This window comes from Picrophilus oshimae DSM 9789 (assembly GCF_900176435.1).
GTDB lineage: Archaea > Thermoplasmatota > Thermoplasmata > Thermoplasmatales > Thermoplasmataceae > Picrophilus > Picrophilus oshimae.
In genome coordinates, this window is the sequence record NZ_FWYE01000002.1 from 57,672 (window position 1) to 115,342 (window position 57,671).

Annotated in this window: 56 protein-coding genes, 2 tRNA genes and 1 pseudogene (2 of these 59 cut by a window edge); 38 read left to right on the forward strand and 21 right to left on the reverse strand. The window is 36.5% G+C overall.

What is annotated here, in order from left to right:
- On the forward strand, positions 1 to 675 hold the 3' portion of the coding sequence (locus tag B8780_RS03840; protein WP_084272728.1) for an FAD-dependent oxidoreductase. Its footprint begins 570 nt before the window's first position; only the last 675 of its 1,245 coding nucleotides appear in the window; its start codon lies off the left edge, out of view; its stop codon occupies positions 673 to 675.
- A complete protein-coding gene (locus tag B8780_RS03845; protein WP_011178286.1) occupies positions 672 to 1,112 on the forward strand; it encodes an SRPBCC family protein in 441 nt (146 codons plus the stop codon). The genes B8780_RS03840 and B8780_RS03845 overlap by 4 nt, the downstream gene beginning before the upstream one ends.
- On the opposite strand, the gene B8780_RS03850 is transcribed toward B8780_RS03845, so the two are convergent.
- Positions 1,107 to 2,456 (reverse strand): FGGY family carbohydrate kinase, encoded by a 1,350-nt coding sequence (locus B8780_RS03850; protein WP_084272729.1) that lies wholly within the window; start codon positions 2,454 to 2,456, stop codon positions 1,107 to 1,109. The two genes, B8780_RS03845 and B8780_RS03850, sit on opposite strands and share 6 nt — an antisense overlap.
- A gap of 112 nt (positions 2,457 to 2,568) precedes the next feature.
- Here B8780_RS03850 and B8780_RS03855 point away from each other — a divergent pair, with 112 nt between their 5' ends.
- The 4 genes and pseudogenes from B8780_RS03855 to B8780_RS03870 all read left to right on the forward strand — a co-directional run bounded on the left by B8780_RS03855 (position 2,569) and on the right by B8780_RS03870 (position 8,420).
- Positions 2,569 to 3,900 carry an APC family permease gene (locus tag B8780_RS03855; RefSeq protein WP_084272730.1) on the forward strand — a complete coding sequence of 444 codons (1,332 nt, stop codon included), beginning with the start codon at positions 2,569 to 2,571 and terminating at the stop codon, positions 3,898 to 3,900.
- Positions 3,901 to 3,915: 15 nt separating this feature from the next.
- Positions 3,916 to 6,261, forward strand: a pseudogene (locus B8780_RS03860) (plasma-membrane proton-efflux P-type ATPase).
- 58 nt (positions 6,262 to 6,319) lie between these two features.
- The gene (locus tag B8780_RS03865) at positions 6,320 to 6,505 is read left to right on the forward strand and encodes a hypothetical protein (protein ID WP_011178282.1); all 186 of its coding nucleotides are present in this window, start codon (positions 6,320 to 6,322) and stop codon (positions 6,503 to 6,505) included.
- A gap of 616 nt (positions 6,506 to 7,121) precedes the next feature.
- Positions 7,122 to 8,420 carry an FAD-dependent oxidoreductase gene (locus B8780_RS03870; protein ID WP_084272731.1) on the forward strand — a complete coding sequence of 433 codons (1,299 nt, stop codon included), beginning with the start codon at positions 7,122 to 7,124 and terminating at the stop codon, positions 8,418 to 8,420.
- Here B8780_RS03870 and B8780_RS03875 read toward each other — a convergent pair.
- From B8780_RS03875 to purE, 5 genes are all read right to left on the reverse strand, one after another.
- A complete protein-coding gene (locus tag B8780_RS03875; RefSeq protein ID WP_011178279.1) occupies positions 8,391 to 9,143 on the reverse strand; it encodes a polyprenol monophosphomannose synthase in 753 nt (250 codons plus the stop codon). The genes B8780_RS03870 and B8780_RS03875 overlap by 30 nt on opposite strands.
- 65 nt (positions 9,144 to 9,208) lie before the next feature.
- Positions 9,209 to 9,769: a nucleotidyltransferase family protein gene (locus tag B8780_RS03880; RefSeq protein WP_161939673.1), complete on the reverse strand. Its 561-nt coding sequence runs from the start codon at positions 9,767 to 9,769 to the stop codon at positions 9,209 to 9,211.
- A complete protein-coding gene (locus B8780_RS03885) occupies positions 9,766 to 10,806 on the reverse strand; it encodes a radical SAM protein (RefSeq protein ID WP_084272733.1) in 1,041 nt (346 codons plus the stop codon). The genes B8780_RS03880 and B8780_RS03885 overlap by 4 nt, the downstream gene beginning before the upstream one ends.
- A gap of 33 nt (positions 10,807 to 10,839) precedes the next feature.
- Entirely contained in the window at positions 10,840 to 11,925 is a 1,086-nt protein-coding gene (locus B8780_RS03890; protein WP_084272734.1) for a 5-(carboxyamino)imidazole ribonucleotide synthase, read from the reverse strand.
- The gene (purE, locus tag B8780_RS03895; protein WP_048059531.1) at positions 11,922 to 12,389 is read right to left on the reverse strand and encodes a 5-(carboxyamino)imidazole ribonucleotide mutase; all 468 of its coding nucleotides are present in this window, start codon (positions 12,387 to 12,389) and stop codon (positions 11,922 to 11,924) included. Before purE ends, B8780_RS03890 begins: the two co-directional genes overlap by 4 nt.
- A 242-nt stretch (positions 12,390 to 12,631) precedes the next feature.
- Here purE and lysW/argW point away from each other — a divergent pair, with 242 nt between their 5' ends.
- The 6 genes from lysW/argW to B8780_RS03920 are packed head-to-tail and all read left to right on the forward strand — an operon-like array spanning position 12,632 to position 17,633.
- Positions 12,632 to 12,805 (forward strand): alpha-aminoadipate/glutamate carrier protein LysW, encoded by a 174-nt coding sequence (gene lysW/argW / locus B8780_RS08215; protein ID WP_236719375.1) that lies wholly within the window; start codon positions 12,632 to 12,634, stop codon positions 12,803 to 12,805.
- A 3-nt stretch (positions 12,806 to 12,808) separates the two neighbouring features.
- Positions 12,809 to 13,852, forward strand: coding sequence for an N-acetyl-gamma-glutamyl-phosphate reductase (gene argC, locus B8780_RS03900; protein ID WP_084272735.1), 1,044 nt, complete (start codon positions 12,809 to 12,811; stop codon positions 13,850 to 13,852).
- A gap of 2 nt (positions 13,853 to 13,854) precedes the next feature.
- Positions 13,855 to 14,613 carry a [LysW]-aminoadipate/[LysW]-glutamate kinase gene (locus tag B8780_RS03905; protein ID WP_084272736.1) on the forward strand — a complete coding sequence of 253 codons (759 nt, stop codon included), beginning with the start codon at positions 13,855 to 13,857 and terminating at the stop codon, positions 14,611 to 14,613.
- Positions 14,603 to 15,775 carry an aspartate aminotransferase family protein gene (locus tag B8780_RS03910; RefSeq protein WP_011178271.1) on the forward strand — a complete coding sequence of 391 codons (1,173 nt, stop codon included), beginning with the start codon at positions 14,603 to 14,605 and terminating at the stop codon, positions 15,773 to 15,775. The genes B8780_RS03905 and B8780_RS03910 overlap by 11 nt, the downstream gene beginning before the upstream one ends.
- Positions 15,760 to 16,602, forward strand: a complete 843-nt coding sequence (locus tag B8780_RS03915) for a RimK family alpha-L-glutamate ligase (RefSeq protein ID WP_236719376.1) — start codon at positions 15,760 to 15,762, stop codon at positions 16,600 to 16,602. Before B8780_RS03910 ends, B8780_RS03915 begins: the two co-directional genes overlap by 16 nt.
- Positions 16,599 to 17,633: a M20/M25/M40 family metallo-hydrolase gene (locus tag B8780_RS03920; protein ID WP_084272737.1), complete on the forward strand. Its 1,035-nt coding sequence runs from the start codon at positions 16,599 to 16,601 to the stop codon at positions 17,631 to 17,633. The genes B8780_RS03915 and B8780_RS03920 overlap by 4 nt, the downstream gene beginning before the upstream one ends.
- Here the strand turns inward: B8780_RS03920 and B8780_RS03925 are convergent.
- The 4 genes from B8780_RS03925 to B8780_RS03940 all read right to left on the reverse strand — a co-directional run bounded on the left by B8780_RS03925 (position 17,612) and on the right by B8780_RS03940 (position 21,433).
- On the reverse strand, positions 17,612 to 18,436 hold the full coding sequence (locus tag B8780_RS03925) for a RimK family alpha-L-glutamate ligase (protein WP_084272738.1): 825 nt from the start codon (positions 18,434 to 18,436) through the stop codon (positions 17,612 to 17,614). The two genes, B8780_RS03920 and B8780_RS03925, sit on opposite strands and share 22 nt — an antisense overlap.
- Before the next feature lie 93 nt (positions 18,437 to 18,529).
- Positions 18,530 to 19,657 carry a homocitrate synthase gene (gene lysS / locus B8780_RS03930; RefSeq protein WP_084272739.1) on the reverse strand — a complete coding sequence of 376 codons (1,128 nt, stop codon included), beginning with the start codon at positions 19,655 to 19,657 and terminating at the stop codon, positions 18,530 to 18,532.
- 58 nt (positions 19,658 to 19,715) lie between these two features.
- Positions 19,716 to 20,213, reverse strand: coding sequence for a LeuD/DmdB family oxidoreductase small subunit (locus B8780_RS03935; protein ID WP_011178266.1), 498 nt, complete (start codon positions 20,211 to 20,213; stop codon positions 19,716 to 19,718).
- Positions 20,210 to 21,433, reverse strand: a complete 1,224-nt coding sequence (locus B8780_RS03940) for a 3-isopropylmalate dehydratase large subunit (protein ID WP_084272740.1) — start codon at positions 21,431 to 21,433, stop codon at positions 20,210 to 20,212. The genes B8780_RS03935 and B8780_RS03940 overlap by 4 nt, the downstream gene beginning before the upstream one ends.
- A 136-nt stretch (positions 21,434 to 21,569) precedes the next feature.
- Between B8780_RS03940 and B8780_RS03945 the strand changes: the two genes are divergently transcribed.
- The 3 genes from B8780_RS03945 to B8780_RS03955 all read left to right on the forward strand — a co-directional run bounded on the left by B8780_RS03945 (position 21,570) and on the right by B8780_RS03955 (position 26,768).
- Positions 21,570 to 23,612, forward strand: coding sequence for an FMN-binding glutamate synthase family protein (locus tag B8780_RS03945; protein ID WP_084272741.1), 2,043 nt, complete (start codon positions 21,570 to 21,572; stop codon positions 23,610 to 23,612).
- Complete coding sequence (locus tag B8780_RS03950; protein ID WP_084272742.1) at positions 23,609 to 25,381, forward strand: class II glutamine amidotransferase; 1,773 nt, start codon at positions 23,609 to 23,611, stop codon at positions 25,379 to 25,381. Before B8780_RS03945 ends, B8780_RS03950 begins: the two co-directional genes overlap by 4 nt.
- Before the next feature lie 88 nt (positions 25,382 to 25,469).
- Complete coding sequence (locus B8780_RS03955; protein ID WP_011178262.1) at positions 25,470 to 26,768, forward strand: ammonium transporter; 1,299 nt, start codon at positions 25,470 to 25,472, stop codon at positions 26,766 to 26,768.
- Positions 26,769 to 26,801: 33 nt separating this feature from the next.
- On the opposite strand, the gene B8780_RS03960 is transcribed toward B8780_RS03955, so the two are convergent.
- A tRNA-Gly gene (locus tag B8780_RS03960) sits at positions 26,802 to 26,874 on the reverse strand.
- A 125-nt stretch (positions 26,875 to 26,999) separates the two neighbouring features.
- Here B8780_RS03960 and B8780_RS03965 point away from each other — a divergent pair.
- From B8780_RS03965 to B8780_RS03980, 4 genes are all read left to right on the forward strand, one after another.
- The gene (locus B8780_RS03965) at positions 27,000 to 27,632 is read left to right on the forward strand and encodes a DUF996 domain-containing protein (RefSeq protein ID WP_011178261.1); all 633 of its coding nucleotides are present in this window, start codon (positions 27,000 to 27,002) and stop codon (positions 27,630 to 27,632) included.
- A gap of 59 nt (positions 27,633 to 27,691) precedes the next feature.
- The gene (locus B8780_RS03970; RefSeq protein ID WP_084272743.1) at positions 27,692 to 29,305 is read left to right on the forward strand and encodes an acyl-CoA dehydrogenase family protein; all 1,614 of its coding nucleotides are present in this window, start codon (positions 27,692 to 27,694) and stop codon (positions 29,303 to 29,305) included.
- Between the two features lie 1,121 nt (positions 29,306 to 30,426).
- Positions 30,427 to 31,893, forward strand: a complete 1,467-nt coding sequence (locus tag B8780_RS03975) for a hypothetical protein (RefSeq protein ID WP_236719377.1) — start codon at positions 30,427 to 30,429, stop codon at positions 31,891 to 31,893.
- 58 nt (positions 31,894 to 31,951) lie between these two features.
- Positions 31,952 to 32,236, forward strand: a complete 285-nt coding sequence (locus B8780_RS03980; protein WP_011178258.1) for a DUF8036 family membrane protein — start codon at positions 31,952 to 31,954, stop codon at positions 32,234 to 32,236.
- Here the strand turns inward: B8780_RS03980 and surE are convergent.
- The 3 genes from surE to B8780_RS03990 form a co-directional block, all read right to left on the reverse strand.
- Positions 32,225 to 32,992 carry a 5'/3'-nucleotidase SurE gene (gene surE / locus B8780_RS03985; protein ID WP_084272744.1) on the reverse strand — a complete coding sequence of 256 codons (768 nt, stop codon included), beginning with the start codon at positions 32,990 to 32,992 and terminating at the stop codon, positions 32,225 to 32,227. The two genes, B8780_RS03980 and surE, sit on opposite strands and share 12 nt — an antisense overlap.
- A 36-nt stretch (positions 32,993 to 33,028) precedes the next feature.
- Positions 33,029 to 33,193: an LIM domain-containing protein gene (locus B8780_RS08100; RefSeq protein ID WP_153274151.1), complete on the reverse strand. Its 165-nt coding sequence runs from the start codon at positions 33,191 to 33,193 to the stop codon at positions 33,029 to 33,031.
- A 62-nt stretch (positions 33,194 to 33,255) separates the two neighbouring features.
- The gene (locus B8780_RS03990; protein WP_084272745.1) at positions 33,256 to 33,666 is read right to left on the reverse strand and encodes a hypothetical protein; all 411 of its coding nucleotides are present in this window, start codon (positions 33,664 to 33,666) and stop codon (positions 33,256 to 33,258) included.
- Between the two features lie 237 nt (positions 33,667 to 33,903).
- Here B8780_RS03990 and B8780_RS03995 point away from each other — a divergent pair, with 237 nt between their 5' ends.
- From B8780_RS03995 to B8780_RS04035, 9 genes are all read left to right on the forward strand, one after another.
- A complete protein-coding gene (locus B8780_RS03995; protein ID WP_084272746.1) occupies positions 33,904 to 35,700 on the forward strand; it encodes an ABC transporter substrate-binding protein in 1,797 nt (598 codons plus the stop codon).
- Positions 35,701 to 35,712: 12 nt separating this feature from the next.
- A complete protein-coding gene (locus tag B8780_RS04000) occupies positions 35,713 to 36,714 on the forward strand; it encodes an ABC transporter permease (protein ID WP_236719378.1) in 1,002 nt (333 codons plus the stop codon).
- Positions 36,714 to 37,658, forward strand: coding sequence for an ABC transporter permease (locus B8780_RS04005; RefSeq protein WP_084272748.1), 945 nt, complete (start codon positions 36,714 to 36,716; stop codon positions 37,656 to 37,658). Before B8780_RS04000 ends, B8780_RS04005 begins: the two co-directional genes overlap by 1 nt.
- Positions 37,642 to 38,430 (forward strand): ABC transporter ATP-binding protein, encoded by a 789-nt coding sequence (locus B8780_RS04010; RefSeq protein ID WP_236719379.1) that lies wholly within the window; start codon positions 37,642 to 37,644, stop codon positions 38,428 to 38,430. The genes B8780_RS04005 and B8780_RS04010 overlap by 17 nt, the downstream gene beginning before the upstream one ends.
- Positions 38,431 to 39,393 (forward strand): ABC transporter ATP-binding protein, encoded by a 963-nt coding sequence (locus tag B8780_RS04015; RefSeq protein WP_084272750.1) that lies wholly within the window; start codon positions 38,431 to 38,433, stop codon positions 39,391 to 39,393.
- Between the two features lie 38 nt (positions 39,394 to 39,431).
- A complete protein-coding gene (locus tag B8780_RS04020) occupies positions 39,432 to 40,448 on the forward strand; it encodes a TrmB family transcriptional regulator (protein WP_084272751.1) in 1,017 nt (338 codons plus the stop codon).
- A 59-nt stretch (positions 40,449 to 40,507) separates the two neighbouring features.
- Positions 40,508 to 41,941 (forward strand): beta-galactosidase BgaS, encoded by a 1,434-nt coding sequence (gene bgaS, locus B8780_RS04025; RefSeq protein ID WP_084272752.1) that lies wholly within the window; start codon positions 40,508 to 40,510, stop codon positions 41,939 to 41,941.
- A gap of 59 nt (positions 41,942 to 42,000) precedes the next feature.
- A tRNA-Leu gene (locus tag B8780_RS04030) sits at positions 42,001 to 42,085 on the forward strand.
- A 97-nt stretch (positions 42,086 to 42,182) separates the two neighbouring features.
- The gene (locus tag B8780_RS04035; protein ID WP_011178247.1) at positions 42,183 to 42,779 is read left to right on the forward strand and encodes a 2,3-diphosphoglycerate-dependent phosphoglycerate mutase; all 597 of its coding nucleotides are present in this window, start codon (positions 42,183 to 42,185) and stop codon (positions 42,777 to 42,779) included.
- On the opposite strand, the gene B8780_RS04040 is transcribed toward B8780_RS04035, so the two are convergent.
- Complete coding sequence (locus tag B8780_RS04040) at positions 42,774 to 43,289, reverse strand: NTP transferase domain-containing protein (RefSeq protein WP_161939674.1); 516 nt, start codon at positions 43,287 to 43,289, stop codon at positions 42,774 to 42,776. The two genes, B8780_RS04035 and B8780_RS04040, sit on opposite strands and share 6 nt — an antisense overlap.
- Complete coding sequence (gene pyrH, locus B8780_RS04045) at positions 43,270 to 43,947, reverse strand: UMP kinase (RefSeq protein WP_084272909.1); 678 nt, start codon at positions 43,945 to 43,947, stop codon at positions 43,270 to 43,272. The genes B8780_RS04040 and pyrH overlap by 20 nt, the downstream gene beginning before the upstream one ends.
- A gap of 41 nt (positions 43,948 to 43,988) precedes the next feature.
- Here pyrH and prf1 point away from each other — a divergent pair, with 41 nt between their 5' ends.
- Together prf1 and gck are read left to right on the forward strand one after the other, a co-directional pair.
- Positions 43,989 to 45,221, forward strand: a complete 1,233-nt coding sequence (gene prf1, locus B8780_RS04050; RefSeq protein ID WP_011178244.1) for a peptide chain release factor aRF-1 — start codon at positions 43,989 to 43,991, stop codon at positions 45,219 to 45,221.
- A 56-nt stretch (positions 45,222 to 45,277) separates the two neighbouring features.
- Positions 45,278 to 46,525, forward strand: a complete 1,248-nt coding sequence (gck, locus tag B8780_RS04055; RefSeq protein ID WP_084272754.1) for a glycerate 2-kinase — start codon at positions 45,278 to 45,280, stop codon at positions 46,523 to 46,525.
- On the opposite strand, the gene B8780_RS04060 is transcribed toward gck, so the two are convergent.
- Positions 46,500 to 46,859, reverse strand: coding sequence for a hypothetical protein (locus B8780_RS04060; RefSeq protein WP_084272755.1), 360 nt, complete (start codon positions 46,857 to 46,859; stop codon positions 46,500 to 46,502). The two genes, gck and B8780_RS04060, sit on opposite strands and share 26 nt — an antisense overlap.
- Before the next feature lie 94 nt (positions 46,860 to 46,953).
- Here B8780_RS04060 and B8780_RS04065 point away from each other — a divergent pair, with 94 nt between their 5' ends.
- Positions 46,954 to 47,328, forward strand: coding sequence for a hypothetical protein (locus B8780_RS04065; protein WP_084272756.1), 375 nt, complete (start codon positions 46,954 to 46,956; stop codon positions 47,326 to 47,328).
- Here B8780_RS04065 and B8780_RS04070 read toward each other — a convergent pair.
- The gene (locus B8780_RS04070) at positions 47,325 to 47,771 is read right to left on the reverse strand and encodes a hypothetical protein (RefSeq protein WP_084272757.1); all 447 of its coding nucleotides are present in this window, start codon (positions 47,769 to 47,771) and stop codon (positions 47,325 to 47,327) included. The two genes, B8780_RS04065 and B8780_RS04070, sit on opposite strands and share 4 nt — an antisense overlap.
- Before the next feature lie 68 nt (positions 47,772 to 47,839).
- Between B8780_RS04070 and B8780_RS04075 the strand changes: the two genes are divergently transcribed.
- The gene (locus tag B8780_RS04075; protein ID WP_084272758.1) at positions 47,840 to 48,772 is read left to right on the forward strand and encodes a 2-hydroxyacid dehydrogenase; all 933 of its coding nucleotides are present in this window, start codon (positions 47,840 to 47,842) and stop codon (positions 48,770 to 48,772) included.
- Between the two features lie 2 nt (positions 48,773 to 48,774).
- On the opposite strand, the gene ilvD is transcribed toward B8780_RS04075, so the two are convergent.
- Entirely contained in the window at positions 48,775 to 50,433 is a 1,659-nt protein-coding gene (gene ilvD / locus B8780_RS04080) for a dihydroxy-acid dehydratase (protein ID WP_084272759.1), read from the reverse strand.
- Between the two features lie 111 nt (positions 50,434 to 50,544).
- Here ilvD and B8780_RS04085 point away from each other — a divergent pair, with 111 nt between their 5' ends.
- From B8780_RS04085 to B8780_RS04110, 6 genes are all read left to right on the forward strand, one after another.
- Complete coding sequence (locus tag B8780_RS04085) at positions 50,545 to 51,822, forward strand: MFS transporter (RefSeq protein WP_084272760.1); 1,278 nt, start codon at positions 50,545 to 50,547, stop codon at positions 51,820 to 51,822.
- Between the two features lie 64 nt (positions 51,823 to 51,886).
- Positions 51,887 to 53,056, forward strand: coding sequence for a uroporphyrinogen-III C-methyltransferase (gene cobA, locus B8780_RS04090; RefSeq protein WP_011178236.1), 1,170 nt, complete (start codon positions 51,887 to 51,889; stop codon positions 53,054 to 53,056).
- A complete protein-coding gene (gene cbiE, locus B8780_RS04095) occupies positions 53,053 to 54,213 on the forward strand; it encodes a precorrin-6y C5,15-methyltransferase (decarboxylating) subunit CbiE (protein ID WP_084272761.1) in 1,161 nt (386 codons plus the stop codon). The genes cobA and cbiE overlap by 4 nt, the downstream gene beginning before the upstream one ends.
- Entirely contained in the window at positions 54,206 to 54,832 is a 627-nt protein-coding gene (locus B8780_RS04100) for a precorrin-2 C(20)-methyltransferase (protein ID WP_011178234.1), read from the forward strand. The genes cbiE and B8780_RS04100 overlap by 8 nt, the downstream gene beginning before the upstream one ends.
- Before the next feature lie 20 nt (positions 54,833 to 54,852).
- On the forward strand, positions 54,853 to 55,578 hold the full coding sequence (locus tag B8780_RS04105) for a cobalt-precorrin-4/precorrin-4 C(11)-methyltransferase (protein WP_011178233.1): 726 nt from the start codon (positions 54,853 to 54,855) through the stop codon (positions 55,576 to 55,578).
- A 24-nt stretch (positions 55,579 to 55,602) separates the two neighbouring features.
- Complete coding sequence (locus B8780_RS04110; protein WP_084272762.1) at positions 55,603 to 56,748, forward strand: pyridoxal-phosphate-dependent aminotransferase family protein; 1,146 nt, start codon at positions 55,603 to 55,605, stop codon at positions 56,746 to 56,748.
- 3 nt (positions 56,749 to 56,751) lie between these two features.
- On the opposite strand, the gene B8780_RS04115 is transcribed toward B8780_RS04110, so the two are convergent.
- Together B8780_RS04115 and B8780_RS04120 are read right to left on the reverse strand one after the other, a co-directional pair.
- On the reverse strand, positions 56,752 to 57,003 hold the full coding sequence (locus B8780_RS04115) for a nucleotide-binding protein (RefSeq protein ID WP_084272763.1): 252 nt from the start codon (positions 57,001 to 57,003) through the stop codon (positions 56,752 to 56,754).
- Positions 57,004 to 57,065: 62 nt separating this feature from the next.
- Positions 57,066 to 57,671: the 3' portion of an endonuclease V gene (locus B8780_RS04120; RefSeq protein ID WP_084272764.1), read on the reverse strand. The gene runs 291 nt beyond the window's last position; the window shows 606 of its 897 coding nt (coding positions 292–897); its start codon lies off the right edge, out of view — the gene reads right to left on this strand; the stop codon is at positions 57,066 to 57,068.

Sequence of the window (57,671 nt, forward strand, 5' to 3'; positions counted from 1 at the left end):
GAATCCTTTGATTTTTATGTAAACACGGCAGGTGCATGGTCATCAGAGGTTCTTAAAAAATTTGGGATAGACAGCCTTGATGTTATGCCAACGCTTGGATACATGGCAAGCTACAATTTCAGGTTTTCAAATTCAATAATAAACAGGATGAGGGAGCCATCTGATGGTGATATAATTGTACCATACGGTTCGCACTCTGTTGCCGGAACTATAGCAATAGTTTCAGATGACCCCGATAATAATAATGTAGATAACGATGATATAAAGATGATGATCGATGAGGTCTCTGAAATGATTCCAGCAATTAAATATTTTAATTACGAAAAATTATACTATTCCATGAGGCCGCTGGTCAGGAATGGCAATCCAAGGGGTTCAAGGGACTTCATGATCTATGACAACCTGGGCAATTTAATATCGTCAATAGGCGGAAAATTCACAACAGCCAGGCTAAATGCCGAGGAAATAACAGATAATATTATTAAAAAATTTGGATCACATAGGAATTATAAGACTTCTGATATAAACTTTAACGAGACGTTTAGCAGATTCATTGAAAGGAATGATCTTAATATTAACTACATAAATTATATAAAAAGCCTTTACAATTCAATGGACTACGAATATGCATTGCATATAATGTCATCATATTTATTAAGCCGGGTGGTGCATTGAACATCTCTGGTGATTTCGAATCAGAATCGGATTACGAAAGATGCCTGGAATTTCTTGGGGATATAAATAATATAATGTCATGCATGCCATTGTATGATATCAGCATTTCTGATAAAATAAATGCAAAAATAAAGATAGACCTATCATTTTTAAACATGGATTCATTAAAAAGCATAACCGGGAGGTTATCCTTTAATTACATTAAAACAGGGAACGTGGTCTCTGTTAATGGTACGGGCAGGGCTGCAGGGGCCAGCATAAAATTTAAAATAGAGATAATTATCAGTTCAGGCGATAAAACCAGGATAATATGGAATGCGGACTTTGATCCGGGAATTATATTAAAGCTGCTCGGCAGTGAAAGGGTTTATGATGCATCCAGGATTAATATTGAAAATGCAATAAAATGCATAAAATTAAAGATGGATAATCTATGATATTGATAAATTAACGGCATGCCTCCATTTTTTATATAAATATCTGTAATCCCTTCCTGATGGCGTATAAATTCTTTCTATACCAGGTTTATTTATATCCTTTATAATTCCAGAGGCTGTGCCGGCCATTGCAGCTATGCCAAATGATGTTATCTCATGTTCATTTAATGTTATTACATCGATGTTTGATAGATCTGATATGAACTGCATTAAAAACTCATTTCTTGACCCGGAGCCGTCGCATGTCATGTACTTCCTGTTTTTTATCTCCTTTAGTATATCATAGACCTGAAAGCCGATGCCCTGGATTGCTGCAGAAAGCAGCTCAGAACCGGTTGAGTTATAGTCAATGCCTGTTATTACTGTTCTTGCACCAGGTTCCCAGTATGGAGCACCAAGGCCAGAAAATGCAGGAACCATAACTATCCTGTTCTGATAAACAGGATCTCCTGAAAATGTACTCCTTGCCCAGTTGTAAAATGATCCTGAATCAAATATTGAGCCCTCAAGTGCATACTTTATATTATTTTCCATGGACCATGCTATTGTTTTTAAAAGCCTGCTGCTTCCATTTAAATCTGAAGTCAATGACATTATAAATGTTCCGGTTCCAAAAGTGGCCTTTACCGGATCGTCCTTTATTAAATTATGACCGAAAAGTGATGAATTTTGATCGCCTAAAACAGCGTTTATATCAATACCATGCCATGAACCAAAGAATGAATCTGATGGCATGGGCTCTGGAAGCATCTTTTCTGGTATATCAAGAATTTTTAGGATTTCATCATCGTATTCCAGATTTTTTATGTTGAAAAGCATTGTTCTTGATGCATTTGAGTAATCTGTAACATGCCTGTTCAGCATCTTGTATAATATATAAGAATCAACCGTTCCGAATTTTATCCTGCCATTGGCTGCCTTCTCCCTTAACAATGGATTTCTTGACATTAGGTATTTTATCTTTATCGCGCTGAAGTATGGATCTGGTATTAAGCCCGTTTTTTTAATAAAAAGATCGCCGTATTCCTTTTTTAACATTTTTGCGTATGAGGAAAATCTCTTATCCTGCCATGATATTGCATTTGCCAGTGGCATGCCCTCATTGTTCCAGAATATTGATGTCTCCCTTTGATTTGTTACGCCAATTGCCCTGATATGAAATCTTTTAATGGCATCTTTGATATTTATCATTGTTTTGTTATAAATTTCATTTGGGTCCTGTTCTGCCGTTCTATTGTTATGAAATGTTCTTATTCTCCTTTTGCTTGAATATAATGTGTTCATTTCATTATCATAGACGGTGAATCTTGTGGAGCCTGTACCCTCATCAACTGCACCTATCATTGAATTTCAATGTTTAATAAATTATTATTATTTTCCTTTTTTGAATATTGCAATAAAAAGTATCATTCCATGCGACTAAAAATATTTAAATTAGTAAAAAACATATATAAAAATGAAGAGATGGCATGGCAGTGGAGTTATAAGTGTACCTGTTGCAACTGCTGTGGGCCTTGGCGCAATAATAGGTGCAGGCATATTTGTCCTTAGCGGAACTGCAATAGCACTTGCCGGTGCCAATGCCCTTTTTTCCTTTATCCTTGTTGGCATACTTGCAGTGATTATTGCAGTGCAATTTGGAGAGCTAGGATCGATAATGCCAAACGCAAAGGGCGCATCCTTTTCATATACGTACAATGCCTTTGGAAGTGAGCTTGGGTTCATAATAGGTATACTTTTATATTTCAGCTTTGCAACGGCAATTTCCGCAATAGCCCTGGGCTTTGGTTCCTACCTTTCAAGCGTGCTTTTACTTCATGGTAATAATTATCCAATAATGTTCGCCATTTTATTAATATTTATTTTATCAATTGTAAATATAATTGGAATAAAAAAGGCTGCAAGGCTCGATTCATTTCTTGTCTTGATAAAGCTTTTAATTTTAACAGTATTTATAATATCGGCTGTTTTGCTGGCCCATTTTTCTGGGACATTGAATTTAAACAATTTTCATGGTTCGGCCAGACAATCCGGTGTTTTACCTGTTCTTTCTGCAAGCATAGCTGTATTCTTTGCATACTCAGGATTTCAGTCCATTTCAACAATAACATCAAATGTCAGGGGCGGCGCTTCCGGTGCTGCAAGGGCGATAGTACTATCCGTGGTTATAAGCATGATTTTTTACATCCTGGTCATTTTTGCATTGATGCTGATGGTACCTGCATCAAAATTTGTAATATCGGCTGATCCGCTTTCCTTTGCATTAAAATATGTAAGGGCACCATACAGTATTTTTATACTTGTTGATGCCGGTGCACTTATGGCAACTGCATCGGCAACTCTTGCAATGATACTTACATCCTCAAGGGTGATATATCAAATCTCTGAGAATAAACTTTTACCAGGATTTTTTAGAAAATACGATAGGAAAAGGGATGTGCCAATAAATGGTGTAATTTTATCAGCATTAATAGGTGTTGCAATGCTATTCTCCGGCAATATTTATATTATAGCCGCAATTAGCAATTTTGGGCTTTTAATTTCATACCTTGTTTCATCCCTTGCATTAATACACTTCAGGAGAAACAATAAAACCGGAAGCTTTAAAACACCATTTTACCCATATATCACGGTAATAAGCATAGTTATGCTCCTTGTTTTTATTCTTGGAATGCCAAGGGAGGTTTTGGACATAGGCATGATTTTAATAATAATACTGCTTATGCTCTATTATTTTCTTGTTGAGTTCAAAAGAGACCGTGTTATACATGAGGAGCTTTTTAAATAATTTTTAGGTGGTTAAATGCAGGAAATAAAAAAGAAAATTGATATGATCCAATTAATGAAGGATCTAAAGACTTCAAACAATGGTCTTTCAGATTCCGAGGCGGGTTCAAGGCTTAACAGCTATGGTTACAATGAGGTAACCGAGAAGAAGGATAGTATATACATTAAATTCCTTAAAAAATTCTGGGCTCCTGTTCCATGGATGCTTGAGGTAACCTCTATAATAACATATATAATAGGAAGGTACATTGATACATATATAATACTTTTCCTGCTTTTTTTCAATGCAATCATTGGCTTTTTTCAGGAATCAAGGGCGAAAAACGCCGTTGAATTATTAAAAAAGAGGCTCCAGGTTACATCCAGGGTTCTAAGAAATGGAAAATGGGAATTGCTCGAATCAATTTATATCGTTCCTGGAGATATAATTAATGTAAGGTTTGGTGACATTGTACCGGCAGACTGTGCAATAATCTCAGGAAACGTTGAAACAGACCAGTCAGCACTCACAGGCGAATCATTATCTGTTTCAAAGGGTGTTTCAGATCAGCTCTTTTCAGGCTCTGTTATAAAGCGCGGTGAGGCAACAGCCGTGGTCATGGCAACCGGGGATAAAACATACTTTGGCAAAACGGCAATGCTTGTAAGTGAAGCAGGTTCCAGATCACATATAGAATCGCTTATCTTTAATATTGTGAAATATCTTATAATACTTGATGTCTCGCTTGTTATTATAACAACAATTTATTCAATTTTAATTAATGTTCCATTTAATGATATTATCCCGTTTTCACTTGTGCTTCTTATAACTTCAATACCCGTGGCACTGCCCGCAACCTTTACGATAGCAATGGCCATTGGTGCAATGGACATGGCAAAAAAGGGAGCCATTGTAACAAGGTTAAATGCAATAGAGGATGCCGCATCAATGGATATACTTTGCTCAGATAAAACAGGAACGATAACAGAGAATGTTCTTACAGTAAGGGATCCGTATCCTGTTGGATGCAGCATCAACGAACTCATGGAACTGGCCATGTATGCATCAGAGGAGAAATCAGAGGATCCAATAGATATTGCAATAATAAATTTTGCAAGGAATATTAAAATAAATATTGATTATAATAATGTAAAAAATTTTATTCCCTTTGATCCGGCAACAAAAAGAACCGAGGCTGTTGTTTTAAAAAATGGTAAAACAACAAGAATTTTAAAGGGTGCACCGCAGGTTATAGCAGGCCTTTGCGGTTTTAATTATTCAGGGATATCATCAAAAATTGATGAGTTTGCCCGCTTTGGCTACCGTGTAATAGCTGTGGCCACCATTGATGAAAAGCCTGCTTTTAAAGGCTTAATACCAATGTATGATCCTCCAAGAAAGGATTCCGCTGAGTTAATAAAGGAGCTTGGAGATCTTGGAATTTCAGTAAAAATGGTTACAGGTGATAATAAGGAGATAGCCGCAAAGATAGCAGGCGAGGTTGGTATCTCTGGAATGGCATGCAATGTCCATGAGAATTTTGATGTAAATAAATGCTCTGTTTTTTCTGAGGTTTTCCCTGAGGACAAGTTTAAAATAGTAATGGAGCTGCAAAAAGATGGTCATGTCACCGGAATGACTGGAGACGGCGTTAATGATGCACCTGCACTCAAGCAGGCCGAGGTTGGCATAGCCGTTAGCAATGCGACTGATGTTGCAAAGGCCTCTGCAAGCATAGTTCTTACACATCAGGGTATAGTTGATATTGTTGAATCCGTAAAGGATGGGAGAAGAATATACCAGAGAATGTTAACATATACATTAAATAAAATTATAAAGACAATACAGGTTGTTCTGTTTTTAACAACAGCATTTTTTGCGGTAAAATTCTTTGTTACAACGCCGTTTGACATAATTTTACTGCTCTTTGCAAATGATTTTGTGACCATGTAAATTGCAACCGATAATGTAAGATATTCAAAAAAGCCTGAAAAATGGAATGTTATGTCCCTTGTTTACTCATCAGGATTGATTGCAGCCCTTATGGTAATTGAGGGGTTTTTAATTCTTTACATAGGCATCTATGAATATTTACCTGTTAATGGTATACATACCATAATCTTTGACATGCTTGTTTTTTCAGGATTATTTAATGTTATAATGGTAAGGGAAAGAGGACATTTCTGGCATTCAAGGCCAAGCAACACCCTGCTTCTATCGATAATCATTGATATAATTTTTGTATCCTTTATATCATATTATGGAATACTTATCAGTGCAATACCATTATATTTAATTATCATCACTGTTTTAATTGCATTTTCCTGGATGGCCGCTGTTGATCTTTTGAAAAACCTTGTTTTTAGAAGATTTAACCTTTAGATTGTTTTTATAATAATTTTCCTGAAACGTTTAAATAAAAATATTGTATAAATATAAAATGAACTGCGATGATATAGGCTTTATCAGAATATACGACAGGAACGGTCATTACGTTGATATAAGCCATGAGGACAGTGTTAATATATGCAGTGAGGCTGTAGAAACAGGAAACGATATAGCAGACATAATAAGAAAAAGATATATGAGAAACCTAAAATTAATAAAATTTATGGATATGGATTAATTTTAATGAATAATATTTATTTAACCAGTAATTATATTTATATGCCTTATATTTTATTTTAAATAATTTATGTTCCCGCTTTTTACATTTAATATCCATAAAGATTTAAAATTGGGCAGCATGCGCAGAAAGATAATATGGCTTTCTTTTGCACTCTTAATCCTTAAGGATATTATTATACAATCTTATAAATATCCTTAATTTATGATAACATTTACCATGGATATAATTAAGATAATGACAAAGAGGCCTGGCCAAATAGGATAACAATTATCCTGCAATTTCAGATCTCTTTGATCTCAACATATTGTCAAGATGAATGTTTTAAGTAAATAATTCCATGGTTTCTATGAATCTATTAAATAAGATGATTATTCTAAAAATTAAAAAAATGATGCTATAATTCCCCAGGATTGCGCAATGGAAATCATTTAAAAGTGATTCGATTTTAATGATTTTTAATGCCTGAGAAATGTATAAATATTAGATTTAACTTACACATCAGGAGGTGTTAATATGGTAAAATTCGTCAGGTTTTATGATGACGATGATGACGATTACGATGACGACGATGACGATGACTTCTAATTTAAATAATAGTTTATAATTTATTTTTATGAAGATACTTGTTATAGGTGGTGGCGCTGCCGGCATGTCCGCGGCATCAAAGGCAAGGCGCATGGACAGGGACGCTGATATAACTGTTTTTGAGGATGGCCCATTTGTGTCATACGCGGAATGCGGGATGCCATACTATCTTGCCGGATATTTTAATGATTACAATGACCTTTTACATTATAAAATCGAGGAATTTACAGAGAAAAGAGGTATAAATGTAATAACAAATGAGAAAATTAAAGACGTTGATGTAAAAAATAGGATTGTTTATTCAAAAAACAGATCATATGAATACGATAAGCTTGTTATAGCCAGCGGTGCATCCCCAAGAATTCCAGATGAGTTTAAAGATTATGCGTTATCATTAAGAAGCATGGAGGATGCAATAAGATTAAATGATATGCTTAAAAGATCCAGGGATATAACAATAGTTGGTGCAGGTGTTCTTGGCACCGAGCTTTACAGCCTACTAAAAAAAAGGCATCATGTTAGACTAATATCAAAGCATGATCACGTTCTGCCCTACTTTGATGATGATATGTCAGATATATTAAAAAACATATGCGATGATAATATAGAATACAATTCATTACCCATTGAAATATCATACAACGGCAGATACAAAATAAAGACCTCTCTTGGTTCACATGAGTCCGACCTTGTAATATTTGCAACAGGCATAGAGCCGAACACATCATTTATAAAAGATGGAATAAAAAAGGATGGTTATGGCAGAATAATCGTTGATGATTATTTAATGGCCTGTGATGATGTATATGCTGCCGGGGATGCTGTTACAACAAAGAACATCGTCACTGGTTTAAATGATTACTTTCCACTGGCCCAGGTTGCAAACAAGATGGGGAGGATCATAGGCGTAAATCTATTTGGCAACAGGATAAAATTTCCCGGGTCCCTTGGGACAACGATAATAAACTTAAATGATTACCAGGTTGGCTACACAGGAATAAATGAAAGAACGGCAAGAAAATTAAACATAAAATATGACAGGATACTTATAAAGGGTGAGAGCCGTTCAAAGTATCTTCATGGCAGTGATGTTTACACAAAGATCATTTACAGTGAGGATGGCAGGCTGATTGGTGCACAGGTAATATCAAGGGAGAATGGTGCGTGGAGATTAAATGTGCTTGCAACTGCAATATATTCAAAAATGCACATAGATGATTTGTTCTTTAATGACCTGGGCTACGAGCCTGAATACGGTCCTGTATGGGATCCAATAGTTATTGCCGGCAGTCTTGGCCTAGATAAACTTCAGGGCTATGGTAAATGATGCAAGTATTGCAATTGTTACAATAACGGCCACTGCGAAGTATTTAACAAGATTGCCATTAAAGAACACGAATAAAAAGAAGTTTACTATCTCCTTCATTTTTAACTTTGACTTTCCATCCTCTCTCTTGACAAAGTTAACAGGGTATTCCTCTATTTTAAACCCGTTTTTGTGAAGCCTGTTTAATATATCTATCTGACCAACGTAGCCGTTTTCTATATCCACCTGCCTTGCAAGGAAGTCGCATGCCCTCCTGCTGTATATCCTAAAGCCTGATGTGCAGTCATGCACATTTAAATTAAATGACAGTCTAAAAAGCCTGTTTGCGGTCTTGCTTATTATCTGCCTTATAAATTCATCATGTGTTTCACCGTTGTCTATGTACCTTGATCCGATAACAAGATCTGCATTTGTTTTAATGGCCTTTTCGATCATGCCCTTAATATCCTCAGGTCTATGGGACAGATCAGCATCCATTATAACAACATAATCAGATCTTGTTGCACGCATGCCATCAATTTCAGCACTTATCAAACCAAGCTTCCCGCTTCTTACTATGAAATGGACTCCTGGATATGATCTGGCAACCTCATCACTGCCATCATGTGAGCCATCATCTATAATATATATTGAGTTTAAGCTCTGCTTATGGAGCCTCGGAATTAATTTTATTATATTGTTTTTTTCATTTAGTGTAGGTATAACCACACTTACATCCGGCATAAAAAAGATATGGTAACTGTGTATATATAATTTTATTTTAAAATTTTATATATTTTCTATAGAAACTATTTATTATAAATCTTCCTAAGATCCTCTATTGTATCTATGTCATAAAGAACATTTGGTTCAACAGGATAAAAAAGGGCATCATTTTTATTTTCCATTATTATTTTTTTGCCGCCGGCATCACCGCGGAGATTCATAATCTGATTAAAATATTTTCTTGAAAATGCGCTTGGAGGCGAGTATAATTCGCCTGAAAAGAACATTCCAAGACCCTTATTATTAAAATTCATTTTTTCCACAAAGTCATCTATTATAAATCCAGGGACAAAGGGCATATCCGCAAGTGTAAAGACTGCAAGCCCGTTTTTAACGAAATCAATTGCAAGCCTTATTGAATATGATATCCCAAGATCCGGCCTGTCATTTATAATAATTTTATAATCCTCTGTATTATAATAATTTGATTTGCTGAAAACTATGATCTTTTCATCGGCATGTGATCCTTTAAGATTTTTTAATGTATACCCTATTAATGGCATTCCATAAAGATCTGAAAGGAGCTTGTTTGAGCCAAAACGCCTGGAAAGACCTGAAGCAAGAACTATGAGCGTGTAATTCAATAAAGTGCCTCCCTTATATTGTATCTTGAAATCCTGGCATCGGTTTCTATAAATTTTTCTATACTCTCGTTGCTTCCTGTTAGGCTGACATCGTTATAATAGGCGTACTCCCTGAGCTCAAAGCCCGGAATTAACCTTGATATGTATAAAATATCATCCTTATCAAGGTTCAATGATTTTATAAACCTTGATGTTTCCCTGACATGGCTTTTATAAAGATCGCCTTTAATATCCATTATTATGATGCCAAGGTTTATTCCAGACTCCTTTATCATGTTTATATATCTCTTGGTTGTCTCAATACTCAGATTTTTATTAAAGAATTTTAAAACGTATCTGCTTGCACTTTCAAGGCCTATATAGATCATTTTAAAACCATGATTTTTAAGATTTATTAAATCACCGTATCCTGTATTTAACGGGCTTGTAAAGCTATCTGAAAATGCATAAAATGGCATGTCGAAATGCTCTTTTATAATTTTAATATCCTTAAAAAGTATGTTTTTATTAATTCCAATGGCATTTGCATCACCAAGGAAGATTCCTGTCCTTGATTCCATTGAATTTTTAAAGTAATCCTTTAATGCCTTTATCTGATCGCACAGATATTTGTTAAAACCGTACTTTACATCCTTATACAATGAACAGAATGTGCACCTGTTCCATGGACAGCCATTGGTTATTCTAATATACAGTGAATGATACCTGTCCGGTGGAACCACAGGGATTTTACCATTGTATATATTAAAAAGTTTTTTTGATTCGTTTACCAGGAAACTGTAGCCATCCTCTATCCTTGGTAAATACCCTTCATTTGTATTATTTAATATATCATAGAATTCATTAATCACATCAATTTTTTCCCTTTCATTTAAAATTTTAAATTTGTTTGCCTTCATTCTTATAACATCGTTCATTAATGTTCTTCTATAGGTATAATAACCATCATTATAATACATCATCCTGCCATCGGCGTCAAGCGAGAGTATTCTGCCCGAGGCCTCTATTCTTATTATACCGCGAGAGATGTTTATCACAGAATAAGATCAATAAAATATATTAATATTTTTTTATATAAACTGATCCAGATTGCCCCTATAAAGAATGTTTAGCACATCGTTTACACGCTTATTAACATCATTATAGCTTTCACCTGTTATATTAACGTGCCCCATCTTTCTCTTTCTTCTTATCTCTGGTTTTCTGTACCAGTAAACATCATCGGCAGTTTTCATTATTTCATTGTAAACATCATCTATACCCCGGCCAAGTATGTTAACTATACCGGATGGTTTGTAAAGCTCTGGCATGATTATATTCATATTTGATATTGCCCTTATATGCTCCTGAAACTGTGATATCGAGCTTCCCTTTAATGTGTGATGACCGGTATTATGAACCCTTGGGGCGATCTCATTTACAAGAACCTTATTATTTACAATGTAGAATTCTATGCCCATTACACCTATGTAATTTAAATTGTTCATGATCTTTTTTGCAATTTCCTGCATCTCTGATTTTTTATCATTAAAAGGCGCAATGTTATAAATCAGGATGCCGTTTTTGTTGTAATTAAAGGACGGGTCAAAGAATTGAAATTCACCTGATTCTGATCTTACAGCAATTATCGAGGCCTCACTTTCATAGTTTATAAAATCCTCGACAATAAATCTTCCCAGAACATCAAGCCCCTCGAATTTGGATGTATCAGAATCATGAACGTAGAATTGACCCTTGCCATCGTAGCCACCGGCACAGGTCTTTATCACAGCATTGCCCTTGTCCCTGGCAATCTTCAATGCTTCATTAAAATTATCTGCCTTTTCATAATCAGCCTCTGGAACGTTTATAGATCTTAAAAAGTCCTTTTCAAGTGAGCGGTCCCTCTTTATTTCTATTGCCTTAAGACCCGGTCTTAATTTATTTGATTTCTCTGAATATTCCAGCGTTCTGCCATCAACGTGCTCGAATTCATATGTAATATAATCACATGAATCAACAAATTCTTTGTATTTATCGGGCGTGAAAAATTTTCTTGCCATGTATGATGCCGGTCCCGGCTCATTGTCGAGCATGTAAAAATCAACCGGCAAGTTATATGATTCGAGCATCATCATCCAGCCAAGCTGACCTGAACCAATAATGCCTATCTTCATATCTTTTCACCAAGAACCCTGTTTCTTTCATCATTATTATATTTTTCTAAATACGATCTTATCTTATCATACTTTATTGACAGTATTCTTAGCGCTAGCAATGCCGCATTTTTTGCATTGCCTATTGCAACGGTTGCAACCGGAACGCCTGATGGCATCTGCACTATCGATAGCAATGAATCGAGGCCGTTTAGATGCCTCGATGGCACCGGAACGCCTATGACAGGCAATGTTGTCATGGATGCAACCATTCCGGGCAGATGCGCGGCACCTCCTGCACCTGCTATAATAACCTCGATGCCATTGTTTAATGCACCTTTTGCAAATTCATACATAAAATCCGGGGTTCTGTGCGCCGATACTATTTTTGATATGACCTCAACGCCAAATGATTCAAGGGTTTCAATTGCGGGTTTCATGGTTTCAAGATCAGATGAGCTGCCCATAATAACCGCTACCTTCATGGCTGTATATCATTTAATGGTTAATAAATTATCATTTGAAAAATTATGATATATTTTATATAAATATTGATACTATAATATAACAAATGTATATTATAATATTAATTTTATCATTAAGTTTTTAAATTCAATTTGCTACCAATCATTATTCGTTTTTATTGCCAGTGGTTATCATGTTTACTAATTTCGTATTTTTTGTATTAAATTCGTATATTTTAAATATCATGATGCAATTACATATCATGAATGGAAAATGCAAGATGTGTGGTGAGTCAATAGAGATACCTGACGATGCCATTGTCGGTGAGCTTGTTGAGTGCGGCGGCTGCGGTATGACCTATGAGATCAGCGCAATATCAAATGGAAACGTATCATTAAAAAGTGCAGAGCATGTTGGAGAGGACTGGGGAGAATAAAAGATGCAGGTTGGCATTGTCGGTGGTTCAGGATACATTGCAGGCCAGTTGCTAAGAATGCTTGCCTTCCATAAAGATATTGAGATAAAAATTGTCTCATCAAAATCCCATGCCGGAGAAAAATTATCAAGGGTCCATCCTGATCTTTTAAATATTTTGGATTTAAGGTTCAGTGATATGAATCCTGTGGATCTTGCCTCCAGGGTTGATCTTGTCTTCCTTGCACTGCCACATGGCACATCAATAAATTATGTGCCTGATATCTATGAGATCGGAACAAAGATTATAGACATGAGTGCTGACTTTAGGCTAAAGGATCCTGATCTTTACAGGGAATGGTACGGGTTTGAACACAATTATCCTGATTTGCTGGAAAAGTTTGTTTACGGCATGCCTGAGTTCCATAGGAACGAGATAAAAAACTCAAGGTATGTATCTGTGCCAGGCTGTATAGCATCATCAACAATTTACAGTGTTGCACCATTTTCCATGCTAAATCTTGATAATAACATTGTTACTGTTGATGCAAAGGTTGGTTCATCAGGTTCAGGTTCAGGCACAGACAGCTCAAAGAATTACTCTGAAAGGTACAATTCTGTCAGGGCCTACAAACCAGTGCACCACAGGCACACACCGGAGATAGAGCAGGAAATAAAGTATATATCAGGTAAAAATATTAAAATAGCAATGTCCGCGCATTCTGTAAACATGGTGCGTGGCATATTAACAACATCTAATATCTTTATCGACCTTGATGAGCCTGATGCCCTTTCACAGCTAAGGGAGTTCTATAAAAACGAGAAATTCATCAGATTAATATTTGACAGGAAAAGCAATTTCAGGTACCCTGATCCAAAGACCGTGATAGGCACAAATTTTGCAGATCTTAGCGTGATAAGTGATGGCTACATAAAAAGAATAGTATCAATTGGCGCAATAGACAACATGATAAAGGGCGCTGCCGGCAATGCCATACAGTCAATGAATATTATGAACCATTTTGACGAGTCAGAGGGTTTGTTAATACCAGCAGCTTTTCCGGTGTGATCATGCAGGTAATAAAGATTGGCGGAAGCCTTGTTTCTGAGATCCTTAAAAATAATGATATAATAAATAACTTCGATTTAAATGGAATAATTGTCCATGGTGGTGGCAATTACATAAATGAGTTCTCAAAGAAATTTGGAATGGAGCAGCGCTTCGTAACGTCGCCGCAGGGCATAAGGAGCAGGTACACAGATAAAGAAACCCTTGAGTTCTTCATCATGGTCATGGCCTATATAAATTATAAGATATGCCATATACTTGAAAATCACGGAATAAAAACGGTTTCAATTTCAGGTATAAACAACAGAATGGCAGAGGCTTCAAGAAAGGAAAGGCTTGTTATTATAAATGAAAGGAACAGAAAGATGGTTATCGACGGCGGCTATACAGGAAAAATAAATAAAATAAACTATGATTTTCTTAAAAATCTTGTTGATTCTGGCTATACGCCTGTGGTTTCACCTGTGGCCTTTTCCGTGGAATCTCCACTTAATGTTGATGCTGATAAAATGGCAGCAAACATAGCCGCGGCACTGCATGCCGAGAGGCTGCTAATTTACACAAATGTTGATGGAATATACATAAACGGTGAAAAATTAAGTAAAATGGATATAGTTTCATTAAAATCAATGAAGATAGGCAATGGAATGATTCAAAAGGTTATGGCAGCCGATATAGCCGTCTCCTCCGGTGTAAGGGAGGTTTTTATTGGCAATCCAGGTAATATATATCAAGGAACAGTGGTGTTGAATGAACTATGAGGATGATTTTATAGCAAATACATACCAGAAGCTGCCTGTTGATATAGAATACGGTGAGGATTCATATTTAATAGGCAGTGATAATAAAAGGTATATTGACTTAATGTCCGGCTACGGCGTTGCGATACTTGGTTATTCAAATAAACATGTTAAGGATTCAATAACAGATCAGTTAAATAAAATTCCAATTCTTCATGCGTCAGAATACAACAAAACAAGGTCAGACTTTGTTGAAAAGCTTCATAATATACTGCCCGGGAAGTTCGATAAGATGTACCTTGGCAATACAGGTGCCGAGGCCATAGAGGCGGCAATAAAAGCAGTGATAAGATCCACCGGAAGAAGGAAGATCATTGCAATGACAGGATCGTATCACGGAAAAACCCTTGGGGCCCTTTCAATTACACATTCATTAAAATATAGAAAACCATTCATGGATCTTTTAAACAAGAACGTTGATTTTATAAAGTACAACGATGTAAATGATCTTGATAAAATAGATGATGACACGGCGGCTGTCTTCTTTGAACCGGTCCAGGGCGAGAGCGGAATAAACATACCTGATAAATCATATGTGATTGAATTAAGAAAGGTTACGGAAAGACACGGCACCGCCCTGGTTGCCGATGAGATACAGAGCGGTCTTGGCAGAACAGGTACAATGTGGGCTTTCGAAAATTTTGGCATAGTGCCTGATATAATAACAATAGGCAAGGGCATAGGTGGCGGCATACCATTATCGGTAACTGCCGGAAAATCAGAATTTATGATGCTCGAAAAAGGGGACCAGTCATCAACCACAGGCGGTAATCCAATAGCATGTGCAGCCGGCTCCGCTGTTATAGATGAGCTGAAACCAGAGCTCATAAGATCGGTAAGGCACAAGGGTGAATTGTTTAGATCAATGTTAAATAATGATCTTAATGGCCTTAAAGTAAAGGAGATAAGGGGCCTAGGCTTGATGAACGCCGTTGAGTTAAGGATAAGATTCCTGCCTGTTCTATTAAATATGATAAACAATGGTGTTATATCACTTTATTCTGGAATATCAATAATAAGGATGCTGCCGCCATATATAATAAAGGATGAGGATCTTGAAATGGCATCCAAAATAATAGCGTCCTCGATAAGGGAGGCTGAGGAAAATTGGCAATCTCAATGATTTATGATATAATAAGATGGGAGGAGAAATCAATTATAAAGGCACTTAAGGAACGTTATATTGATATCAATTTAATCAATGTAAATGATCTTGACCTTGATATAAACGCTGAGAATGGTTCTGGAACAATAATACAGAGAACAACAAGCTATTACAAGAACCTTCACTCAACGGCTTACTATGAATCTAAAGGATATAATGTTATAAACAACTTCATATCAACGATCATAACCGGAAATAAGATGTTTACATCGCTATGGATAAAACGCAAGGGTGTTAGAATCCCGGAAACCTTTGTAACCTTTGACAGGGAATCATTTTTAAGATCATTTAATAATGATCTTGATGGCCGTGGTGTTTTAAAGCCCGTGGTGGGCAGCTGGGGGAGAATGAATGCCCTTTTAAATGATTATTATGCTGCGATGGACATTGTTGAATATAAAGAATACATGTATCCAATATACCAGATAAACTATCTTCAAAGGTATATAAACGATTTTAACCGGGACCTGAGGGTCTTTGTTGTGGGCAGCAATGTTGTTGCCGGCATATACAGGTACAGGCCTGAAAATGACTGGAGAACAAACACAGCGCTTGGAGGCAGGGCGGAGCCGCTTAAGATCACCGATGAAATAGAGGATGAATGCCTCAGGGCGATAGAGCCCATTGGAAATGGCATTTACGGAATAGATTTCCTTGAATCAAAGGACGGGCTGTTTTTAAACGAGATAAATGGCAACACGGAATTCAAGAACACCGTGCCTGTAACAGGAATAGACATACCAGGACTGATAGCGGATTACATAATAAAAGAGGATAAAAAATGAATACAATGGACATGCTATATAACCTTGTTAATACATATTCACCGAGCGGGCACGAGGATGATATATCAAAACTTATAAGGGAATATTTAACAGAGCTTGACTTTGAGGATCCTGTTATAGACAGATCAAAGAATGTAATTTCAGATAATGGTTCAGGAAAATCAATTTTGCTTTGCGGTCATGAGGATACAGTTCCGGGCTTTATAGAGCCAAGGATTAAAAACAATTTAATTTACGGACGTGGCGCCGTTGATGCAAAGGCCTCACTGCTTGCACTCATGCTGGGGGCACACAGGGCCATTAGGAACGGTTTCAATAAAAGAATACTGTTCGTTGCGGCCGCAGGTGAGGAGAGCACTAGCAAGGGCATAAACAGCATTATAAAGAGCTATAAACCCACGGACTATGCAATTTTTGGCGAGCCAGGCAACTATAATAACATAACATGTGGCTACCGTGGAAGAATGCTAATAAAGATCTCAATGAGCTCTGAGACACATCATGCCAGTGCATCAAACCTTTACGAAAATCCTGTTTCATACCTTATAGATGTCTGGAATAAAATAAGGGAATTATACAGTAACAACCATTTTGACCAGATCAGTGCGGCAATAACAAGATTTTCAGGTGGAAAATACCATAATGTCACGCCTGAAAGCGCTTACATGTACATTGATGTAAGGTACCCTGCATCAGAGTCAGAATCATTTATTGATAATATATACAGGGCCGCGGGAAGGGCAACAGTGAAGGTTGTAAGCAGGGTTCCACCATACATATCGAATTTCAAGAGCGATTTAATAAGATCGTTTAAAAATGCGATATCATACTATTCAAGCCCGGGATTAATAGTAAAGAGCGGTACCGGCGATATGAACATTTTGGGTTCATCATGGAAAATACCTTCCATTACATATGGTCCCGGCGATACAAGATTATCACATACCAAAAACGAGGTAATAAACATAAATGAGGTTGAGAGGAGCATAGATATTATATCAAGAGCGCTTCAGCACCTTGCAAGCCTGTAGATAAAATCAACAATGCCGGTCACAATTTTTCTTCCATGCACCTGGGCAGCACCCTTAAATTCAACCCTGCTGTTTATCTCATGCACTGTTATTTCATTTTCATCTTCCATGGCATCTATGCCAAGTATCGAATCCTTAAAAATAGATGCAGTTTTTATTATAATCTCTTTTTGCTCTTCCGATAGGTTTGCCCTTTCAACGCGGCCGCCAAGATGCGTATTTGTTTTCCAGCTCTGACCCTGGTACCTGTATGTTGCCGCTATGATGTTTTCACCTGCAACGATTGCCCTTATATCCCTTGCAGGCCTGTTTACATATTTTTGAATGTAAAAAACGTTTGATATATTTTCATAGTATTCAAGAAAATCACGGAGCTCTGTCCTGCTCCTGCATATTGATACCATCCTGCCCCAGCTTCCAGAGACCGGCTTTATTACAACAGGGTATCCAAGTTTTTCCGCTGTTTCAATGGCCATATCCATTGAAAATGATATGTATGTCTCAGGCGTTTTTATACTATTTTTTTCAAGGATCATTGATGTTATTGCCTTGTTTGATGATATGTTAATTGTATTGTAATTATTAACCGGGAAAAATCCATAGGTCTCGGCTATCTTTGAAAAGTAAAGGGATCTCGTGCTGCTTATACACCTTATCATAACAAGATCGTTTTTTTCCATGCTTTTTATTTTAAATGAGTTCTTATTCACATTTATTGTATCGTAATCTATATTCCTGTTTGATAGTTCCTTAATTATTTCCTTTTCCTCCCATGCAGGAATATCATATGCAAGATGGATCATACTGATCAATTTTTATATATTATTAAAAACTTGTGAAATATATTGTTATTTTAAATATAAATACATGTAAAAATTATATTATAATATAATATTTTACATTGAAACAGCAGATCTTTTTATTGATTCTGCCATGGCATATAATTCATCATCATTTAATTCCCTATTTTTATTTTTTATCATCTTCATTAATATTTTTAAATGCTCATCGTTAAGGGATATTCCAAGCTCCTGCAATCTTGTAATTACTGCATGCCTGCCACTGTAGCTGCTTATTGTATAATACCTTTTATTTCCAAATAAACACGGGTCCATGAATTCATATGTTTCAGGTTTGTTTATTATACCGGCTATATGAACGCCTGATTTATGTGTAAATGCATTCTTGCCCGTTACCGGATAATTGTATGGAACCATTACCCCACTGTATTTTTCAACAAGATTTGACAGGCTGTAGAGCCTTTTTAAATCGATAACGTCCTCATTGTAATGGTATTTTAGTGCCGGGCCTATTATCTGTGTTGGCGTTATACCGCTGCGTTCACCAAGACCGTTTACCGTTGAATGTATTATTGTCGCGCCTGCACGATATGCCGCAATGCTGTTTGCAACTGCCATTCCAAGATCGTTATGCGCATGTATGTCAAACTCAACGTTTTTTACGTCTTTTATTATCATTTTAAAAAGTTTATATGATGTGTCAGGATTTAATATTCCAACGGTGTCCGCTATGGATATTCTTTTTGCACCTGCATCCCTGGCGGCCCTTGCAACATCCAGTAAATAATTATAATCAGTTCTTGTGGCATCCTCTGCGGTGAATCTTACATTTAAACCATATGACCTTGCATAATCAATGCTATCAACGATAATTCTTATTGCATCCTCGCGGGTCTTTAACGTTTTGTATTTTAAATGAAGATCACTTATTCCATAGAATATTGCTATCATGTCGATATTGAGCGAGGCCGCAACATCTATATCTGATCTTACGGCCCTGCTGTGTGCAACTATCGTTGATCTTATTATTCCTGATGATTTTAATTCCATGATGCTTTTTATTGATTTTAAAACTGTTTCTGAAACTGCCGGATGGCCGGCCTCTATCATTGAAACGCCAGCATCTGAAAGCGCCCTGGCTATTTCCACCCGGGCATCCATGGAAAATGAAACGCCAGGGGTCTGCTCTCCCTCTCTAAGTGTACTGTCAAGTAAGCCTATCATAAAATGGTATATATTTATATTTAATAAAATTTTCGTATTATTAATACTAATTTCGTAATTAAAGTGGACCTCCAAGAAGGCCCTTACCTTTTAGCAGATTTATTATACCGCCTGCATTTATTATTTCCATTAATGATTCTGGTATCGCCCTGAATTTTATGCTTTTATTTTTTGCCTCGTTTATTATTAATGAATTTTTAATATCTATTGTTATTATATCTGGCTCATCCGCGATGTTTAATATGCCAGGGCACTGTATGCATAAAAGTCCTGAGTTAACACTGTTTCTAAAAAATAGACCATTCACGGATTCTGCTATTACGGCAGATATGCCAAGGGCTTTTAGATTATCCGCCGCCGGTCTTGATGATCCGGTCCCAAAGTTTTTACCTGCTATTATTATATCACCATTTTTAACCATTGATGACCAGCCAGGCCTGTTTGCACTCATTGTATACAATGGCTTTTTATCGTCACTCATTGTATAGCATATCTGCGGGTACATTAAATCCGTATTAATATCATCGCCAAACTTCCATACACGGCCTTTTATCATTGTAAATCACCTGGATCCGTTATATAACCATTTAATGCAGATGCTGCCACTGTTGCAGCCGAGCCAAGGTATATTCTTGCCCCTGGAGATCCCATTCTTCCCTGGAAGTTCCTTGTGGTTGAGCTTATTATAACATCATTATCAGATGCAATGCCCATATGACCGCCAAGGCATGCACCGCAGGTTGGGTTTGTAACAATACCGCCTGCATCAATTATATCCTTTATATAGCCAAGCTCCAGGGCCCTTTTATATATCTCCATGGATGCTGGTGTAACAATCAACCTTACATTTTTATTTATCTTTTTATTTTTTAAAATCCTGGCCGCATCCCTTATATCTGAGAGCCTTCCATTGGCACATGAACCTATAACAGCCTGGGTGATCTCTGTTTTTTCATCTCCGGCATTGACTATATTATCTATGATCTTTCCAGGTCTTGCAACCATGCTTTGAACCTCGTTTAGGTCTATTTCATATTGATCTGAATAATCACCATCTGAGACAACATTATATAGAGACCTGTTTGACATGTAGGCCCTTAAAACATCATCGTTTGGGAAAAGCGCAAATTCCACATTCATCTCCGCACACATTGTCGATATCGATGCCCTGTCATCAATGGTGAGGCTTTTAAGATTTCCAGAGAATTCTATGTTTTTATTTGGTATGCTTCCTATAGTCTTTGCCATGTAAAAGAAGATGTCCTTTGCACTGACATTGCTTTTTAAATAATTTTTAAAAACAACATTTATTGTTTCGCCAACAATGAACCAGGTCCTTCCTGTTGCTATCACGCTCATTATTTCTGGTGTGCCGAGGCCACGGCCAAGGCTGTTATATGCACCGGTGTTAACGGTATGCGAATCCGTATTTGCTATTATGCTTCCTGGAAGTATCCATCTGTTCTCCGCGGCAAGAACATGTGATATGCCACCGCTATAATCAAAAAAATTCTTTATGTTCCATATTCTTGCAAGCTTTCTTATCTTGTCAAGCCTGTTTGCGATTTCTATGCTTGGCGCCGGCACAAAGTGATCAAAGATTATTGCTATCTTATCTTTATCAAACGGTTTTAATGGCGGGTTGTTTATAAACTCATTGTGCATTGCTATTATATCAAGTATTATTGCCATATCAACGCTTACCTCAACAATATCGCCTGGTGATACATTTTTTTTATCTGAATGCAATGCAAGTATCTTTTCAATGGCATTCATAAAGGATTAATTATTATCACTATATTACTATTTACATACTTTTTATACTATTTTCGTAATTAATATTTTTTTATTCAAGGTAATAAAACGGTTAATTTTGTAAATTTATAAATAGTATGATAGATTATATCTTACAATGGGAAATAGGAATTTTATACCTGTACCAAAGCAGAAGAATCCAGAATTTTGGGATATAAAAAGGATAGATCATATAAGAAGATTATCAATGACTGGAGAGCCATATGAAATATTTGTTAATAATTCTGGAAACAGGATACTGGACAGGATTTCATTTAATGTTAATGACAGAACAATCAACGATGATTATGGCAACACCGAAACAGAGCTTGCAGGTTTAAAAATGAGCGTTCCGCTTTACCTTGGGGACATGTCATACGGTGCCTTGAGCGGGAATCCAAACATTGCAATAGCAAATGCCGCAGAAAAAACTGAAACAATGGCAGGAACCGGTGAGGGTGGCCTTCTGCCGGAGCTCTATGATAAAAAAAGGATCTTTGTGCAGTGGGCATCCGCACGGTTTGGTGTTACTCTTGATACACTTAATAGAGGATCTGCAGTAGTAATAAAGATAGGCCAGGGTGCAAAGCCGGGCATAGGCGGTCATCTCCCTGGAATAAAGGTGACAGGGCCAATATCAACCACAAGGAAGATCCCAGAGGGTCTTGATGCAATATCGCCGGCACCGCATCATGATATTTATTCAATAGAGGATATAGCCCAGAGAATAGAATCGCTGAAGATTGCAACAAAGAAGCCTGTTTTTGTTAAGGTTGCGGCAACAAATTACATACCGTACATAGCAGCAGGCATAGCAAGATCGGGTGGTGATGGTATAATAATAGACGGCCATGGTGCAGGTACAGGTGCAACACCACTTGTGATAAGAAACAACTTCGGAATACCGGTGGAGCTGGCCGTTGCATCAGCACATAAAATGCTTTTAAAGGATGGCAATAGAAGGAAATTTAAGATAATTGCAGCAGGCAGGGTATCGAATTCAACAGATGCAGCCAAGCTGATGGCCCTTGGGGCAGATGTAGTAAGCATGGGTACCGGTGTTCTAATAGCCATGGGATGCATCATGGTAAAAAAATGCAATCTTGGATTCTGCCCGGTTGCACTGACAAGCAAGATAGATGGCAAAAGGGTATTTGATGAATCCTATGGCACGGATAATTTAATAAGATTTATCAATGGATTTACAAAGGAATTATCATTAATTGTTAAAAGGCTTGGCTTGAGATCAATTAGAGATTTAACAGGAAGAAGCGATTTGCTTTATTCCGATGGCATATCGGAAAAGGATCTTGATATACTCTCGATAAATGGAGAGCCCGCTGAGGTTAGTCCTGAGTACGGCAGGGTAGATCCAGATTATTCATATCTTAACCATCTTTCAAACACTGGAAGTGCATATATAACAAGTATGGGCAGTGATGCACCGCCTGAGATAAAAAGTCCCAGAAGAATAATAGACTTTTTAAGGCTTGATGGTGCCCAGGTAACAAGGCCGCCAATAGATCCATACCGTGAGGAAATAGACATATCGTTTAGGCTTCATTCCATTGATCTTGAAATGCCATTGATAATAGATATAAGGAATGCGCATGGCAGGACAAAGATGATGCTTAGATTTGCAGCCCAGGCTTCAGGCATAGCTGTAATAGATAATGAAACGCTTGAGGATTACAATGACATAACGATAAGGTACATTGACGGTATTTACATACATAGATCATCGATATATACAGAAAAAACACTGACCAAGGGGTTTTCAGGTTATATAATAAACAGCGAGATTAATTTAATCAAAATAGATAATTATCTAAGATCGATAAATAAAAGAAACGAATACGATATAATATTCAATCTTAATGATAATTTTCTTAATTCCGGGGATATAGCAAAGCTGATAGCGCTTGGCGCGGATGCCGTGATAATAAGCCATAAAATATTTATGGAATCAACCACGGACCCGAATTATAATAAAGCATTGAACTTTGTTAATGCGATAAAAAAGGAGTTATTACTAATATCCGGTGCCATGGGCATGTATGATATGCAAAATTCATTGACAGGCAACCATGAGATATTAAGATCAATTTCGTTGAACTATTCATTACCTGAAATAAATGTAAAGGAGGCTGGTTCACAGTGAACTATGTACCATCAGGATGCGGTTTATTCGCCATGCTAAGAAAGGATCATGCGCATAAAATACCTGGTAAATACATTGTTTCAGGTATAACAGAGGTAAAACACAGGGGAAGCGATCGTGGTGCCGGCTATGCAATGTTTAATCTAAACGATAATAATTATTACATCAGGGCATTCAGCAATAAAGATATAAAAAAGGATCTTGAAATGCTTGGCATAAATGTTATTAAATCATATAAAATTAATTTAAACGGTATAAAGGATAGATGCTATGATGTATCAATAAATAACAATATGATGTCTTTGGAAATGATAAACAACGAGCTCTGGAATGATAAATCAAGGATATACAGCTATGGAAGGTTAAATGTAATGAAGGGTGTTGGATATCCAGAGGATATAGCAAGGCTTTACAAAATAGAGGAATTAAGCGCGGACATGTGGCTTGCCCATACAAGGCAGCCAACGAATTCGCCCGGGAACCTGCCATTCTGGTCGCATCCGTTCTCTTCATTCAATGTTGCGATAGTTCATAACGGCGATATCAGCTCTTTTGGCTCAAATGCAAGGTATGTGGAATCACTTGGAATAAAAAGCCTTGTTGGAACGGACAGTGAGGTGGTTTCATATCTTTTTAATGACCTTGTTAATAAGAATGGTGTGTTAAACGCTGTAAGAATACTCTCAGGCGCGTCAATGGATCTAAAAAGAAGTTACAAAAATGCAATGCTTGACGGGCCATACAGCATGGCAATAGGCTATGATTCTGGGGACGATCTTTATCTAATAGCAATGGTTGATAAACATAAGTTCAGGCCTCTGTACATAGGTGAGGATGATGATTATTACTATGCCGCAAGCGAGATAAGCCAGATAACGGAGATATCAAAAAATGCATTAATATGGCCGCTTCCTGCAGGTTCATACTTTATAGCATCAATGCACAGGGGAATAATATCAGGCATAAAAGGGAATATAAATGTATCATTCAATGGTGAATATGACATAGATGCATCAGGAATACCATATAATGAAATTAATAACGAAATAAAAAGGCTGAATAAAAATTCAGTAAGTATAATAAATGTCCATGGGCATAAATACATAGGCATGGGTCTTAGAAATTTAAACATAAAAATATATGGAAATCCAGGGAACTGCCTTGCAAATGTAAACGATAACAACAATATAGAGGTGTTCGGCAACGTGCTTGATGACTGCGGTGATGCAATGTCATCCGGTAACATATTTATTCATGGCAGTGCAGGGGATTCGCTTGGACAGGCCATGAGCGGCGGTTCAATATATGTAAAAAATAGCACGCAGGCCAGGACAGGCATACAGATGAGGTCATATTTAAATGTACCATATATAGTCATAGGCGATACCTTTGGTGATTACCTTGGGGAGTACATGGCAGGCGGCAGGATAATAGTTCTTGGCAATAAACATACTGGAAGATTCATAGGAACAGGCATGCTCTCAGGAAAGATATACATAAATGGCAGAATAAACCATGAAAACATAGGAATTAAAAATGATGATAAAAGACTTTTAATGGCCCTGAAAACGTTAAAAAAATTCGATAAAAACATAAAAATCAACGATTACATAAAAAACGATGATAATTTAAATATTGAATACAGAAAACTAAACAATGAGGAATTAAAAGAGGTATCCATGCATGTTAAAGTCTATGATGAGCATTTTAAAACTTCTTACATTAATAAAATAAAAAACCGCTTTACAATTATATCTGGAAAACATTGAATATATTAATGAAAATTATGATATTATTAAGCATTTTTCCAGATTTTTGTAAATAAACTATATTACGAATAATGAATTTTATTTTCTAATGTCGTTTGATGTTTCGTGGTTGAATACAGGAAACAACGCATGGATGCTTACAGCCGCAACCCTTGTGGGACTTCAGAGCATACCAGGACTTGCATTGTACTATGCAGGCATGACAAAGAGAAAATACATGGTAAATGCCATGATGATGGCATTATACGCATTTTCTGCTGTTCTTGTCGTCTGGGTGATTGCAGGCTACAGCTTTGGTTTTGGAACGGTTCCGCTTTTAAAGATAGATGGCTATTACATATTTTCAATGCCAGTGCCTGTTGGATCGGCATCATTTATAGCAGGCCAGGCAATTGTTGGACCTGAAAGGATAGCACTGAGCATACCAAATTCAACGGTAATATTCTTTCAATTCGTCTTTGCGGCAATAACACCGGTATTATTAATGGGTGGAATACTTGAAAGGATGAACTTTAAGGCCTGGATGGTCTTTGTTCCAGTATGGTCCTTCCTTGTTTACAGCCCGGTGGCATACTGGTTATTTGCAGGCGGCTGGCTGAACCAGCTTGGTGCGGTTGATTTCTCAGGTGGCTATGTAATACACCTTGACGCAGGGGTTGGTGCACTCGCAGCCGCACTTGCAATAGGACCAAGAATAAAGGAGGATATGAACCTAAAGGCGAACAACCTTGGACTTGTAATGCTCGGTCTGGGTTTGATATGGCTGGGCTGGGATGGCTTTAATGGTGGGGACCCATATGGAAGCGGAATAGACGCCGCAATAGCCATAATAAACACAAACGTTGCCACGGCAGTTAGCATGATAACATGGATGTTAATGGACATGAAGTTCTTTAAAAAGGCATCACTGATAGGTGCATCGGTTGGCGCCATAGCCGGACTTGTGGGGATAACACCTGCCGCAGGTTATGTAAATATATACGGTGCAATGGTTATAGGCATTGCAACCGGAATAATACCCTGGATAGCATTATATAAAATAGAGCCACATTTTAAAATAGATGATGCACTTGGTGTTTTTTCATCACATGCTGTGGCAGGCATTGTCGGTGGTATTTTGACAGGTGTCCTTGCAGATCCATTCATTACGCAGTACATTGATCCTGGCCTTAGAGGGGCAATTTACGGCGACTTCTACCAGCTTGGCATACAGGCACTTGCAGCCGCTGTCGTATTTGCATACACATTTGCAATGACCATTGCAATACTTAAAATCATAGGTTTATTCATACCATTGAGGGAAAAGGAGGAAAATCTCAAACTTGGCGATCTTGCAATACATGGTGAGATTGGCTTTGAGGATTCATATCAGGCCGTGAGAAAATAAATTTAATATTAAATTCTTTGTATTTTTAATAAATGCGACTGCCGGGATTTGGACCCGGGGCATGAGCTTGGCAAGCTCGCGTGTTACCAGGCTACACCACAGTCGCTTAACATGTAAATACATCAAAGTATATAATTTTTAATGTCAGCCGGATATTTTAGGACGTATTTAAAATATTTATAATTTTATAATATAAGCAAAAATATTTATACACGGTTATTTTTAACACTTATGAACCTTCAGCGTATACCTGAACTGGAAACGGCCAGAACCTATGGTATAATTGGTATAATACTTGATTTCCTTGGCAGTGTTTTATCAATAGTTACACGTGGCTTTGGCCTTATAATAGATATAATTGGTTTAATCTTTATATTGCTTGCAGTTAAAACAATATCTGATTATTACAATGACCAAAGGCCATTCAGATACATGGTATATTCGATCATATCCGCGGTTATTATTGCCGTGGTTGCGATAATATTAATACTGGCTCTTGTCATTCCGGCAAATGCCTCGATATCAACACATTTAAATGGATATCAAATTAGCGCTGCCGCTCCTGTTTTTTCAGCAATATCATTTTTATTCCTGCTGTTAATAATTATTGTTGTGGCAGCCCTTATTCCAACGGTCTTTGAGTACCTTGCATTCAACACCATTGGAGATCTTACAGGCATAGATCAGTTCAGAACCGGTGCAATTCTGCTCATTATTGGAATAATATTAACGATTATAGTAATAGGTGCAATAATATCACTGGTAGGTATAATACTAATAGCAATAGGCTTTAATGATCTACCATTAAGGGCAAGGCCAAGGGTAATAGATGAAAATATTAATCCTGGAAATGGTTTTAATTAATAAAATATGAAATAAATTCTTGTAATAAACATTTATAAATAAATTTCATATAAACAGGAATGAAATTTGATTTTTCAAATATATTTTTAAGCAGGGGTGTAAACTATTTCAATGATGATAAAACGCTACATAGTATAATGAAATACCTTAATTACCACGATGATGCGCTAGCAGATATGGGGCTTTACATTTCCAGTGAAATGATTGAGGATTCAATGTTTATAGACCATTATGCAAAACCTGTTCTAAAAACCTGGGGTATCCTTGACAATGAAATTGAGGGCGTCTGGATATCCAGAGATCATAAAAATATAATAGAAAGGCTTCTCGACATGGGCGTGGTCTCAAGGATTCTTGATAAAGATTTGATGTTTCATTTTACATCAGGATATTTAATCTCAGATTCTGGTTTATTCTGCACACTTACTTTAACAGGTCAAACAGTTTATGCGCTTAAAAAATACAGCAACAATTTAAATGATTTTATAGAGCATTACAGAAATGATCACTGGCTTGGTGCAACATATTACACAGAGATTCAGGGAGGCAGCGATCTTGGTGCAAATAAAACCGTGGCAGTCAGCAATGGTGATTCTTTTATATTAAACGGCGAGAACAAGTACTTTGCCAGCGACGCCGGACTTGCAGATGGTGCCATTGTAACGGCAAGGCTTAACAATAAACCTGGTGTTAAAGGCATTTCGGTATTTTTTGTGCCGGCACTAAAACCTGACGGAAGTCCAAACTACAATATAAGACGGCTGAAGGACAAGCTTGGGACCATTCTTGTGCCAACAGGTGAGGTGATATTGAATAACTCGATAGGCTACATGCTTGGCAATGATAATAATGGAATATACATAGCACTTGAGATACTTGAAATATCAAGGATAGATGATGCTCTTGCAGCTGCCGGCATAGCCAGAAAGGCACTATGGGAATCATATTTATATTCACTGGAGAGGCATGCCTTTGGAAAAGCAATTATCAAGCATCCTTTAATAATTAGGGATCTTATTGAAATGCAATCCGAGGTTGATGCATCAACGGTGTTATCATTCATTGCCGCTGATATGTTTTCAAAGGTTACTGATGAGGAGCCGCCGTATCATGACGATTATCACATGGCGCGGGCATTTACACATATGGCAAAGAATATATCATCATGGGCAAGCGACCATGTAACAAGGTACGCCATGGAAATCTTTGGTGGCAAGGGCTTTCTTTATGATTTCCCTGTTGAAAAATTCCACAGGGATTCAATTGTAACATCGTTATGGGAGGGCACAAGCAACATACAAGCACTGGATTTTCTTGAGATATTAATCAAAAAGAAAATCGATAAAAGGATCATTTCAATTATAAACGATATAATAAAAGACCTATCAAAGGAAAACGCGGATATTTTAAGCTCTGCATTAAGAAGATCTCTTGAGAATCTTGAATCGATGCTTTCATCCGGAAAAACAGAGTACTTTGCAAAGGATATATTAAACACACTTGGCCATTTATCAGCACTGGCCTTCATGCTTTTAATATCTGAAAAAACCGGTAACATGGAGCTTTCAATATCAGGAAAAATTTACTACTATAGGCACTTCCTTAACAGTTTCCCATATGATTTTGATTTTAACTCAGCCTCAAGGATTCTTCACTGGATGAAAAGGATTTAATTGTTACTTACGCTTACTTAAAAAAATAAATAACTGGTAATTTTTTATATAACAATGAAAATATACAAATTTAATAATAATGGGCTTACTCTTAATAAGCTTTTTGACCAGACCTTGGTAATGATTCTAAGATCATTTACAACGGGTTAAATTTTACATAGGGAGTTTTACGAAAAGATATGTTATTATTCAATTTACAGAAACTTTGGCCCTGGAATGTAATATCAGTTATGATGGAACGATTTAAATTTTTTAAATATGCTCTATGCAATATATTATCAGAAATATAATACATCCAGTTGATATAGGGCAGGCCCAGCGAAACAATGATTGATAAGGAACATGATAAATCTTTGCATAAAATGAATTTATAAAGCTTGCAGAATCAGATAAAAATTCAAAAATAGAATTGTATTTAGATGATTGTTTAGATTACATAAATCGGTATTATTAAAAGGAATAATGCAACATCGATGACATGGTTCCAACGATGTTTATATGATGCATATATTAAAAACATGAATGTTTTAACCAGCAGCTCATCTCTGACATCAAATATAAAAGATTATGCAAATAACATAGAAATTACCCTATGGGTTCACGGATGGGCCTACAGCCGCAATAAGCACTCACAGTGATTCAATGACACCGCTGGTTTTTACGGAATTTGAAACCGGTGGTTAAAGATCAGAAATAGGATTCAGGACCCAATATATTCCAGATGGATATTTAAATTCCGGAGAACCCGGATACAGGGATGGATGATTTTATCCATGTGATTCCGGTGAAATGACATTATAAAGGAATTAATAAAGAACGCTGGAATTCATATCATAATGAATTGAGAATTACTTAACAGGCATGGAAAATACAATAAATGCGGCTCTTGTCAGCCATCCTGATTATAAATATGGTTATAAATCGAAGAAAGATATTTATAAAAATAACATAAAGAAATATTTGGTACAGGAAAGATCGATAAAAAGGCCCTTAGAAATATTTTGATTGAAAAGCTTATAAAAATTATTAAAAGTTTAAATTTGCACATAATTTGCATATAATTTATGCATAATTTTGAAAAATTGTTAAATTTATACTTATGATCCATGCCTTTGATAAACATGAATATGAAAATTGTTGCAGCTGTTTTTATAGCACTGACAATAATATTCGCAGCGGCTTTTGGTGCGGTATACGCACTTGACAGCTCTGCACTGTCACACAAAAATTCCGAGATAACATCAAAAAACAACCAGATATCATCATTAAAGGCACAGTACGATAATGAAAAGGCTGCCGCTGTTCTTGAGGCGGCATATTCACACTGGAATAATATAACAATAGAGAATCTCTCACTTGTTTCCGCTGAGTACACATCAAATGCAACACTGCACTGGATAGGCGGTCCTTTAAGCGGCACGTATACTGGTATATCACAGATAAACGCAACCTGGACAAAGTTCTTCAACCTCTGGAGCGCTGTATGGTTCTATGCAGAGGCTCCGCCAACCGTTATGGTATCAGGAAACACGGCAACGGTAACATCAATGAACCAATTTGTTTTAACACCCTTCAGCGCCGAGAAGCAGGTGCAGTACCTTAATATAAGCTACACGTTGAATTACATCCTTGTAAATAACAACTGGAAGATATACAACGAGGTCTGGCACATAGTCGGTTCAGGATTTATATCATACACGGCAGGTGAGGTGCATTCATTAAAGGCTGAGGCCGCACTTGAGGCTGCATTCTCTCACTGGAATGATATAGCAATAGAGAACTCATCACTGCTTGAGCCCCAGTACACATCAAATGCAACACTGCACTGGATAGGTGGCCCATTAACAGGAACCTACAAAGGTGAGACGTCTGTAATAAACACATGGACAAAGTTCTTTAACATCTGGAGCGCTGTATGGTTCTACACAATAGCACCACCAAGTGTAAGTGTCTCTGGAAACACGGCAACGGTAACATCAATGAACCAGTTCATATTAACACCGTACAGTAACCAGAGCCAGGTACAGTACCTTAATATAAGCTACACATTAAACTTCGTCTTCATGAATAACTCATGGAAGATATACAACGAGGTCTGGCACATAGTCGGTTCAGGATTTATATCATACGCACAGGAATTTGCAGAGTACAATGAGATAAGCTCCCTTGGTTTAAACCATATAAACCAGATAGCGATAGAGAACATATCATTAATAATGCCACAGTACGCAAAGAATGCAACATTATACTGGGCAAAGGGTCCACTGGCCGGAACCTACACAAACTACTCTGAAATAAATACAACGTGGACAAAGTTCTTTGCAATGTGGCAGGCAGTATGGTTCTATGCATCAACAAACATGACGAATAACCCTGTGGTAACAATACATGGAAACACGGCATACTACAATGCAACATTTACACAGTTCATAGTGCAGAACTCAACAGGCTTCTATTACATAAATGTTACATATTCAATAAAGTACTACAACTTTGGATTTAATCCAGCAACCGGCCATGATGACTATAAAATAGTCTACGAGATCTTTGATAATACTGCACTGGGTCCAATAAGCAAGCTTGAATAAAAATATAAAAATATTTTTTTATAATAATTTTATAATCAATGATTAATGGTGTAAATATATGGAGATAATATGGATAACAAACATAACAATAATTTCGATTGATTTAATAATATTCTCGATAATAGCCTATAATTTCATAAAAAGATATAGAGAAACGGGTGCCAAGTTATTTGCACAGTTCTTTGGTTTCTCAATGATTTTTGCCCTGGAGAATGCACTAACAATTTATATTTATTACGACTTCTCAAAATTCCTTGGGAAAGATGTTTCACTGCCATTACTTGGAATAAATTTAATAGGTTTAATTGCAATATTAATGCTTTATAAATATTTATCCCAGTAGCTCCTTTACATTTATAAATGAGATAAACTCCTCAGTGCTTCTTAAATCATCAAGATAGCCCTTAACAGTTATCGGTGTTATTGAAATAGAATTTTTTCTGTAAACAACATCGTAATCGCAGTTCTCCGGACATCTTTCATGTCTCTTATTTCCAAACCAGTAATATTCATGACCGTTTGGGTCCAGCCTTTTAATTATATTATCATCGAATATATTGTACGACATCCTTGCCGGGAGTATCCTTGTATTTCTGTTTAAATTTCCTGGAAAGTTCACATTTAGTATATCAACATCATCAGGAAACCTTTCCATGGCATTCTCTATTATTGCTTTTATATATGGCTCTGCAAGATCTATTTTTTCATTTGATATTCCATTATAGCTCATTGAGAATGCTATACCCTTTATGCCTATTAATGCACCTGCCATGGTCGCACCTATCGTCCCGCTGGAGTATAATGATCTTAACGAGATATTATCGCCATGGTTTATTCCACTGACAATCAGATCGATCTTTTTATCATTATAAAGGGCATACCTTGCCATGTAAACTGAATCTGCCGGGAATCCGGATATTGCATAGCCATAATCAAATTTAAATGCCCTCAATGGAACGTTATATGTTGTGCTCATGCCTGTTGCGCTTCTGCCATGATCCGGTGCAACAATATAGCTCTCAGTAATCGAGGATGCGGCCCTGTAAAGAACCCTTATGCCATATGAATTGTAACCATCGTCGTTTGTTACAAGAATCATTTAAATGAATATGCAAAATTAATTATAATACTTTGCCTACAATCTCCTTGGTATTGTATATTTTTCCATTCCATTGTATTCATAAACGTTAAAATTTGCACCACATTTTTCGCACCTGTATCTTTTAACATGGTAGATATTAAACTTCCATTCCTTGTAGGGCTGTGATGAAACTTCATTATTGCAAACCGGGCATTTCATGGTATATAATTATTATTTTTTATAAAAATCTTTGTTAATATATTTAAAAAATTCATTAAATTTTATTGCCCTTTTTCAAGAACTATAAAATCATCAAGAGTGCCAATAAAACTTGATTCGTTATTGATAATAATTGAGAGTTCATGTATGCTCGGTATATATCTAAAGGTAACATTTGATACATTATCATATTTTTTTATTATCTCATATTTGTAGAATGGTTCCTTCTTGCCCTTAATTATTGATTTAACATTGTCAGGAAAAAGCTCATAAAATTCGTCCTCTATGGAATCTATATCAATATGTTCTGTAAACTCTATGTAAACAGGTCTTTTCATATTGAAATTGATATATATTGAATTTTCAGAACAGTATACATCGCTTTTATCAGATAGGTATAATAATCTTTTAAAAATATCATAGTAATCCTTCAGATCAAGATTTTTTGATTCGAGGTAATTAAAAAACTCCATAATTATTTAAAAAAATTATATTATATAAACATTTATTAAAATTGTTTTACAGACTTTGGAATGAAAGTATTATTTATAGGCAATTTTTGGAATAAATTCATAATAAAAAATTGCAATTAATAAATAAGCAACATTTAAATATAATATACTAAAACATTCACATATTTACTAAATAATTGAGTAAGAAATAAACATATAAATAGTGCATTATAAATATTTAAAGAATTGAGGTGAATTATGAAAAATGGGATGTTTTCTATTGCGATGGCCATTGCTGTTGCAATTATAATTGCCTCTTCAGGGCTTGTAACTGTCGCTGCAACTGGTTCTTATTTTACACCGGCCAATACAGGAAGTAATGAAAATGGTACCCTTTACATTTCACCTGGACCTACACCAGCATTTGTTGATAATTTCAATCCTTTTAATATGTGGAGTGAACCTTCTGGAATAATGTCACTGTTCTATGAACCACTTTTGCAGATAAATACGTACAATGGAACTACAATACCATGGCTTGCGACTTCATACGAATGGTCAAATAACAATACGCTTTTAACATTGAACCTCAGGCATAATGTTCATTTCAGTGACGGTATTCCATTCAACTCAAGCGATGTTGTTTTTACATTTAATCTTCAAAAGAAGCTCTTTGGCGAGTGGGGAAACATAAACAATATCTATGCTGTAAATCAATACACAGTTAATTTTAATTTTTCAAAGCCAGATACGCAATGTTTATTCTATCTTGGATCTGACTTCATGCTTCCTGAAAAACTGTGGCAGAATGTTAGTGATCCTGCATCGAAAATTATAACGAATCCTGTTGGAACCGGACCGTATGTACTTAGTAGTTTTAGCGGCCAGAAGATAGTATTAACTGCAAATAAAAACTACTGGATGAGCGGCGAGCCAAAAATAAAAAGGATAGTTTATGTAGATTACACTAGCAACAGTGCACTTACACTTGCAATGGCCCAGGGTAAGGTTGACTGGACATCGGTATTCGCACCAAATATAACAACATTGTTCGTTAGCAAGGATCCTAAATATAATCATTACTACTTTCCACCAGGACAGCCTGTTACATTAATAACAAACGATGCCGTTTATCCATTTAATTTAAGCTATTTCAGACAGGCAATAAGTCTTTCAATAAATAGAACTGAGATCTGTCAGGTTGGCGAGTACGGCTATGAAAAACCAGCAAATGCAGCAAACATACTTGCCCAGCAGATGTTCTGGCTTAATTCAACAAATGCTAAAATGGCAGAATATTTATCAGAGTACAATCCATCAGCAGCCATAAAATTACTTGAAAAACACGGCTTTACGTTAAAGTCTGGAAGATTATATAATCCAAACGGTACCGAAATACCGGCACTTACAATAATGTCTGTTGCAGGATACACTGACTGGGATACGGATATATCGATAATAGCATCTGAACTCTCGGCCATTGGACTTAAAGTAAACATTGAAACTCCCACATCAAGTGTTGTTGCCTCTGATATTGCAACAGGCAATTTTGAAATGGCACAGGATACAGTCACTGGAATAGGACCAAATCCATGGTATGACTACTCAGGTCTTGTAGGGAGTTTAACACCAATTGGTAAAACTGCATATATTAATGAGGAAAGATGGAACTACACATCAACAAACTTTATGAAGTACTACGATGAATTCCCTGAAACAAGTAATGTGAACACTGAAAAGAAATTAATAAATGATATGGCAGGTATAATGCTTGATCAAATGCCTATGATACCACTTGTATACTCTGCAGACTGGTACGAATACGTAAATAGGACAATAGGCGGGTTCCCGAATCAGAATAATGGATACTGGATACCAATGCCATGGTACCCTGGACCAATGGAAGTTGTGTTAATGCACCTTTACGTAAAGAACAGCATAAAGAAATCAAATAATTATCTACCTTATGAGGTACTTGGAGCCATAGTTGTTATTATAATAATAGGTGCGGTTGCATCATTATATCTAAGAAAGAAGAGAAACAATGATAGATGAGAGGATATAATAATGATACCTGTTAAATATATTTTAAAAAAAGCAATTATTTTTCTTATAGTTCTTTTTGGAGCCATTACACTTAACTTTTTTATACCAAGAATGATACCTGGAGATCCAGCTGAGATTGTCTATCTTGATATAATAAAGGAGGGCGGTGGATCAATCAATCCAATTTATATACACCAGCTTGAAGCCGAGTACGGAATATCAAATTCACCAATATATGTACAGTATATTCAATATTTAAATGATCTTGCACATGGCAATCTTGGTGTTTCAATAGCCTTTTTTCCTGAACCTGTATCATATATACTTGAACAGGCTCTTCCTTGGACGCTATTTCTTGTAATATCGTCAATGGCAATATCATTCTTTGTCGGAAACAGGCTTGGAAGATATGCGGGCATAAACAGAAATACCGCAAAGGATCTTGTTATAGATCTTTTCTCAATGCTTATGGCGTCATTTCCAGCTTTTGTTCTTGCATTTATAATACTGGATATATTCTCTGTTGGATTGAAGCTATTTCCAATAGCCGGAGCATACTCAACAAGTACAAACATCGGTTTTAATGTTCCATTTATAATAAGTGCAATATATCATTCAGTATTGCCCGTTATGACAATAGTTTTAACTTCTATAGGTGGATGGGTTCTTGGCATGAGAAACAATATAATACCAAATGTTAACAGTGATTTTATAAATTTTGCCGAGAACCTTGGGCTTAGAAAGGATCAGATAAATGCAATAGCCTATAGAAATGCAATAATTCCAAACCTAACAGGCTTTGCCATGTCCGTGGGACTCTCCGTTAGCGGTGTTATAATAGAAGAATCGATATTTTCTTATCCCGGAGTTGGTATGTACATGATAACTGCAATAGACAATCTCGATTATCCACTGATCCAGGGAATATTTCTTATGGTGATAATAGCAGTGCTTTTTGGCAACCTTATAGTTGACATACTATATGGTTTTCTCGATCCAAGAATAAAACAGGAGGGTGAATAATGAGCATAGCGCACAAAAACGAAAGGCGACGAGCATTAGCCTTTAATACAGGTAATGCTCTAAAACCAGTAAAAATATTGCTTAACAATAGCAAGGCAAAGGCCGGTTTTATACTATTAATAGGCCTAATAGTATTTGCAATACTTGGCCAGTTTTTTACGCCTTATAATCCTGAAAAGTATGAATTTGCCAGATCAATGCCACCATCATATGCCCATATACTTGGAACCACAGCATACGGTCAGGATGTTTTCTCACAGCTTTTTTATGGTGCTGCCCCAACATTAATGGTTGGCTTTACAGTTGGAATACTTGGAACATTAATATCAGTATTTGTTGGAATAGCTGCCGGTTTTGCGTCTGAAAGGGTAAATAATGCCATAACAGCAGTTATAAACATATTTTTAATAATACCAGGGGTACTTTTAATAATGCTCTTTGGATCGTACTTCCTTGGTATACATGAATCTCTAGGCTATATACCAACAGTATTAATACTTGTAATAACAGGCTGGGCATTTGGTGCGAGAACATTTAGATCTGTAACATTATCTGTTTCAAAAAGGGATTTTATAATTTCATCAATATTAATAGGTGAAAACAGGTTCAGTATAATATTCAGACAGATTATAAGGGCAATTTTTCCTGTTATCGTATCAAATTTTTTCTTCACGGCAATGTATGGAACTATGGGGTTAACATTTGTTGAGTATCTTGGCGTTGGTAATTTACTCCAGGTAAACTGGGGAACAATGCTTTACTGGGCAATAAACAATGAGGCTTATTTAACAGGTATGTGGTGGTGGATACTTCCCCCCAGCATAATGATATCAATTCTCATGTTTTCATTTATATTACTGAACTTTGGCCTTGATGAGATATCCAATCCAGCTCTTAGAAGATTTTCAAAGGTTAAGGGTGTTGATGATGATTCTAAAAACTGAAAACGTTTCAAAATCATTTAATGTTAGATCCGGAATAATAAAAGGAGGTATTATAAACGCATTAAACAATGTAAACATTGAGCTAAATGAGAGAGAAATAATAGGAATTGTTGGTGCAAGCGGTAGTGGAAAGAGCACACTTGCAAAGGTGCTTGTCCTGCTTTACAGACCAACAGCAGGCAAAATATTTTACATGGATGATGATGTGACCGGCTATCATGGAAAGAGATTAAAGATGTACAGGCGCAAAATACAGATGGTATTTCAGGATCCTTATGCATCGCTGGATCCAAATCATACGGTTGCATGGCATATAGAAAGACCATTAAAGATTACTGGCTATAATAGAAACATACATGAAAGGATAGGTGAACTTCTTGATATGGTTACACTATCACCCTCAGACTATTTTATGGACAAATTCCCGCATCAACTCTCCGGCGGACAGAGGCAGCGCGTTTATCTTGCCAGGGTGCTGGCGCTTGAGCCACAGGTACTTATAGCAGATGAACCTGTATCAATGCTGGACATATCAGTAAGAATAGGTATATTAAATCTTTTAAAGGAGATACGTGATAACCTTGGCATAAGTATAATATATATAACCCATGATCTGAACACTGTAAGCATGATAACAGAGAGGATATATGTGATGCACAATGGCTTCATTGTTGAGCATGGTGCAACAGATAGAATAATATCAAACCCATACGATTCGTACACAAAGCGCTTAATAGAGGCTGCGCCAAATCCATACAGGAGGATAGAATAAATGGCAGCAATACTTAACGTCAGGAACATAAGTGCTGGTTATTACTGGGAGGGCGGGTTCACAAGGATACTCGAAAACCTAAATTTTGATGTTGAAAAGGGTATTATACTTGGCATAGCTGGGGAATCCGGTTCTGGAAAGAGCACACTGGCCTCTGTTCTGTATGGCTCTCTTAAATATCCAGGCAAAATTATATCAGGAAGCGTCATGTTTGATGGTGTAGATATACTAAAATTAAAACAATTAGAGCTGAGACGCATCAGAGGGGCAAGATATTCATTTATACCACAGGCAGCAATGAATGCATTAAATCCTGTTAAAAGGATTAAGTTCCAGTTCTATGATCTGTTTATGGCACACAACCTTGATAAGAGCGAATACGATAAGAGAATGCTGGATGCAATAGAACTTGTCAGGCTTAATGAGAATGTTCTTTATAGCTATCCACACGAACTTTCTGGTGGAATGAGGCAAAGGGTTGTTATATCCATGGCACTTGCATTATCGCCTGAACTTGTGCTGCTTGATGAACCGACAACAGGGCTTGACGTGCTTGTGGAGCATGACATATTATCAGATATAAAAAGAATACAGCGCAGCCTTGGCATAACAATGATTTTTATATCACATGACCTTTCTATACTGTTTCAGATATCAGATGAAATGATGATGATGTATGGCGGTGAGATAGTTGAATATGGATCATACAAAGACCTGCTTTATGAAACTGCACATCCATACACATACCTGCTTAAAAACAGCATACCGGTAATTGGAAAAAACATCGACAGAAATCTTTTAATAAAGGGTACGCCTATGAACTTTTCTAATAAAAATCCAGGTTGTTATTTTCTTGAAAGGTGCATCTTTGCGGATGATGAGTGTAAATTAAAACATCCAGAGCTACAGGGTTCTAATCATATGTATAGATGCTCAAGATACCCTATGTGGAAGGACATGTGATAAAAAGATTTAAATATTAAATAAAGTTCCAATTAAAAATGTCAGATGATGATTTATTCGGGGGCCTCGCAAAATTTGGTCTGTCAAATTATGAGATAAAGGTTTACAAAACACTTCTTCTTAAGGGTCCAAATACACCAACAGGTACTGTAAAAATAGCTGGGATACCACAACCAAGGATATATGATCTATTTTCATCACTTCAGGAAAAGGGCTTTGTTGATACAGTTACCGGGAAAAAGCATCTTTACAGGGCAGTTCCAGTTTCCATAGTACTGCGCCGTCAGGTGGCATGGATGGACAATTATGTTAACAGCCTTGAAGAATATGTTGAGAAATACCGTGAAACAGAGGATGTAAAAGAACCCTACATCTGGTTTGTTAAGGGAAACAAAAACGTTGAGGATAGAATGAAATCCATGTTTTATTCTGCAAGGGATGAAATTATCTTATCATTATCAAAACAATCATTTTTAAACATGTCTGGTTTTATATCAAGGACCATAAAGAAAGGCATAACGATAGCACTTGTTCTATTCTCAGATTCAAGCGCTGATGTAATAGAAAAGGTGCCGAAGGGTACAATATTGAAAATAAGAGATCAAAAGCCCTTGGAAATGATGATGGTGGACAGGTCATATATATTATCAAATCTTAAAAGCGGAGTTGAGAATTCTGATTATTCAATATATCTTGAGGAGGACCAGCTAATGCACGTTTTAAGCTATTATTTTTTATATAATATATGGCAGCCCTCAGAGTATAGATACTATCCTGATAATGGTGGTTTTTATTATAGATTTACAACGATATGGCTTGCATGTGATGTTATTGATTATTATCTTAGATTAGGAATTAAAGTTAAGGGCCAGCTTTCAGGCATATATAAAAATAACAGAATAAACATCACAGGAATAATAAAAAGAGTTGAAAGAATTAACGGTGTTAAGCAAAGTTTTTTTATTGAATCCAGTAATGGTAATTTCTCTGTTGGTGGAAAATCTGCAATACTAGAGGATGTAAAAATGCTGGATCTTGAGATATCAAGACTTTAAAAAATACTATGCAAATAGTAAGATGCAAAGATATTAATAAACAAAAAAATTTAAAAATAATGGTTGATAAAAACTTTAAATTTGGTTTTTCTGAATGCGGTTTTCAGTTCGAGATGGGCCTGTCAAATCCGGATATGAATTCAGACTGGTACATATGGTCAAACGATAAGAGAAATATAGCTGAGCATTATGTTTCAGGTGATCTGCCACAGAATGGTGTTGCATACTGGGATTTATATGAAAAGGATCATGACATAGCATCTTCTCTTGGCATGAATGCAGCAAGGCTGGGTATAGAATGGTCCAGAATATTTCCAGAATCAACAGAATCTGTTGACATAGACGTTGAATATAATGGTGATGATATAGTAAGTACTGAAATTAGCATTGATACAGTAAAGGAATTGGAAAAACTTGCAAATAATGATGCAGTTAAGCACTATAGGGAGATGTTTGGTGACTTTAAGTCCAGGGGAAAATTTCTTATAATAAATCTTTACCACTGGACAATACCATCATGGCTCAATGACCCCTCAAAGCAAGATTACAGCGGAAGAAGGGCTATTGGGGGATGCTTTAACAATAAAATAATAGTAGAATTTGCAAAGTATGCTGGTTATATATCATATAAATTTAATGATCTCGCCGACAGATGGTCAACAATGAATGAGCCAAACATGGTTTATGAAGGTTGTTCAATAGATCATTCAAATAATGGCATATCAAAAAGAAAGAAAAAATTTGCAGAGGGTCATGCAAGGGCATACGATGCAATAAAAACATTTTCAAAGAAACCTGTTGGTGTAATATTTGCAAACGGCGATATACAATCGCTAAATAATGATCTTGAACTTGAAGAAGATGTTAAGTTCTTCAGGAGGTATTCTTTCTTTGATTCAATAATAAGGGGAGATCTTTCATGGTACAGAGAATTTGCAGGAGATGATGGATCAGAAAAAAGGCATGACATGGTTAATAAAGTTGACTGGCTTGGTCTAAACTACTATAGCAGGGATGTCGTTTCCAGAAATAATGGGAGCTGGGAAATGGTAAAGGGATATGGCCATTACTGCGGGGATATGGAAAAATCCCGGGATGGCAGGTCTGTAAGTGATACTGGCTGGGAGATATATCAAGACGGAATATATAATATAATAAAAGATTACTGGAAAAGATATAAAATACCTATAACAATAACCGAAAATGGTATAGCCGATTCCAATGATCGTTACAGATCAATGTACATAATATCACACTTTGGAAATATAGAGAGGGCAATTGAGGATGGTGCCAAGGTTGATGGCTATTATCACTGGGCATTAACAGACAATTATGAATGGGCCAGCGGGTTTTCAAAAAAATTTGGACTTGTGGTGGTTGATATGAAAACAAAGGAGAGACATGTAAGGCCCAGTGCACTCATATACCGTGAAATAATAGAAAACAGTGGTGTACCGGATAAATTTAGATGGATAATAGATGAAAAAATCTAATTAATAAATTTCAAATTTTAGAGTTATTTTAATATATGTTAAATCGATTAACATCAAGGGCGGAGATTGCCGAGCCAGGACAAAGGCGATGGATTCAGGGTCCATTTCCGCAGGGATTCGGGGGTTCAAATCCCCCTCTCCGCATTTTAATTTATTTATAGTATTAAATGGAAAATTTCTATATTTTACAAGGTAAAATGATCTTAAACACATTTAATATATCATATGTTTATTACGTTTTATGAGGGCAATATTAATAAGACATGGCGAGAGTGATATAAACATCGCAGGCTTACTATCACATGATATTGATAATAACAAACTAACAGAAAGAGGAATAAAACAGGTTGAAAGAACTGCAGAACAATTAATTGGTCTTAAAATAGACAGGATCGTTTCAAGCCCTGTTAAAAGGGCAGCCCAAACAGCTGATATCATAGGAAAAATAATAAATGTAAACGTTGTTTATGATGACAGATTAAAAGAAATAGACCTTGGAAGTGCAAACAATCACCATGTAAGTGAATACAGGGATGAACTGTATCCGAATGCGCATATTCACGGTGATTTAAGAAATGATCTTGGATTTGAGCCATGGGATCATCTAATAAAAAGGATGATCGATTCTTTATTAAGTTATGACGGGAACAATATATTTGTATCGCATTCAGATCCCATAAGGGCAGCCGCCTCATATTACCTTAATATTGATGAGCCATGCAGCTTCGGTATAGACATAAAAAATGCGTCAATGACCGTTATAGATATAGATAATAAAAAACTCCTGTGCCTTGGTGCAATATACCTTGATGATGGTATAAAAAAGATGTTTTCATAAATATTTATAATATTCCAGGGCCTTTTTATAATCATCCATTGTATTTACATTAAAGAAGCCGGGATCATCCATGTTTATATCAAGGTATTTTTCGAAGGCCATCCTGTTGAATATTGATACCCCGGTAAAATTATTTTTAATCTTCATGTTTATTATATCGTAATTATTGTTATTCATTGAAATGAATTTAACAATTAATCCAATATTAAAAATGATATCTGCCGGCATTACAAGCAAAGGAAATCTATCTATTCTTTTCAGAGATAAAAGAAGGTCGCCTGAATAATCACCAGAGCCCTGTATGTAATTTAAATCAAAAAGATTCAATAAGAATTCTGTGTTTTTAGATATACAGATATAAATACTGTCCGATATCGATCTTATTAATGATATTTCACGCTCTATTATCGATGAGCCGAAAAAATCAAGAAGCATCTTTTTTTTGTTTAACCTTGAGCCAAGGCCTCCGGCCATGATTAAACATGCGATCTTATTCGATGATTGTCCCATTGCAGGTCCCATTGTATAATATATTTATGTATTCATCTATTTTTAAGCCGTTAATAACGAAGATCTTTATACCTGATCTTTTTGCTATGCTCAGTGATGTTATATCCATGAAAACGTTTGATCCTGCACCTATAGAGCTATCAATTGAGAGCTTTATTGCATCATCGTAGTTCATTCTATCAATCTTTTTTGCATTTCTGTTTTTCCTTGGGTCCTCTGTATAAACGCCGTCCACGGAAGTGCCATTTATCATAACATCGGCATTTATCCTTTCTGCAAAAAGCATCGCAACAGTATCTGTTGTATGCCCTGGCTCAGTTCCGCCCATAACAACGTATCGATAATCATGCATCATCTCTGCGGCGTCGTTTACCGTTGTCGGTATCTTTGAATTTACATCGTCTAAAAATGTGGTCATTGCCAGTGCATTTATCCTTGTAGCGTTAATTCCTATTTCATCCAAAATATTATCATTTACGTTGTATTTTCTAAGGTCTGATATGTATGTTCTGGCCAGCTTTCCGCCGCCGACAACAATACCGAAGCCATCGTAGCCCTTTATATTTCCAAGCATCCTTGAGAATTCCTCCATGAATTCAAGATTTAATTTTTCCATTGATATTATTGATCCGCCAAGCGAAATTACAACCCTCTTCATCCTTGGATTAAGGTTAAATATTATTATAAAATTTTCCATATATGGAAAGCGAGGATTATAAAAGATATGAATTCAAAAAGGCCCTTGAGGAATTAAAGGATCTTCACGGCAGGGGCACTGAACTAATATCACTTTACATACCGCCTGACAAGCAGATATCAGATGTGGTGCAATATTTAAGGGAAGAATATTCAACATCATCAAATATAAAATCAAAGTCAACAAGGAAGAATGTGCTTGCAGCAATAGAATCAATAATGTCAAGGTTAAAGTATTATAAGCAGCCTCCTGAAACCGGGCTTGTGTTCTTCGTAGGTCACATAGCAACACGAGGTGATCAAACAGAGATGTACACAAAGATCATAGAACCGCCTGAACCGATACAAACATTCATGTATAAATGTGATTCAAATTTCCATCTTGAGCAGCTTGAATCACAGTTAAAGGAGAAGGATATATACGGTCTAATAGTAATAGATAGAAAGGAGGCCACGGTTGGATTTTTAAAGGGTACCAGAATTGAGGTCGTGGATTATGAACAGTCGCTGGTACCGAGCAAGCATCACCAGGGAGGGCAGTCATCACGAAGGTTCGAGCGTTTAATAGAAATAGCCGCAAATGATTTCTTTAAAAAGATAGGTGAAATAGCAAACAATGCATTTATGCCATTAATAAAGGACATAAATGCAGTCTTCATAGGCGGTCCTGGGGCAACAAAGGAGTACTTTCTTGAAAAGGATTATTTAAGAAATGAGATAAAGCAGAAGGTAAAGGATCTTTTTGATATTGGATACACGGACGAATCTGGACTCAGGGAGCTTGTTGAGAAGGCCTCTGAATCAATAAAGGATATGAAGATATCAAGGGAGAAGGATATAATAAACAGATTTCTAAGGGAGATAAAAAAGCCTGAGGGCGGCCTTGGGGTTTACGGTGAGGATGCAATAATAAATGCCCTGAAGAGCAAGAACCTTGATCTTTTAATAATATCAGACACGTTAAAGAAACGAAGGTATACATACAAATGCCCTGTTTGCAATGATACAAAAACATTCACAGAAAAGCCAAGGGAGACGCCTTTATGTGATAAGGATAATTCAGAAATGGAGCTTGTTGATGAGGATGACCTTGTTGAGGATCTTTACAAACTCGCTGATGAGGCGGGCACAAACGTTGTTTTTGTCTCAGAGGACAGCGATGAGGGCAGGTTAATAAAAACGGCATTTGGTGGCCTTGCCGGAATAATGAGGTATGTTCCTGCAATAGCGCCGTAATTTTTAATTTATATCATTTTCTTTAAAATATTATATTTAAATGCATTTCATTTATCATGATAGAGAATTATAATGATATAGCAATAACAGATACAAGAAGGAAAATACTAAATATTATAGATAAAACACTTATTGCAATGGATCCTGAAAATGCAATAAAAAATTTTATTGAAAAAAATAATATAAAATTTGATTCAAAAAGAATATTTTTAATAGGCTTTGGCAAGGCTGCATTTAAAATGTACTCCGGTATAAGACCTTTTATATTGAAGGATCTTGTTTACGCATCAATAATAGTTCCTGATGATGAAAAAACAAATGATTACAATGAATTAAGGATACTTAGGGGCACACATCCTTTCACGGGCGATCTCTCCGTTTCATCGAGCATTTCAATGCTCTCCGGGCTGAAAAATTTAAATGAAAATGATCTTGTGATAGTTTTAATATCCGGTGGAGGATCATCACTCTTTGAGATTCCAGAGGATGGTATAAACATAGATGATATAAAAAACATATCAAAAACCATGATGGATAAGGGCTGCGATATCTATGAATTAAACATGGTTAGATCCATGCTTTCAAAGGTTAAGGGTGGAAAGCTTGCAACGATGCTTTATCCTGCCAGGGTTATATCATTTATAATATCAGATGTAAAAAATGATGACCTTTCAATAATAGCATCCGGGCCTTTAACAAGGATTGATTATAGGATTGAAGATCTAATGGAAACAATAAAAAAGTACCTTGGCAATGATGAAAGGATTAAAATGTACAGGAACATTGATGATATATACTTTAACAATGTAAAACAGTATATAATATTAAAAAACAGGGATTTTCTGGATTATATCTATTCGAACATAAATGATGATGCCGTAAACCTTGGAAGCAACTTTTCAGGAAACGTTGAGGATCTATCATTGATTCTGCATAATATATTAAAAAATATATATTCATCAAAGAGGAAACCATTTTATTTCATGCTAGGTGGTGAGACAACGGTCGATGTAAAGGGCCATGGTTCAGGTGGCAGAAACCAGGAGCTTGTCCTAAGGTTTATGAAGAACTCATCAAACAGCGAGGTTTACACAATAGCAAGCTTCGGCACGGACGGCATCGATGGGGTCAGCCCTGCTGCAGGGGGCATCGTTGATTCAGATCATAAAATTGATAATATAAATGAATATTTAAATAGAAACGATAGCTATAATTTATTAATAAAGAACCATGGTGCAATAATAACAGGAAGAACAGGAAATAACGTTTCTGATATAATCATTGGTCTTTATTATAATAAATAGAATCGATATTATCTATTTTGCTTCTTATGCATTTGTTTTTGGCTATTATTTCATAAAAATCTTTGATATTGCCATGTGAATTTATGCATTCACCAAGGGCATCAGCAAAGATCTGATTATTCTTTGAATACTCTATTATAACATTTTTTTCATTATCGTTTAATTTATTATATAAATAAAAGACCTCTATTGCAAGGGCCCTTGATATGTTTGGAAACATTTTTAATTCATTTAAAACATCAATATTGATGCCGAATTTATTTATAACGGATGATGCTATTTCATTATAGCTTTTTTTATACATCATATTATAAATAAGTTCCCTTACGGTCATTGTTTATGATAATTATAATATAAATATAAAATGTTCTCATTTCCCAAGAAAAAAGTTAATATCTGTTCTTATAATTTTAAAATAAGATGGTATTATGCCAAACAATGAAAATGAAAAAAAGATTTTAAGGGTAGAGATGGATTATTCGTACCTTTATAAAAAAGATGTCGAGGAGACATATGAAAAATTATTAAATTACTGGAAAAATTTCCTTAAGCCGCATATAACAAAAAAGCTTTCGGACCCAAGATGGAAAAGGCCGAAATGGCTTATAAACAGCAGCTTCGTTGCAGGTGAGAAGCTGGAAAATGGGAACCTTACAAACTATGAGCTTGACAGGATATTTGACACGTTCCTTGAATGGTATTCGCCTAGGTACATAGACGAGAGCATCTTCTCAATGAAGGACTTCTTTGGAAAACCAGACATGGTTAATCTCTGGTACATAAAAAAGCTGTGGAATGTTTAAATTATTTTTAGATTATCATGATACATATTTTTCAGGCAGTTTAAGGTTTCTATATCAAGCTTTCCAAGAAGGATAAAGTTTTCATTTCCTATAGATATGTTTGATATGCCATTTTTTTCCTTTAAAACTATTTTTTCATTTTTTATTTCCATTTCTGATTTTTCAACGCCTTTTGACAGAATTTTTTTATTATATTCATCAGAGAAGTATTCTATAATCTCGTTTATTTTGCTGTAAAGCTCCTCGGGCATTAATGGGTCCATTGCTGTTGGAACGTCCATTGACATTATAACCTTATCATATTTTTCAGGTTTTAGTTTTTCCTCTATGTATTTTCCACTAAAGACCCTGTAAAATGCAATCTTATTGTTATCAAATGATAGACGGTATATGCCACCATTACCAAGGGGGATCTTCCATAACTTATCTATAGAACATACCATTTTTGGTTATCATAATATTGATTATAAACCTTGGGCAACTCTTATTTATAATAAATGGTTCTTAGATTATGTACAGGGTATTAGTAACCGAGAAAATACCATTTACAGATTATTATAAAGATATAGATTTTATTTACAAACCCGAAAACATGGATTCACATCAATGGCTAATGGAATCGATAAATGATGCTGATGGAATATTAATAACGCTCTCTGATAGAATAGATAGTGAGATCATTGATGCGGCAAAAAAATTAAAGGTTATAAGCACGTACAGTGTTGGATATGACCATATAGATGTTAAGTATGCATTAAGCAGGAACATAAAGATAGGATACACACCTGATGTGCTTACGGAAAGCACCGCGGACTTCATCTTTGGATTAATAATATGCATTGCAAGAAGAATATGCTCCGGATATGAAACAATAATTTCAAATAAATGGGAATACCGCTGGAAGCCTGATTTTATGCTCGGCCATGATGTTTATGGTAAAACGCTGGGCATACTTGGCCTTGGTAGAATAGGACATGCCGTTATGAGAAGGGCCTCGGGTTTTGACATGAATGTAATATATTATAATAGAACAGAAAGGGATGTAAATGGCCATGTAGGCCTGAATGAACTCTTTTCAAGATCAGATTTTATTGTAATTACATTACCGTTGAATGATGAAACAAGGAACATTGTTAATAAAGATTTAATATCAAAAATGAAGAAAACCGCTTATATTATAAACGCATCCAGAGGCCACATAGTAAACGAGGACGATCTTTATAATGCACTGTTAAATAGAGACATAGCCGGTGCAGCACTTGATGTCTTTGATAATGAGCCCGTAAGAGCCGATAACAGATTTGTTAAACTTGATAATGTCCTTTTGACGCCCCATATGGCAAGCGCATCATATGAAACCAGAAGGGACATGGCAAACCTTGCATTAAAGAATCTTGAGCTTGGGCTTCATGGGTTAAACCCTGAAAAATATGTAAATATATAAATTTATTCCAGAACCGCCCCCCTTGAGGCACTGCCGACGAGTTTTGCGTACTGGCTTAAATAACCGGTACTGTATTTTGGCTCGGGCGGCCTCCATGATTCCCTTCTTCTTTTAAATTCATCATCGCTTACACTGGCCTTTAATAGACCGTTTTCGCCATCTATTGTTATTACATCACCGTCCTTAAGCAGGGCTATCTCACCACCAACAAATGCCTCGGGTGCAACGTGGCCGATCATGATCCCGCGTGTTGCCCCGGAAAAGCGTCCATCAGTGATCAGTGCAACGTCCCTGTCAAAGCCCTTGCCGACAACTGCGGCTGTTACAGCAAGCATCTCACGCATACCGGGACCGCCCTTTGGACCCTCGTACCTTATTACTATAACATCGCCGCGCTCTATCTTATTATCCATAAGTGCCCTAAAAGCAGCCTCCTCACCGTCAAAAACCTTTGCAGGCCCTGTGTGTTTCATGACGCTTGATGCAGATGCCTTGAAGACCGAGCCTTCCCTTGCTATATTTCCCCTTAATATCTTTATCCCACCGGTTCTCATCTTTGGTCTTTCTATATCATAAACAATGTCCTGATTTATATTCAAAATTTTTATTTCGTTTAGATTTTCCCTTAATGTTTTTCCTGTTACAGTTAAAACATCACCGTGGAGAAATCCCTTATCAAGAAGCTTCTTCATTACAACAGGGACGCCACCGATTTCATTTAACTCGGCCATTGTGTATGGACCGCCGGGCTTCATGTTTACTATCTCAGGAACCTTATTGCCTATTCTATCAAAATCGTCAAGTTTTATGTTTACATGGGCCTCATGGGCTATTGCCAGAAGGTGCAAAACAACGTTTGTTGATCCACCAGAGGCCATTAAAAGTGTTATTGCATTTTCAAAGGCTTCGTACGTCATCACGTCCCTGGGCTTTATATCATTTTCAACCAGTGTTTTTATTGCAGCACCAGTTTCAAAGGCGAATTTTGTCTTGCCCGAGTCAACTGCCGGCGGTGATGCGCTTCCTGTTAACGCCATTCCAAGACCCTCGCTCATAAACGCCATTGTATTTGCGGTGTAAAGACCGCCACAGGCACCTGCTGTTGGAACTGCAGAATTCTCCATTATTTTTAATTCCTCCACGGTCATCCTGCCTGCCTGATAGCTTCCAACGGCCTCATATACATCACCAACAGCTATCTTTTTACCCATATAATATCCCGGGAGTGTTGAGCCACCATACATAACTATGGACGGAACATTTATCCTGGCAGCACCCATTAGCATGCCAGGCGTTGTTTTATCGCATCCGGATATTCCAACAAAGGCATCAAATCCATGACCCTTTATTGTCAGTTCAACAGTGTTGGCTATTACCTCCCTGCTCGGTAATGAATAGCGCATGCCCTCATTTCCCATGGCCATGCCATCTATAACAAGTGGCGTTGCAAACAGCCTTGGTGTCATGCCAGAGTGACTAACGCCCTCCGCGGCCTTGTTTCCAAGAGACAGGGCATGTATATTACATGGTCCTGATTCACTCCATGCAACACCGACGCCAACGAGTCCATTTGATATATCTTTGTCAGTTAATCCCATGGCCTTTAGGAATGATCTGTTTGGGGACTTTTCTATACCGCCGTAGAATTCCTTGGATCCCATAGATTGATAAACACTAGCGTTTATTAAAAATTATTGTTTTGATAAAATCGCAGTTTAAAAAACAATATATAATGAATGAAATATTTAAATATGCATAGACATTATCATGCCATGTCATACAGTATTAAGGTTTTGAGCTCCTACAGGAAGAGATTGATTAGATTAACGCCAATGCTATTCTTTCTTTACGTTGTAAACTTCCTTGACCGCGTTAATCTATCCTATGCAATAGATGCCGGCATGTTTCAGGATATAGGCGCACCTGCAAATCTTGCATCATTGATAGCTGGCATAGCCTCTGCAATGTTCTTTGTGGCATATGCAATACCGCAGGTTTTTACAAATTTAAAGATAAACACAATTGGCATAAGAAAGATCTTTGCACTTGCATTTGGCCTCTGGGGCATAATAACGATACTAACTGGCTTTGTAACGGATGTTCCTGAGATGTATGCACTAAGATTCTTCCTTGGACTTGCCGAGGCACCATTCTACGCTGGAACGATGTTCTTTCTTGGCATATGGTTTTCAAAGGAGGAGCGCGGCCTCGCAAACGGATTCTTCAATGCGGCAATACCGGTTGCCGGCATATTTGGCGGCCTGATAGCAGGCTCTGTCTTCACCGTTTATCATGATTATCCTGGATGGAGGTATCTATTTATAATAGAAGGTATACTTGCATTGATATCAATACCATTATTATACGTTGTTCTATCTGATTTTCCAGATGATGCAAAATGGCTCTCAAAATCTGAAAAGGAGGAGCTCGACAGTTCAATATTAAACGAGGAAAAAAACAAGCCAACAAAGGTTTCATGGAGGGCTGCACTCAGGGACCACGATGTAATATTATATGTTTTAATATACTTCTTTGGCGTCACCGCACTTTATGGTTACACGATCTGGCTGCCATCAATAATAAGCTCGTTTTCACATGTTTCAGCGGCAGAATCAAGCTTTTTGTCAGATATACCATACATAGTTGCTGCAATTGCATTAATATTTATACTCAGATATTCTGACAGATCCGGAAACAGAAAGATCCTGACATTTTACATATTTTTCATAGCATTTGCAGGCCTTGCCCTAAGCGCTTTCACAGAGAGTATACCAGACCTTTCATTTGTACTGTTCACGATCTCGGCGATAGGCATATTCACATTCTTGCCGGTATTCTGGACCATGCCGCAGGAGGCGCTGACCCGCGAGGGGGCATCTGCCGCAATAGGCCTGATAAATGCCCTTGGAAACCTTGGAGGTGTTGCCGGCCCAATAATCGTTGGGGGTCTTGAATCACTGACACATTCCTTTGTTTCCGGCGTTTACTCAATGGCAGCCTTTGCTTTAATAGCCGGATTAATCACATTACTGATTAAAAAGGCAAGATAAATAAACTTTATTTTTAATAAATAGATTTCAGTAAATTCATATATGATGTTGCAATAGAAGGTAAATGCCGGTATATATTATAGGTGCAGGCCCTGGAAACGAGGATCTTTACACCATTGGCTCGATTAGAATTATAGAAATGGCAGATGTAATAATATATGACCATTTGGTAAATCCAGGCATTTTGAGATTTGCAAGAAGGGATTGCATATTAGTCTATGCCGGTAAAAAACCTTATTCAGAGAAAGTACCTCAGGAAGAGATAAATAAAATGATTTTTGAATACTCAAAAATCTATGAAAATGTTGTTAGATTAAAGGGTGGCGATCCATTTATATTTGGCCGTGGCGGCGAGGAGGTATCCTTTTTAATAAAAAACAATGTTGACTTTGTTATAATGCCAGGGATTTCATCATCAATATCCGTTCCAGAGATGGATTACGTACCATTAACATATAGAGGTTTAAACTCTGGATTGATAATAACCACGGGCCATAATGTAGATAATATGATCCAGAATTTTGATTTAAAAAAACTTTCACTGGTAATAATGATGGGCACACATAACGTCGAAGAGATACTTGATAAATTATCCATGGTTTATGACATGAATACAAACGTTTCAATAATAGAAAATGGCACATACGATTTTTCAAATGTTTATCATGGAAGCATAAAAAGCATTGATTTTAATTACAATGGTAATCCTGGAATAATAGTCATAGGCGATGCTGCAAGGCCGCTTTATAAAAGAAGGAGATCTGAAAATACTGTTATACTTCATTGCATGGATTATTACGATCTTTACCCTGGATTTGTCAAGATAAGGCTTGGATACCCTGTTTTATCCTCATTTAGTGACAGCCTGTTCATAGGTGCCGAGTACGTTGAATCTTTCTTTAGACTTTTAAATGAGAAAAAAATTGATATAAGGAATATAATAAATATAGATTCAGATGAATATGGAAAGAAACTTTTAATGAGGCATGGAATCTTTAAATTTTCCAGTGCAAGAAAAAATTTTGCGGACATTATAGAAATAAAGGGCACTGGTTTAAATGAATATTATATAGATTACATAAAAAAGGCTCAAAGAATAGTCTTCCTTGATAAATCATACATGTTTTACAATGATTTACATGAAATAATAAAAGGTAAAAAGATACTTGCCACTGGAGAGGCGCATTCACATATAATTGATTCAAATAAAATGGAGTTTGGTGATGATCTTTGATAAATGTAATAGGTATAAATCCATGCAGGAAGCTAAGCAGGAGGGCATTTGAAATAATAGAGAGCTCTGATTTAATAATATCCGGTGAGAGGAATTCACACATTATAAATAAAAAGATTGATTTTTACATAAAAGATTTAAAAAGCACGGTTGAATTTATAGATAAAAATATAAACAAAAATATATGCATTATAGCCTCGGGAGACCCTTTATTTTTTGGTATTGGTGCATCTCTTTCATCCAGATACAAAATGAATATTTTAACTGAAACAAGCTCTATCGCCATTGCAATGTCCAGGATAAATGAGGATTACCATGATGCAGTTTTTATTTCACTTCATGGCAGGAGCATCAATGGTCTGGCACAGAGAATAGAGAAGAACAGGAAGATTATTATATTAACAGATGATGAGAACAATCCTTCAAGGATAGCAAAGTATCTTATGGAATTCAATCTAAACTATGAAATGTACGTCTTTGAGAACCTCTGCTATGACAATGAAAAAATATATAAATTGAATCCTGAAGAGGCCTCAAAAATGAGCTTTTCCAGGCTTAACATTGTTTATTTAAAATCGAATAAGGATAACTACATTTATCCTGATGATGATGACCTTTATAAAATCAATTCAAATATTACAAAATCAGAGATAAGGGATATAACATTGAGATTATTAAATATAAAAGATAACGATGTTTTCTGGGACATAGGTGCCGGCTCTGGATTTATATCAATAAGCGCCTCAAAGGCTGCACCGGGATCATTAATCTATTCCATAGAAAAGAATAAAAATGCACTGAGAAATATATATCTAAATTCAAGGAGATTCCATTCCGATATAAATATTATAGATGGTGAGGCGCCATACTGCCTTGATGATCTGCCTGATCCGGATGCAGTATTCATAGGCGGCAGCTCAGGTTTAATCGACGATATTATAGAATATTCATATAAAAGGTTAAGGCCTGGAGGCAGGCTTGTTCTTAACATAGCAACGCTGAACAGCCTTGCCAGGGCAGTGAACAAAATGGAAAAACTATTTTCAAACTTTTCATTTGAGGAGGTATCTGTTTTTAAATCTTCAAGGATATTAAGCACCTTTAGATTTGAGCCTGTTAATCCGGTGTTTATACTTCACGGTGAGAAAGATGCTTAAGGTTGTTGGTCTTGGGCCAGGTGATCCTGATCTATTAACCATAAAGGGATACAAAGCGATCATGTCCGCGGATTATATAATATACCCTGAAAGCTCATTGAATATTGCATATAATATAATAAAAAAACTTGGACCGCCTGGAAGGATAATACCTATGAGGCTTGAAATGAACGGGCAGGACATTAATAACAACATTGAATTAATAAAAAGATTATCAGAAAGGAATACAGTTTATGCTGTCGAGGGTGATCCAATGCTTTACAGCACATTCAAGGAGCTTTATAATATAAACATAAATTATGAGATTATTCCAGGAATAAGCTCGATAAACGCCGCAGCCGCGTCATTAAAACTATTTCTTGGAACTGGAAGCGATATAATAAATATAATACCGGGAATAAATGATTATAAAAAATTAAAGGGTTTAATTGATAATTCAGACACATCGATTATATTAAAACCAAGAATGTGCCTTGAGGCCCTTAAAAATCTGCTGGCCTCCGGGAATTACAATTATTATATAATTGAGAACATATCATCTGAAAATGAGAGGATTCTTAAAAGTATAGATGATATAGATAAGTACATGACTGTGGTGGTGATAAAACGATACATATAATAGGTGCCGGTCCAGGTTCCATGGAATTATTAACATTAAAGGCATATGAATTGATTAAAAACACGGATGTGATGATCTATGCTGATTCTCTTGTTAGCAATGATATAGAGGGCCTGGTAAAGAAATCGTGCATAGTATATAAATCATCCAGAATGACGTTAAACGAGGTATTAAATGTTATTCAAAGGCATTATAATGATGGTCTTGACATATGCAGGGTTCACAGTGGTGATCCATCGATATACGGTGCAATAGACGAGCAGATAAAATACTTCAATGAGCATTCCATGGAATACGAGATCATACCAGGTGTAAGCTCTGTATTCGCCGCTGCCAGCAGAATAGGTGAATTAACAAGACCTGGATTAAGCCAGTCATTGATAATCACCAGGGTTCCTGTTAGAACCGATTACATAGAAAACGAGGATTTAAGCGAACTCGCAAGGCATAAGAGCACAATGGCAATACTTTTAAGCGCCGCAAGGGCCAGGGAGGTAACGGAGAAGCTTATTAATGCAGGATTCTCAGAAAATGATAGATTAATAATAGCTTATAAAATATCCTGGCCTGATGAAATGATTATAGAAACAACGGTAAAGGACCTTGAAGGTGATCTTTTTAAGAATAGAATATCAAGGCAGGCCATAATCTTTGCCGGTGGTGTTATATCATTTCATGGTGGAAAATCATCAAACCTTTATAATGAAAACTTTAAACATATGTTCAGGGCCGGCAAAAAATCTTAATAATCGTTGTGCATATTTTTAAACATGTCCAGAAGGCTTTTAATGCATGTTGGCCCGGTAACGATAGATAATGATGTTCTATCGGCCGGGCTGGTAAACAACGCCGGCTTTGCATCTCCTGAATTTGTTGAGGCCATGAAGTACGCGCTCAATGGCTTTTTATACACTGTTAAATCAGGGAACTACATGCCATTCATATTACCAGGATCTGGAACACTTGCAATGGAATCAATGACATCATTTCTTAAACCAAATGACAGTGTTTTAATAATAAGCAATGGCGTCTTTGGTGACCGCTGGAAAAACATCTTTTCCAGGTATAATTTAAATATAGATTATTTAAAGGCTCCACCTGGAAGGGCCGTTTCATTGAATGAAATAGAGAATATAAAAAAGCATTATAGAATGGCCGTTATGACACATGTTGAAACAAGCACCGGTGTAAGATTTGATGTTAAGTCCGCGGCAGGGATTCTTAGAAACATCTCTGATATAATAGTTGCAGATGGCGTCGCAAGCATATCCGGTGAAAACATGGAGGCTGATAAATGGGATGTAGATGTCGTTTTTACCGCAAGCCAGAAGGCCCTTGGTGCACCGCCAGGTGCGGCCCTGCTTGCCATCTCACCGGAGGCTGTCTCCGAGCTTAATGATGTATCATTATCCGGATTTTACAACAATTTATATGCCTGGAAGGACATCATGACATCGATACTTGATAATAAATCGGCATATTATACGACACCACCTGTTCATATAGTATTTTCACTGGCCAGGGCATTCGAGCTGATAAAAAAGGAGGGCATAGATGAAAGAATTAAAAGGCATTATATCGTTGCCGAATCGATAAGATCCGGTATAGATGGTCTTGGCCTTGAGATAGTTGCTGGTGATGATTATAAGAGCAATACGGTCACTGCAGTGATGATAGATAATCCATCAGAATTTATATCTGGTTTATACTCAAAAAACATAGAGATAGCCTCTGGCGTTGTTCCTGAGCTAAAGGACAGGTATGTCAGGATAGGCCACATGGGCTGGCTTAACATAAATGATGCGGCAGCAACTGTTTCTGCCATGGAAAGGGTTCTCCATGAAATGAAATATAATATATCACCAGGCCAGGGTCTAAAAAGAATGCAGGAATTCCTCTTTAATAACAATTATTAAAATTTATAAAAATCTGTGCCTTTTCTTTTCCGTGGCATCGTCATTGTTTTCTGTATTGTCATCGCCCCTTGGCTCGTAAAAATCTATCTTACCGCAAACATTGCAGCGATAAAGTGAGAACGTCTGTGTCGTCTCGGCAAGATCATTCCAGCCTCCAAGGAACATGCCGCCAAGGCCTGTGTAGCCACCGACCCTGAAGTTCATGTCGCCAACGTATTCCATCTCGCCATTGCAGTTTTGATTGGAGCACTTCATATTTGTTTATTTACAAATACTATATAAAATATTGTATAATTTATTTGATTAAATAAAAAATATCATATAATATTATTTCTTCTTAGAGCGACCGTTCTATCATGTGCAATCTTTAATATCTCTGGATAATGATCTTTGCCCAGATTCCTTATAAAATTTATGCTTGATTCCAGGGATATCCTGTTTCCAGGACTTACAATTGTTCTACTGTTTATCATATATCCAAGAGGCATGTTATTATAATATACATATCCATTTTTTATGCTTCCAGTTAACAGGGACTTTGCAACGCCTATTGATGGTTTGTTCATTAGAACACCGGCATATGTTGCAAGGCCGCACCTCCTTGGATGAAGAAGGCCGTTTGCATCTATTATCATTGTGCCATCGAAATTTTTTGCCAGCTCTTTTATGTACGGGAACTCCCTGTATGCAAGGTATCCTGGTATGTATGGAAACCTCGTTTCCTTAATAAAGGTTTTAAAATCGTATTCATTATTTTCAAATGAAACCATTACTGAATAACCTATTTCATCTTTATATGAAACGTCAATTGCGCATATTTTATCTTCATTATAATCATCGCTGTAAACTGCGAGCCCTGCTATTTTCTCCTGCTCTTCCTGCAGTCTTTTTAATGGGTAACTGCTGTCAAAATTATTAAAACG

Excerpts from the sequence above, each read along its gene's own strand:
- B8780_RS03850 (WP_084272729.1), bottom strand. The coding sequence starts at position 2,456 with ATGATAGGTGCAGTTGATGAGGGTACAGGCTCCACAAGATTCACCGTC.
- B8780_RS03855 (WP_084272730.1), top strand. The coding sequence starts at position 2,569 with ATGAAGAGATGGCATGGCAGTGGAGTTATAAGTGTACCTGTTGCAACT.
- B8780_RS03865 (WP_011178282.1), top strand. The coding sequence starts at position 6,320 with ATGAACTGCGATGATATAGGCTTTATCAGAATATACGACAGGAACGGT.
- B8780_RS03870 (WP_084272731.1), top strand. The coding sequence starts at position 7,122 with ATGAAGATACTTGTTATAGGTGGTGGCGCTGCCGGCATGTCCGCGGCA.
- B8780_RS03875 (WP_011178279.1), bottom strand. The coding sequence starts at position 9,143 with ATGCCGGATGTAAGTGTGGTTATACCTACACTAAATGAAAAAAACAAT.
- B8780_RS03890 (WP_084272734.1), bottom strand. The coding sequence starts at position 11,925 with ATGAAGATAGGCATTATTGGTTCAGGTCAGCTTGGCTGGATGATGATG.
- purE (WP_048059531.1), bottom strand. The coding sequence starts at position 12,389 with ATGAAGGTAGCGGTTATTATGGGCAGCTCATCTGATCTTGAAACCATG.
- lysW/argW (WP_236719375.1), top strand. The coding sequence starts at position 12,632 with ATGAATGGAAAATGCAAGATGTGTGGTGAGTCAATAGAGATACCTGAC.
- argC (WP_084272735.1), top strand. The coding sequence starts at position 12,809 with ATGCAGGTTGGCATTGTCGGTGGTTCAGGATACATTGCAGGCCAGTTG.
- B8780_RS03905 (WP_084272736.1), top strand. The coding sequence starts at position 13,855 with ATGCAGGTAATAAAGATTGGCGGAAGCCTTGTTTCTGAGATCCTTAAA.
- B8780_RS03910 (WP_011178271.1), top strand. The coding sequence starts at position 14,603 with ATGAACTATGAGGATGATTTTATAGCAAATACATACCAGAAGCTGCCT.
- B8780_RS03920 (WP_084272737.1), top strand. The coding sequence starts at position 16,599 with ATGAATACAATGGACATGCTATATAACCTTGTTAATACATATTCACCG.
- B8780_RS03925 (WP_084272738.1), bottom strand. The coding sequence starts at position 18,436 with ATGATCCATCTTGCATATGATATTCCTGCATGGGAGGAAAAGGAAATA.
- lysS (WP_084272739.1), bottom strand. The coding sequence starts at position 19,657 with ATGATAGGCTTACTTGACAGTACACTTAGAGAGGGAGAGCAGACCCCT.
- B8780_RS03935 (WP_011178266.1), bottom strand. The coding sequence starts at position 20,213 with ATGATAAAAGGCCGTGTATGGAAGTTTGGCGATGATATTAATACGGAT.
- B8780_RS03940 (WP_084272740.1), bottom strand. The coding sequence starts at position 21,433 with ATGAATGCCATTGAAAAGATACTTGCATTGCATTCAGATAAAAAAAAT.
- B8780_RS03945 (WP_084272741.1), top strand. The coding sequence starts at position 21,570 with ATGGGAAATAGGAATTTTATACCTGTACCAAAGCAGAAGAATCCAGAA.
- B8780_RS03955 (WP_011178262.1), top strand. The coding sequence starts at position 25,470 with ATGTCGTTTGATGTTTCGTGGTTGAATACAGGAAACAACGCATGGATG.
- B8780_RS03965 (WP_011178261.1), top strand. The coding sequence starts at position 27,000 with ATGAACCTTCAGCGTATACCTGAACTGGAAACGGCCAGAACCTATGGT.
- B8780_RS03970 (WP_084272743.1), top strand. The coding sequence starts at position 27,692 with ATGAAATTTGATTTTTCAAATATATTTTTAAGCAGGGGTGTAAACTAT.
- B8780_RS03975 (WP_236719377.1), top strand. The coding sequence starts at position 30,427 with ATGAATATGAAAATTGTTGCAGCTGTTTTTATAGCACTGACAATAATA.
- B8780_RS03980 (WP_011178258.1), top strand. The coding sequence starts at position 31,952 with ATGGAGATAATATGGATAACAAACATAACAATAATTTCGATTGATTTA.
- surE (WP_084272744.1), bottom strand. The coding sequence starts at position 32,992 with ATGATTCTTGTAACAAACGACGATGGTTACAATTCATATGGCATAAGG.
- B8780_RS08100 (WP_153274151.1), bottom strand. The coding sequence starts at position 33,193 with ATGAAATGCCCGGTTTGCAATAATGAAGTTTCATCACAGCCCTACAAG.
- B8780_RS03990 (WP_084272745.1), bottom strand. The coding sequence starts at position 33,666 with ATGGAGTTTTTTAATTACCTCGAATCAAAAAATCTTGATCTGAAGGAT.
- B8780_RS03995 (WP_084272746.1), top strand. The coding sequence starts at position 33,904 with ATGAAAAATGGGATGTTTTCTATTGCGATGGCCATTGCTGTTGCAATT.
- B8780_RS04000 (WP_236719378.1), top strand. The coding sequence starts at position 35,713 with ATGATACCTGTTAAATATATTTTAAAAAAAGCAATTATTTTTCTTATA.
- B8780_RS04005 (WP_084272748.1), top strand. The coding sequence starts at position 36,714 with ATGAGCATAGCGCACAAAAACGAAAGGCGACGAGCATTAGCCTTTAAT.
- B8780_RS04010 (WP_236719379.1), top strand. The coding sequence starts at position 37,642 with ATGATTCTAAAAACTGAAAACGTTTCAAAATCATTTAATGTTAGATCC.
- B8780_RS04015 (WP_084272750.1), top strand. The coding sequence starts at position 38,431 with ATGGCAGCAATACTTAACGTCAGGAACATAAGTGCTGGTTATTACTGG.
- B8780_RS04020 (WP_084272751.1), top strand. The coding sequence starts at position 39,432 with ATGTCAGATGATGATTTATTCGGGGGCCTCGCAAAATTTGGTCTGTCA.
- bgaS (WP_084272752.1), top strand. The coding sequence starts at position 40,508 with ATGGTTGATAAAAACTTTAAATTTGGTTTTTCTGAATGCGGTTTTCAG.
- B8780_RS04035 (WP_011178247.1), top strand. The coding sequence starts at position 42,183 with ATGAGGGCAATATTAATAAGACATGGCGAGAGTGATATAAACATCGCA.
- B8780_RS04040 (WP_161939674.1), bottom strand. The coding sequence starts at position 43,289 with ATGGGACAATCATCGAATAAGATCGCATGTTTAATCATGGCCGGAGGC.
- pyrH (WP_084272909.1), bottom strand. The coding sequence starts at position 43,947 with ATGAAGAGGGTTGTAATTTCGCTTGGCGGATCAATAATATCAATGGAA.
- prf1 (WP_011178244.1), top strand. The coding sequence starts at position 43,989 with ATGGAAAGCGAGGATTATAAAAGATATGAATTCAAAAAGGCCCTTGAG.
- gck (WP_084272754.1), top strand. The coding sequence starts at position 45,278 with ATGATAGAGAATTATAATGATATAGCAATAACAGATACAAGAAGGAAA.
- B8780_RS04060 (WP_084272755.1), bottom strand. The coding sequence starts at position 46,859 with ATGACCGTAAGGGAACTTATTTATAATATGATGTATAAAAAAAGCTAT.
- B8780_RS04065 (WP_084272756.1), top strand. The coding sequence starts at position 46,954 with ATGCCAAACAATGAAAATGAAAAAAAGATTTTAAGGGTAGAGATGGAT.
- B8780_RS04070 (WP_084272757.1), bottom strand. The coding sequence starts at position 47,771 with ATGGTATGTTCTATAGATAAGTTATGGAAGATCCCCCTTGGTAATGGT.
- B8780_RS04075 (WP_084272758.1), top strand. The coding sequence starts at position 47,840 with ATGTACAGGGTATTAGTAACCGAGAAAATACCATTTACAGATTATTAT.
- ilvD (WP_084272759.1), bottom strand. The coding sequence starts at position 50,433 with ATGGGATCCAAGGAATTCTACGGCGGTATAGAAAAGTCCCCAAACAGA.
- B8780_RS04085 (WP_084272760.1), top strand. The coding sequence starts at position 50,545 with ATGTCATACAGTATTAAGGTTTTGAGCTCCTACAGGAAGAGATTGATT.
- cobA (WP_011178236.1), top strand. The coding sequence starts at position 51,887 with ATGCCGGTATATATTATAGGTGCAGGCCCTGGAAACGAGGATCTTTAC.
- B8780_RS04100 (WP_011178234.1), top strand. The coding sequence starts at position 54,206 with ATGCTTAAGGTTGTTGGTCTTGGGCCAGGTGATCCTGATCTATTAACC.
- B8780_RS04105 (WP_011178233.1), top strand. The coding sequence starts at position 54,853 with ATGGAATTATTAACATTAAAGGCATATGAATTGATTAAAAACACGGAT.
- B8780_RS04110 (WP_084272762.1), top strand. The coding sequence starts at position 55,603 with ATGTCCAGAAGGCTTTTAATGCATGTTGGCCCGGTAACGATAGATAAT.
- B8780_RS04115 (WP_084272763.1), bottom strand. The coding sequence starts at position 57,003 with ATGAAGTGCTCCAATCAAAACTGCAATGGCGAGATGGAATACGTTGGC.